Origin of the sequence: Bradyrhizobium jicamae (assembly GCF_001440395.1) — a bacterium.
GTDB lineage: Bacteria > Pseudomonadota > Alphaproteobacteria > Rhizobiales > Xanthobacteraceae > Bradyrhizobium > Bradyrhizobium jicamae.
Window position 1 is genome coordinate 1 of sequence record NZ_LLXZ01000038.1, and the last position, 44,163, is coordinate 44,163.

The following is a 44,163-nucleotide window of genomic DNA, read 5'->3' on the forward strand; positions in this document are numbered from 1 at the left end:
GCGCTCACCGACGGCCTGTCCGCAGTGAGCGGGAGACGGCTCCACTCACGCGGGGCCGTCTCCATTTTCGCGGGCGTCCCTGCTGCCTGCCCAGCCGAAGATCCATGGCTGCTAGACTAACGCAGTGGCGCGCCTGAGGGCGCGTCCTCATAAACGCCTCGCGTCTGCTTTGAAGCGCAAACCGGAAAACGTTCGATCGCTCTGAGCCTTACCGCTTCGGACCCGGAGCGGACTAACGCTTGGTATAATGACGAAAACTGCTTACCATCGGTGCTAGTGGCGGGGCGTTAAGCTCATGGGCGTTGCGACGCCTTTTGGCCGTTAGCCACGTGGCTGCAGCAATTGCCTTTACCCGATTTGTCGTCGGAATCGGTCGCGTCTCGAAACCTGCAACGTCCAAGTATGAGCTTGCCATGAGCCCGAACCTCGCTTGGCGCCCAATTCGTTTCACCCCGCAACTCGAGCGCACCTACGTACAATGCATGACGCCGCGCATAATTCTGCTGCAGCGACTTGCATGCATTATCGGCATCGCCTCGTTCGTCGGTTATCAGTTCTGGGATCTACTGCTCGATCCAGAGGCGCTGCCCAGAACGGCACCCATCCGCTTAGCGATCATCGCGATGTTCGCCGTTGTGCTTGTCATTACCTTCGTGCCGTCACTGCGAACGCCGCGGTACCTAATGATTCAGTACATCGTGGTCTACACATTGCTGGGCATCGGTTGGAGCCTAATCTTAGCCAAGTTGCCGAACGGATTTCTTGCAGGCGTTTCCGGCTTTTTGCTAGGTATGATCTTCATCCCCGTCCTCGTTAACGGGGCAATGCAAGCGGCCGTTATTCTGACGCCGCTCGTACTCGGCCCCCTATTGGTCATGACTCTCGCTGGGGCGACGAGGTTGGAAATCGTCAACGCCTTCTCGTGGATTGTGGGCGGCGCGGGCTTTGCCGTGGGCTTTGCCTATTTGCTTGATGTCATTAATCGACATGCCTTCCAGCTTGAGCAATTGCTCGAGGCCGAAAAGACCCGCTCGGAAAAGCTACTGCTCAACGTCCTTCCGGCAGAGATCGCGGAACGGCTGAAAGCGGGAGAAGAGCCGCTGGCCGATCACTGTGGATCGGTCACGGTGTTGTTCGCCGATCTCGTCGGATTCACCGAACTGTCGAGAAAGCTGCGGGCAAACGACCTGGTCAATCTTCTCAACGACTTGTTTTCGCGTTTCGACAACCTGGTTGAGCAGCATCGTGCCGAGAAGATCAAGACGATCGGCGACGCTTACATGGCTGCGGCGGGGCTATCTGGCAATAAGCGCGACCACGTCGCGGCAATAGCCGACCTCGCCCTAGATATGCGGATGGCATTCGTCGAGTTTTGTCAGGATCATCATCTAGAACTCAAGCTGCGCATAGGCGTGCACTCGGGCGAGGTTGTCGCAGGTGTGATTGGCAGACAAAAATTTGCGTACGACCTATGGGGTGACACTGTGAACGTTGCAAGCCGAATGGAGTCTGGCGGCCTGCCGGACGAAATTCAGATCTCAGCGGAGACCAAGGAGTTGCTTCCGGCCCGTTATCGTGTGGTGCCCCGTGGGGAAATCGAAATTAAGGGCCACTTGCAGCGCATGACGTATTTCCTGCAAGGCGGGGTATGACACTGAACCGCAGAATGTCGGCTCGTAGTTTCGTTTGAGAACGTCGCCTGTTGGCCCAAAGCAGCGGTCCAGGATTGTCCGCTCTCGAGCCGCTATTGAGGCCAAGCGGACGTTTCTCTCTAGTCTGACGAAATGGGCGCTGCGATTTTGGCTCGCGAAAAAATGGGGCAGTAACCGGTACCGGTACCTGCTCGATTGCGATCCCGGGAAACCGGGGTGGGGTCGAGCCCCCTACCCCCTTACGGATGCATCCCAAACAGCACGTTCACCGCCATCGCCGTGTGAGCGCGTGCCAATGATTTCAAATCTGCAGGTGCCTTCGCCATTTAGCGTCTTCCATACCGTCTCGATTGGGCCATGATGTCCGTCGTGGTTCGGAGCCGTGATAAGCGAGTATCAACGCCTTCTGCCCCGATCGCAGCGCCCCCGATGAGCGTAGCAAGAAGGGGGGACCGATTATGGCGATTTCGATTTCTACGATCGTCGCGGGGGCTCATCTTGTCGTCGCAGTGGCCGATCAGATGCCTACGTTCCACATCGCCCGAAGCTGCAAATTGGATACGGCCGCGACGGCCAGCGATTCAGTTCAGCAGTCCCTCAACAACTGCGTGGACGATGAAAACAGGGCCCGGCAGCAATTAGGGGGCCAGTGGTCCAAATTCTCGGCCGCCAGCAAGGCGCAATGCATTCCGCTGGAGGGTATCGGCGGTGACCCCAGCTATGTGAGCCTTTTGACCTGCCTGCAAATGGATAAGTGGGAAAAGGACGACTAAATTTCAAACTGAGACACACCCGGCCGTGATAGCAGCAAAATCGAAAGCATGCTTTCCGCACATTTTTCCCCTCCCCGCCGCAATAGCAAAAGCATGCTTCAGATCACGCGTGGTTGGTCTTATCCGAGAACAGCTCCCCGACGTCGGTGGCTGTCGAGCGGCTCGACGCTTTGAACTCCCCAAAGATTATGATATTGGATCAATTGCATCCTGAGAGGGCCTGACGGCCCCGCCAACCAGCCTTTAGACCGGCAACGGTGGCACGACGATGTGGCCCGCGAGGGCAACAGTAGGTCGCCAGTCCTCCAGATGCGTGTGCCGTCTTGGAGGATTTTTTTATGCTGCAGTCCCGACGTGGATTTCTGATTGGTGCCGGCGCCGTGCTGACAGCGGCGTTCGTGAAGGATGCGCGCTCGTTCATACAGCGGACAAACGAGCCCCTGATGGCGTCGCCATCGGAAGTGGTCGAGACCATGTATTGGCATGAAATTCCCGACGACGGCTATCAGCTTACCCTTGGCCCGTGGAGCTTTCCGCCGCCCCCGCCGACGTGGAGAGAATTTTTTGTTAAAGAGGGCATCCCGCACCTGACCGACGTGGAGATCGAGAAGCTCTGTTCCTCTCACTGCATTCAGCCGGGAGATTTCGATAAGCCTGTCCAAAGGCGCTATTGGGAGGATTGGTTTGACATCACCAGTGGCCCGCTTGCTAGGGCTTATCACCTGCTCCAAAGAATTGATCTCGGCCCTTCGCGCGGCTCGGGGCGCGGACCGCACCTCGAGTTCAACGTGGGGTCTCATCCCGGCGATAGCACCCATTACGTCAACGCGAAGGACATGCTTTCGCTGTCGCTTCTGCAGGCGCGGCTGCTTGATCTCAAGTTGCCGATCAGGATCGCGAAAGGCGAGTAGCTTTGGTATGCCCGGGCCGCCGGTACTGGCTCTCAGTGCCAGGTTCTGCAGAGGCCGCCTTCCATCGAAGTTCCGCGTCGCCACTCGGCGAAACTCGCGGGGATCGCGAGAAGATGGGGCAATAACCGGTAGCGGTACCTGCTTGATCTGAAACCCGATCATCGGACCCGGGGAGCGCTTGCCGCTGATCGGTGACCGACATGACCGTCGCGCCGCGAGCGTGGCCCCAGGGCTTCCTAGCGCGGTGTTTGCGGACCCGTTCGGCCCCGGTCATCGGCATGGTCTTCAGGTGCGCCTCGGCCAATGCCTTCTTGAGCCGCTTGATCTCAGCCGCGTTGAGCAGGCACTGCGAGCACGCGACCGCGATGGCCATGGTTTTCGGAGTAACGGTCGGCGTTACAGTACGGCCGCCGTTACAAGTTTTGCGACGGCTGGCGTTACAGTGTTCGCGTCGTGGCAGAGCCTCGACCAGTGGCGCTCGCCGCAGGTTCAGCAGAGTGGGGCTTCCATCGGATCACCTATTGCAGCGCGAAAGGGGTCCGGGGTTTCGCGAAAATGTGGGGAAGCGACCGGTACCGGTACCTGACGCGATCGGCAGTGGTCGAACTACTCGCTATAACGGTGCCATGAGCTACAGTCCGACGTGAGACACCGCATCACCTCCCGCCGCCCTGTCATCTGCCTGGCCGAGCGGCTGGTTCCGGCGATTAGACCGGCCCGGAAGCCGGCCCGGAATGTCCGCCTGTCTATCGCCGCGCCGCGAAAACGGCCGCCACTAAATCTCGCGGCGTGAAAACCGCCTCTACCAAAGCCGCCACCTCTGTAGAAACCACCGACGCCGAAGCGGCCGTGGAAGCCGCCACCGCCGCCATGAAAGCCGCCACCACCACCGACGCCATGAAAGCCGCCACCGCCACCGCGCGCCGACACAACGTCGGGCGCAAGAATTCCAAGTGCTGCGGTCGCCAACAACGCGATCATGACTTTACGGAACATGACTGGCCCTCTCTCGTCCAAGAAGTTGACGCCTAGGGCATATGGCCCGCTGGGTCGCTCTCTAGCCTTTGGGTCAGGCTACTCTCATAACCGACGAACTGCCAAAACTGATGAAACCGACAATTAACAAACGACAGTTCTGCGAATTGCAGTGTTAACCAGGTCACCGGTAGCAGTACCTGCTTGATCTGAATCCCGATCACCCGGACCCGGGGTCGAGCGCCCTATTCTCCCGACCGGAACGACCATGATTTGCGGTAGTTGCCTCGTCATGCGCCAGTTGCAAAAAAATCCAATGTCTTCAGCTTCTCCAGAAATCCTTAAACCGGGTCGGTGATAGCTCCGTGTACCTCACGGTGTGCTGGATGTTCCTGTGGCCGAGATAGGCCTGCAAGCCTCGCGTATCGTGGCCCTTGTTGGCCAAGGCAAACCCGCAAGCATGACGCAGCATGTGCGGGTGGGCCTTGAACGACAACTTCGCTTCGACGCCAGCCCGCTCCATCATCCGGGCGAACCCGGCGGTCGTGAACGGTCCAGCCCGCTCGCTGGTAAACACAAACGGCGATTTCGGCTGCTGTTCTCGCTGCAACCTGCGCAGCGCCCGCAGCTCGTCCCCCATAATCGGGTGCGTGGCCGGAGTGCCCCGCTTAACCCGGCGGACATGCAGCGTGGCGCTGACAAAATCGATTTGGTCCCAACGCAGGTCGACCAGTTCAGACACCCGCAGACCATGCCGCCACGCCACAAGGATCATCGTGCTGTCGCGGTGTCCTCACCGATTGCCCGTCGCGGCCTGGACCAGCCGCTCCACTTCGGTCTCGGTCAGATGCTCGCGACTGCGCAGCTCGGCATTGGGGCGGCGCGTCGGTCTGACTGTTCGTATTTCGGTGGTTGGTGCGACCAGTTGGAGATGGGATTTCGCCATATCTATCGGCCCCCGCGCAGGATGACTGTTCGTATCATGCTCTTTTTACGAACAGTGTCAAACAAGATAGCGGCCGCACACATCGTATTTCAGCATCATGATTTAGGTCGACTGCGGCTTCGCGTGCGAAAGCAGGCAATAGCCGTCCGGATTTGAGTTTCCTCCGGCGCCTGCTAGTCGGGAATCAAATTCGTCTGTTGCCTGAGGTCTCGGCCGCGACGTTCACTTCGTCAGCAAGCTGATGAGCGCAGCTGTCACCGAGCGGGCGCCGACGTCGATCTACTCCTGCTAACCACTACGCCGCGCTGGCCGAGAAGGAGCGCGCTGCCAGAAAGTGCAGGGCAAGCAGCTTGGCAATTCGAAGCTGGTGACGGCCGCGACCAAGCCCGACAAGATACTTCCGCCGATCCTGCAGAAGCTTGCCAAGGGCCACTTCGTCAGGCGTGACGCTGCCGACGCATATCATCTTCCCACTCAGGCGCGCCGTGCCGCCGGTTAGCCGACCGACGTCAATCCTTATCGCCGCCCTCGACGATCTGCCTGATGGTGACGCGGATATCCTTGTCCTCGCCCGAAACCTGCGTCGGCAGCACCTTGCCCAACAACGACATGAAAGGTCCGGGGTTCTCCCTCGCCTGTACCATGAGATAGTTCACGAGGCCGTCGGGCTCGCCGCCGCCCGCGGTTTCGGCCGCCTTCAAGATCGCGTCCTTGAGCAAGGCAGTGGCCCTATTCGGTACCCCTTTGGGCCGCCCTGGTCCGGGCGTGCCATCACCGGGGCGCGGGTTTTTTACGGTTTCTTTAACCTGCATGTCGCTTCGCCTCAGACGCCAGTTCCTGCGCGTCCCGGTCCAGTTTCAGGAGCGCTCGGCTTTGAAGGATAGCTTGACTATAGCGCAGTTGGTCGTCCCAAGGGATTCAATCCCGTCACCTTTTAAATTCCGAACCCCCACGCTTTCATACGCGATGCGATATGGCTCTCCCCGGGTAAGGCTCAAGGCTAGGAGGTCGCGGGGTGCGATTGCCGCGAGGATCGCCCGCCGCTGTTTTTTAGGGTGCGGCTCGCTCGACATGTTGAACGTTCTTGAGATCTCTCCCTCATCATGGCCTTCCCGCTTTGCTAGGACTCAAGTTCGGCTGCGCCATCCGCTGCTCCAAACATTCAAAAACTAGGGGACGCTAACGCTACGCTAACGCTGCGAACGAACGCTCCTCCACGGGCGTGGAGCGTTCGTCGGCAAGCCGTTCAAGCGTGAACGATGATATTTCAATGGGTTGAGTCCAATTCGCTCTTATCGTTCAGACCAGCGTTCAGGGCGAACGAACGGCCTGTTTTTCGACCCCTCGTCGTTCAAGCGATCGTTCAGGTGGTTGGCGGTTCAACAGCTCACTCGTTATCGTCCTTCCAGCCAATCTCACGCTTGCCCTTTGGTGTGATCCGGTACTTGTTACCGCGGCGCTCCAGTAACTTCTCGTCGACCAGCCGACTACATATGGCGAACACCTTCGATTTTTGCGGTTTGCCGGTCGCGCCTACGAATCCGCAACTGATGGCAAGGTTTGCAATCGAGCTGTTCCGGTTGGTGGCAACCGCTCGCAGGAGCATGTTCTCTTCGCTCTCCTGCTTGCCCTCTTCCATTTGCAGCTTGAGCTCGGAGACAGGCTTAGCGACGACGGATGGCATGAGGCGCCCCGCCGCGTCGGTCACTCTGGCGCTGTCGGCGATGTCCAACTCGAACGTCATCGGTTCGAATTCCGGCCCGCGGAACTTGCCCTGCCAATGCAGCGTGGTCTGCCGTTCGGCTGACGCCCAGAGCGTCAGGTTGCCGTCGACCTCGTTCAGGAAGGCGCTGCCCCCCATCGGCAGCAGGTTGTCACGTAAGGCGTTCTTAACAGGGTGACAATTGACCAGCACGGCCGGTTTGCCGGGCAGGAAGGTCAGTTGCCGCAACAGCCGGGCATACGCCCCCTGCTGAGAATTGCTGTTGGTTTCGTCGCCGGGGAAGTAGGCCGCACCCGTGTCCACGATGACCAGGACGAGATCGCCGATCTTTGCTGCCTCGGCCCTGATCTCCGGCATCTTGGCGGCAATGTCGATAACCCCGTCCACAAACCGCATCTTGAGGTCTTCGGCCTTGAAGTCATAAGCGTCGGCCAGCACTAGGAACCGCGCCCTGATGTCATCAGGATTCTCTCCAGCCAGCAGCAGGACCGTCCCTTCCTTGACCTCGTTGCCGTGCATCGGCACGCCACGGGCTATCGCCTGCGCGACGTACATGGCGACCGCCGTCTTGCCGTGACCAGTGCGTGCCGTAAGGCTGTACAGGTAGCCACATTGCAGGACACCGTCGACCAGATAGGCCGGCGGCGAGAACCCCGCCACAAACTGTTCCGCACTCAGCAGCAGCGGCAACGGCTGGCCAATATCGAGTTTGGATTCCTCCGGGAGCGGCTCAAATCCGAAGGGGGGCGGTTTCGGCTTGCGGGCCCTCTCCGCCACCCTGCCTTCCCATTTTCTCATCAGGGCCTGCCACTTCTGCCAGAACAGCGTCCATCCGCGACCTTCCTCTTCCAGCAATTCAGCTTTGGTCTTGCGCGGATCGGTTAGGCGGCTGACAACGAGGCTTTCGTAGATCAGGTATTTTTCGAGTGCCTTTGCCCGCTCCTCGGCCTCGCCAGGCCTGATCGGACACTCCCGGTACCAATCGATCACAGCGGCATAGATCAGCCGGGTCATTTTCCATTCGCGTCCGTCGCGCTGGTGACCGAACGCGTCGTAGTCGCCGCCAGATGGAACTGTCTGTTCCCTGCGCGTGCCGCCGCCCTTGTCGCCACCATGCTGGGCCACCAGCGCGTCGACGGCGACCAACAGCCACTCCGGCGCCAACGCGATCTCGATTTCGTAGGGCGCGCAGCCGGGAACCCACCGATAGCGGCGGCCACTCTCGTGCAATGACGCTGGCAGCACCGCAAAGCCACCCTGGCCACGAATATCGACGCCGACGGGCGTCCTGTTGGTTGGAGCTTGCCAGTCCGGACGAGCCCGAAACAGGAGTTGCCGACCGCCGCCGCCGGTCTGCTGCCGGCACGTCTCCGGCTCGATGCCGTTGTTCTCGACGGCGAGGACGCCCCGCCACCAATTATCGGCTGCGGGCCCCTTCTGATCGTCCAAATCGATGACAAAGACATTGCCACTAGCCCGGCCGGTCAACATGCCCATGTTGTCGCGGGCCGCGTGCTCGCCAGCGGCGCCATACCACCGCGCGAATACGGCATCGGGAACGAGGTCTCCCTGAAATTCAGCCCACTCCGAGAGCTTCGGGCGTTTCCACGAGCCACCCTTCGTTACCTCAGATGGAGCAAAGCACGGGATAACCTGCAGGCCGCAGGCACGGTACATGGCAGCCCATTCCGCGGGACTCGCGAAATCAGGGTCAAACTCAGGAATCGAAGCGGGCCCCATCATGGCGCCCCCTTCCCGAGCAATTGCGCAAGGCGTGTTTTTTTCGATAAAGCCAAAGCGCACCTATGTGCGTTGCTCGGGAGTTCACATCGCGGGGAACGTCAGTGGTGCCGGGGCCAGGTCGGGTGCAACCTTCCTGGCCCCACCGGCGCTAGAAGTCGTCAGCGTTGACGGTTTCGTCAGCTTTCGGCGCATCAACCTGCGTCGAGCCGGTAACAGGCGGGCCGCCGTCAGACGGTGCAACGCCACCCAGATCACCACGCGGTGCCCATCCGACGATCTTGAACGTCGGCTGATAGTTGGTCGAAGAATGCTCGCCAGTTCCGGACCTGACGGGCGTCGTCTTTTCCAAGACGATAATCGGTAACTTGCCGGGATGATCGTCCTTCTCCGCCAGATAGCGCGTATACACAGCCTCGACGCCCGCGAGGAACGACTTGGACGTGCCGGCCATCTCGCGGATGGGCTTGTCGCCGCTGCAGTCCTTCGCAAGCTTGATCATCAACCTGACGCCGTGCTTGTGCTTGTCGCTCGGACGATCGGGAAACTCGTTGCCGATCCGAACCAGCTTGAAGTCCGGCGCAATACCGGGAGCGAACAGCACATAGCCGGTTTCCATATTTTCGAAATCGGCAATCGCTTTGAACGACTGAGTGATGTCGACAGCTTTGTTCTCAAAGCTACTGTTGTTCTCGATCCGATCGATTCGGAACATCCGGCCGGCGCGAGCGTCGTACTTGACGATCCGTGTGAAGTCGCCGGTCTCCGACGGCGCGGTCGAGAATCCAAGTATATTCTTCATGATAAACCTCTATCGTTGTTGCTTCGATCAGGCCCGAAGCATTTGCCAATCCCGATTTCTGCGGGAATTCAGATCTGCCAATGCTCGTAGGCGAACTGTCTGGCGCGACCACCCCAATAGAAGCTGTCCAAATCCGGAACTGTGATGCTCTTGAAAAATTCGGGATCGTCGGAAAGCGCGAGAAAATTCTCGATCCTCACCGCGATCTGGCGCAGCGCCTCACGATGCTCGCGGATATTTTCAAGCGCGTAGGTCGCGCACTTCATAGGCGTAGCGTACGTCAGCCGCGCCGCCATGTTGCCTGATGCTGCGTAGAATGCTGCCTGCCGCGCGTGCGAAGCCTTGATCTGCGACGGCAACTTTTCGGTGGTCTTCAGATCGACAATGATTCCGTGCTGTGCCCATTCGAAATCAAAGAAGCCAATGACCGGCAGGCGCAGACCATCCGGCCTCCACTCAACGCGGCCCTGCACGCGCGAGGGAGCGCCGTACGGGCGCAATTCCGCCAGCGCGTGGTCGACGCTGTCGGAGATTGTTTCGCGATACCTCTCGCGCCGGGCATCGGGCGACAGCGCAGTGAGGGTGTCGTATCTGACGACGGCGACCTTGACGCATTCGTCGAGCGACGCGTCAGGGTTCATAATGCCATACGTAACGCCTTCCTCGACGGCAACGCCACGGTGCGCCGGCGCACCAACGGGCTGCCGGACTCCCAGAACCTTCTCCAGCACCCACATGGCAGGACTGGCGCAAAAAAGGGTGGTCGAGCTCGCCGAGTGATGATCGTAGCCGATAGCGTGCGTGCAGCGCTCTCCTGCGGTCATGACGCACCTCGGCTCCACGAGATCCGATCAAGTTCGGGATTGTCCAGAAAACCGCGCTCCCAAACGAACCAGGCAAATGCCACGGAATTGGAAGCACGGTTTCCGGTCCAGCCGTCGCGGTGCATCATCGGCAAACGATTGCGAAACACGTGCACGCGAATGAGCCCGGCGCCTTCCAGCACGTCCCTGCGACGCTCGCTTTCATAGAACGTCAACCTCAGCAGCATGAACACGCGCGGGCAGAGGGTCAGCGCGTGTCGAACGAATGGCTGCGCCAAGCGGTACGGCGGATTCGTAACCACGGCATCGACGGCGTCGATCTCGGCCTGTTTGATGTCCAGGAAATCCTGCACACGGTCCTGACCAAGGCCGTAATCGACGATGTCGTTCTCGACGACGGTGTGACCGGCGTTGCGCAGCACCTTGCTGATGGCGCCGCGACCACAGGCCGGCTCCAGGATCTTCGGCGGCAGCGTCTCGACGGCGAGAAGCGCAAGCGTGGCAGCCTCGGGCGTTTCGTACAGATCCTTACCGCGCGCGGAATCGGGATGACGGATCAGCATCACGGCACCCCGTCAGTGATGTGCCGGGTGTCGGGCGCGGGCCGATCGTCAAATCGAACGCCGCGGTTGCCTCGACCGTGTCGGTTTTCCTGCGCCAGACGCCATTCCGCCGCAGATTCAAACGAGATCAGCGTGCGCGCGCCAACTTTCATCTCGCGCGGGCCTTCACCTTGCTTTTTCAGCTTGTAGAAGAATCCCTCACTGATGCCGTGAGCCTCGCAAAACTCCCGAATACTGAGCGCTAGGCGCGGCGTTGGCGGCGGCGAGACGGCAGCGAATTGGGTGCGGGATTTCGGCATGCTCGGCTCCACGTTCTCCATTGCTGTCCATGATCAGTGACATGGACAACCGAAGAGTATGAGTGGGCCGCCGACGGAAAAATTATCGCGATGATTTTTGTCGCCGACTAATTTTGATCGCTTGAATTTCCGCCGGTCAGACCGATCCCGAATACTGCCCCCATGGCTTGCGACAATGGCGACGCCTCTAATTGTTCGACCAAGCGGCGACGATGTTGTTCCGCCCTACGTGCTTCTCGATGGCGAGTGATGAGGTTGGGAAGCGTGTAAGTCCGCCACGGCTTCTCCTTATCCTTTCGAAGCTCCGCGATGGCCTGCTGGTAGTTCATTTTCTTGGTTTGCTGCAGGGCATCGACTTCTCGAACGAGATCAATCCCCAAGCCGTTGTTCCAGCTCGGCTTTCGTCCTCGCTTCTTACGGATTTCGTGACGAACTTGCATTCCCGGCACGTGCGCCACTGCAAGCTTTGCTGCCAAAGACATCCCGGGATCAGGGTCATCTCGACCGATCGAGTACAAATCGAACAACTTCTCCATTTTGAGAACTCGTTGTTCGAAGATCCGTCGATCGGCCTCGGCCTTGCTTCCGCCAAGGCCTCCCCCCGGCTCGTAAATCGGAGTAGCAAGCTCCCCTGTGTATTTGCCCGGAAAAGTGGATTTGTTCGCCTGGCTTTTCCTACCCATCGCGTGCACCTCGCGAACGAGCACCCTTAGGCGCGCGGAAACTGGCGGTGCGAGCCAGCCTGTCGGATGCCTCCTATCCGCGCTTGAGGTCAGCTTACGCCCGGGACACCTCGCCTCCAAGCCTGACGAATTGCCCCGAGTTCCGAGCGGCGTGCGTTGAACCATCTCTCATCGCGCCAATGCGACTACATTGTCAGCGGCTGGCGTAGGTTCCGACAACAGTCCGACGCGCGTGATGTTGTCGATGGAATGCTCGGTGATATACCTCGAATAATGCTTTTCGATCATCGCGACGCTGGTGTTGTGCAGCGACGCCACCAACCTGATCGGCACGTTTCGCAGCAGCATGCGAACGATGCTGGAGTGTCGCAGACAGTACATCGTCACCTCAGCGGGATCGAGCCCGATGGCGGTGACGACGCTGTCGATGTGGCGATGATAGCTCTGGCCGGGGTTGTCGCCCCACGGTGCGCCGTCGCTCTGCAAAAGTAACGGCGCATCGCTGGCGCGGCCTCGGGCTGCCGCTTTCAATCTCGCCGCCAGTTGCACGGTGATCGGCACCGAAAAGCGTTCAGCCTTCTTCTTTGCGCGGTTGCGGCCACCGCCCTTGGCAGATTTCGGCATCATCAGCTTTGGCCGCACGGGGTGATCGTGCAAATCCTCAACGCGCAAGCGGACAGCCTGCGATGGCCTTGCGCCAGTGATTGCCAGAACGTCGGTGAGCAGACCAAGTCTGTCATCGAGCGCATAGGCCGTGCTGACAAACTCGCGGACCTTGTCGTCAGACAGGATCACGTTGCGCACCTCCTGCGCGTCCGGCAAATTGGCGAGCCCGACTTCCCATGCCTGCCGATTGGCAATTCGCTCGTCGTGCTGCCTCGCCAATTCCAACGCGGCGCACAGGCATCTGCAGACGCGATTGATCGTGGCGGGCGCGAGCTTGCCGATCAGGCTGTCGCGCCACTTCTTCAACTCGGTTGCGGCGAGCAACGCCACGGGCTTGGCCAGCAGCACCGGGGTCAGATGCACGCGCGGGGATTCCGCGTTGTAGGGATTCGCACCGCGCGCCTCGAGATCGCGCTTGTAGTCCTTGAGCGCGCTATCCACGGTGATCGGAGCGCCATCGGTGCCGCCGTCACCACCACGCGCCAGCTTCTTCGCTTGATCCTGCGCCTGATAGAACGTCAGCACATTCTTGGCGTCGGCATCCTCGAAATCGTCGGCTAGAGCAAACCCTTTGGTCCAGTACGAACCGTGGCCGTTGCTGGCCTTCAGCACCCAGGTGCCGTTAGTCTTGTTGCGGCGGTACATCAGCGAAATGCCCCGAGCCAGGGACGGACCGCTGTAGGGCCTTCGGCGAATTTTCAACCGCAAGCGTGCGCTGCGGCTTTCCAGTGCGCTGAAGCTGACTTTGCGTGCCATCAGATCGTGTCCCCGTTCCCGCGAAGTGTCGCGATCGTGTCTGTGAAGGCCCGTGGAGCCGTGTGACACGTTATGGGGATATTGCTCGGGTGATCAATGGCTTGCGGAGTCCACACGACTCCATAGAACTTCATGGGACTATTTATTTTCCCTGCGCAATGGCTTTACGGCTTACTTCGTGCTCTTCCCGGAGAACGGCTCTTTTGCCTCCGTCGCCTTTGAGAAGCTTCGCTTCTCAGGACTTAACGCCAGCACCGCGGCGCCCGAACCACACGACTTCGCCGTACGCTTCCGGCGCGTACGTCGAGTGCGCATTCAGCGTCCACCGCATCTCACCGCACGTTCGTGACGATCGCGAGCGCCCCTCATCCGCCGTGAGACAAGCGGACTTATGCGACTGATTTGGGTCAGAACGAAAGCGGAATATTTTTGATTTGCGGCCTTGACACGATTTCGGAAAATCAGAAGTGATTTGGTTGTCGTGGCATTTTCGGCCTGCGAGCGGCTGACGGCGGGTCGTCAGTCAGCCGGTATGAAGCGAAGTGTGCCAGCGCGACGCGTTGGCTTACCGGTGTCGTTCGTGTGATTGACGCCATCCGTGACAGGCACCTCCGGGAAATCGAATGGGCTTACCCCGTCCAGGCAGGCCACGTTTACGGCAAATGAATTCTGGTTCGATCGTCGCTGATGATGCGTGTAGATTCCGCAGCGGGAACAGAAGAAGTGCTGCGCTGCTCCGGTGTGGAAGCGGTAGCTCGTCAACGCATCCTCACCCTGCAGGAACTTGATCCCACCCATTTCCGCCATGACAACGACGGCGCCTCGCATTCGGCAGTAGGAGCACGTGCAGCGGAGGATCGAATTGAAACCGTCGCTCAGCGTCGCCTCGAAACGCACCGCACCGCAATGGCACTGCCCAGTCCGAACGTTCGTGTTGTCCACCATGTTGCCTGTGTCTCCTGTACAAGAGCCGCTCGCACGCAGCACCTTATGATGGTCCGGGGTTGTCGTGCAGCGTAGCCCGCATGAGCGCAGCGACATGCGGGAGCGGCAGTCCCGGGTGTCGCTGCGCTCACCCGGGCGACGGGGCCCGCGCCCGAACGGGCAGCGACGTCAGCCGCCCGCCATCAAATCCTTTGCCAGCGCCATGTAGGCCGGCAGCGTTACGGGGTCATTGGCGGCGTTACCCGCGGCCGGATGCGAGGCATAGCGGGCGATCACCATCTCGGCCTTCGGATCGATATAGATGCCCTGCCCGTGCACGCCGCGCGCCATATAGGCGCCGTGTGCATTGTGCGTGATCCACCATTGATTGCGGTACGAGGCGCCGGGCAAGGTGGTGTAGCCGGCCGGCTTGAATTTTTCGGGATCACCGCCCCGCGCGATGTCCTCGACAACTTGCGACGGCACGATCTGGCGGCCATTAAAGCGGCCGTGATTGCGGATCGTCTCGCCAAAGCGGGCGAGATCGCGCAGCGTCGTCGAAAGCCCGCCGCCGCCGCTTTCGGTGCCGATGCGGTCGACGTGATAATGCGCGTCCTCCTCCGCACCCATTGGAATCCAGATCGTCTCGGAGAGCAAATCGGACAGCGTCATCCCGCTCGCCCGCCTGATGATCCAGGCCAGCACGTCGGAATTGACGGTCTTGTAGGCAAAGGCCTTGCCGTGCTCGCCCTGCTTCTTCTGCGTGCACAGGAAATCGAAAATGTTGGTCGCGCCCTCATAGCCCGGTTCGATCGGCGCCATGCCGTTCGCCCGCCTGAGTCCGAACACGCCGGAATTCTTGTCGGTATAAACTTCCGTGTATTCGAGGCCGGTCGTCATATCCATCGCCTCGTGCACGCGCGCATCGCCGAACGCGCTAGCCTTCAGCTCCGGCACATAGTCCGTGACCGGTGCCTGCGGATCGATCCTGCCCTCCGCGACCAGAATGCCGGCGAGCGTGCCGGTGAACGATTTCGTCACCGACATCGCGATGTGCGGCTTGTGCGGCTTCAGCGCACCGAAATAGCGCTCGTAGATCAGCTTGCCCTGGTGCAGCACGGCGATCCCATCGGCATAGGTCTCCGCGAGCATGCGCGCAAAGGTCATGGGACGACCGTCCATGGTGACCGAAGCGGATGCGCCGATATCATGCTCCTCGCGCGGCAACACGGACGCAGGCCCTGCCCCGCGCCAGACATTTATTGTCGGCACAAGCTGACGGATATTGCTCCACGCCCAGCGCAATTCGGGGAAACTGCGGAACGAGCCGTTATGGAACGTGATGGTTTTATCCGGTGGCGGCGGGAAGCCCTGCATCCAGCCGAGGGTTTGCGGGTCGGTCTCGGCGGCGGTGGGGGCGGATTGGCTAGGGGCGGTCACGGCAGACATCAAGCCTCACTCCAAAACGGCGATACCGACGTCGTATCATGCGGTCACACACTGCACATCCCGCGTTTGCGCCTGCTTGACCTTCGCTGAGTATGGATATACATTATCATAAATGTTTATCCATGGAGAACTTAGGCATGCAGGTCGCAAAATGGGGAAACAGCCTCGCGGTTCGCCTTCCCGCCGTGGTGGTCGAAGCGCTCGGACTCAAGGAAGGCGATGAGATCGAAATCCACGTCACCGACAGGCGACAGTTCGGGGTGGCGCGCAAGCCCGGGCGCGACGAGCTATTGAAACGCCTGCGCGCATTCCGCGGCCGCCTCCCTGCCGATTTCAAGTTCGACAGGGACGAGGCGAATGCCCGTTAGTTTTTTCGATACCAACGTCCTCGTCTACCTCGTGTCCGGCGATGCCGCCAAGGCCGATCGGGCGGAAGCGATCATTGCCGGCGGCGGCTCAATCAGCGTGCAAGTTCTGAACGAACTTGCCAACGTGGCGCGCCGGAAAATGCAGATGTCCTGGGACGAGACCCATGCATTGCTGAACACGTTGCGCGGCCTGCTGACGGTTCACCCCGTCACCGTCGAGACCCACGAAGCCGGTCTCCGAATTGCCGAACGTTACGGCCTTTCAATCTATGACTCGATGATTGCCGCCTCGGCACTGCACGGAGGTTGCGACACGCTTTGGTCGGAGGACATGCAGCATGGCATGAAGCTCGATGAGGGCTTACGCATCACCAATCCGTTTCGTGGTATGTAACGGATTGCGGTATCTGTTGTGGTCCAACCTCAACGCACGCGGATACCGCGCAGCCTGCGGCTCATCCACCTTACGGTTATTGCTTGAAGCAATGCTCTCGGTGCCATTTTAAGAAATGCGGGTGCGGGCGATCAGACATACGAGTAGGCGCAAGCGCACGACCGGACTTGTTGATGATTGATCGTATTCCCTGAGGATCATTTGTCTGCCGAGAGATAAGAATCGCTAGGTCGTCGGCCAAGCTAATAAGGCCACGATCAAACATCCAATGCGCAGTGCCGGAAAGGGCGATCCCATTGCTGACAATATCTGGGCCGCTTGCTTCCACAGGCCGGATATGTGCGGCCGCGACTTCTGCCCGACCTCTTCCGTTGATGAGTTTCAGCCCTGTAATAGCGCAGCGCTCGTCATAGGCACGCAATACAACGCGACGAAAGACGCGATCACGCAAGATCCTCGACATCGTGACACTAATGCGGTCGCGCCGCTGGTCGAACCTGAAGGGTGTCTGCTCCTCGTCAAGGCCCTGCAGCGGCATTTCATTGTCGAACCGAGGCAACAGAGGTGTCGTTTCCTCGAATCCGAGTTCGACTATGCTTTTAAAATCTTCGGGAGAGATTGGACGGACCGCTGATTGAGCGCGCCCCGAAATCCGTCCCTGATCGTTTAGGACACCCCGCTCAATTGGTCCCGTCGCTCCGTTGAAAGGGACCGGATTAGCAAAGTCGAGATAACTTCCCGGCTCTATCAACGCGAGATACATCTCTGGAGCGCCGGGATCGGGAATAACTTGTCGAACCCTCGCAATGGCAAAGTAGCCGCGCGTGTCGGCGACCTTGCTTGGCTCGTAGTAGATTATCCAGTCGCCGATACAGGCTTCAACGCGACGCAAGTATTGGCGCGGAAATTGGTATTGTTCAGCCGGGCTGTCCTCGTAGATGGAGTCGGATCGATGGATGAAGACTCCAAATCCCATGGCCCTCTCGCGCAGTCCCGGCAATTAGTCCGGAGATGCTTGCCCTACTCCCACTCAATCGTCCCCGGCGGCTTTGACGTCACGTCATACACCACCCGGTTGACCCCCTTCACCTCGTTGATGATCCGCGTCGCGGTTTCGCCGAGGAATTTCATGTCGAACGAATAGAAGTCCGCCGTCATGCCGTCGGTGGAGGTCACTGCGCGCAAGCCAACGACGTATTCGTAAGTCCTGCCGTCGCCCATCACGCCGACCGTCTTCACCGGCAGCAGCACCGCAAAGGCCTGCCAGATCTGGTCGTAGAGGCCGTGCTTCCTGATCTGGTCGATATAAACGGCGTCCGCGTTGCGGAGGATGTCGAGCTTTTCCCTGGTGATGTCGCCGGGGCAGCGGATGGCGAGGCCGGGGCCCGGGAACGGGTGACGGCCGACGAAGATTTCGGGGAGGCCGAGTTCGCGGCCCAACACGCGGACCTCGTCCTTGAACAGTTCGCGCAAGGGCTCGACCAGCTTCATGTTCATGCGATCAGGAAGACCGCCGACATTGTGGTGCGACTTGATGGTCACCGACGGGCCGCCGGTGAAGGAAACGCTCTCGATCACGTCGGGATAGAGCGTGCCCTGCGCCAGGAATTCGGCGCCGCCGATCTTCTTCGCTTCGGCCTCGAACACGTCGATGAAGAGGCGGCCGATGGTCTTGCGCTTGATTTCGGGATCGGTGACGCCTTCGAGCTCGCCGAGGAATTGCTTCGATGCGTCAACATGCACGAGCGGGATGTTGTAGTGATGCCGGAACAGATCGACGACGGTCTCGGCTTCCTTCAGCCGCAACAGGCCGTGGTCGACGAAGACGCAGGTGAGCTGGTCGCCAATCGCTTCATGGATCAGCACGGCGGCAACAGCGGAATCAACGCCGCCGGAGAGGCCGCAGATCACCCTGCCCTTGCCGACTTGCGCGCGGATCTTTTCGATCGCCTCTTCCCGGAAGGCGCGCATGGTCCAGTCGCCGGTGAAGCCTGCGACCTTGCGGACGAAATTGCGCAGCAATTTTGCGCCGTCGGGCGTGTGCGCCACTTCGGGGTGGAACTGCATGGCGTAGAATTTGCGCTTGTCGTCCGCGATCACCGAGATCGGCGAGCCCGTTGCCCGCGCCACGGCGCGAAAACCGTCAGGCAGCGTGGTGACGCGGTCGCCGTGGCTCATCCAGACGTCGTAGCGCCCGCCCTTCTGCCAGACGCCGTCGAACAGCGCGCAGTCGTCGGTGACCTCGATGGTGGCGCGGCCGAATTCGCGGTGGTGCCCGCCCTCGACGGTGCCGCCGAGCTGCTGGGCCATGGTCTGCTCGCCGTAGCAGATGCCGAGCACCGGAACGCCGGCGGTCAGGATCGGCATCGGCGCGGCCGGCGCGTTGTCGTCAAGCACGGAGGCCGGGCCGCCGGAGAGGATCACCGCTTTCGGCTTCATCTCGTGGAAGGCGGCCTCGGCCTTCTGGAACGGCACGATTTCGGAATAGACGCCCTCTTCCCGCACCCGGCGGGCGATCAGTTGCGTCACCTGACTGCCGAAGTCGACGATCAGAATCTTGTCATGCGCCGAGGCCACCGAGGGCGTCGACTCGCGGGCTTTCTGTGCTGCTGTCATGGACAGGAATTACGCGACGGGGCGCGGCCTCGCAACCGCGGCAAAGGGCTGACCCACATTCTTTCTCGGGCATGGACAGGGGGATATTAGGTAAGTATTATTGACGTAATTTGTGCCGGCCAATCGGGGGGATCAGGCAGGGCTCGGCCAATCATCTGGCGCATTAGACGGAATTGTAGGGTGGGCAAAGCCACCGGGTCGCGCGAATGCGCGCCCGACGACAGCTCCGCGTGCCCACCATTTCGCGACGAATGCTGTTGATAGATGGTGGGCACGCTTCGCTTTGCCCACCCTACACTCTCCGTCCCTCAGGAATCCCCGCATGAAAATTCCCACCCTCCCCTTCACCGTCACCGACTGGAGCCAGGTCGCGGCGACGACACATCCCGGAGAGACCGGCGAGGCGCGCTGGCGCACGCTCAACATCGGCGATCTCCGCGTGCGGATGGTCGAATATTCGCCTGATTATCTCGCCGACCACTGGTGCGACCGCGGCCACGTGCTCTATGTGCTGGAAGGCGAGCTCGACACCGAGCTGCGCGACGGGCGGACGTTCAAGCTTCGCGCTGGCATGAGTTATCAAGTATCGGATTTCGGCGACGCCGCGCATCGCTCGTCGACCAGGACCGGCGCGAAGTTGTTCATTGTGGATTGACGGCCCATCCCCGTCATTGCGAGCGGAGCGAAGCAATCCATCTATCCGTTATGCGGCGCGATGGATTGCTTCGTCGCTGCGCTCCTCGCAATGACGCGGAAACAGCGTCACGCCTTCTTCAACACCGAGACGAAGAATCCATCCGTGCCGGTACGCCGTGGCGTCATCAGCCAGCCTTCTGCGGATTTTAGCGCGGCCTTCTCAAAATCTTCCGCCTTGTCCCAGAGCACGCTTGCGGTCTCGTTCAAAGGTTGAATCGAAAAGCCTTCATGACGCGACACGAAAGCGCGCACCTGCTCGCCGTTTTCCGCCGGCAGTACCGAGCAGGTGACATAGGCGATACGGCCGCCGGGCTTCACCATCGCGGCTGCGCGATCAAGCACTTCGGCCTGGTCCTTCAAGCGGACCTCGAGCGCGCCGGGGCGCATGCGCCATTTGGCGTCGGGGTTCCGGCGCCAGGTGCCGGTGCCGGTGCAGGGCGCATCGATCAGGACCAGATCGGCTGACGCCTTGATGTCGGCCAATGGATCAGCGTCGCCCTTCGGCGCGCGGATTTCGGCATTGTGGACGCCGGCGCGCGAGAGCCGATCGTAGATCGGTGCGAGCTGGCGCTTGTCGCGGTCGGTCGCGATCAGGCGGCCCTTGCCTTGCATCATCGCCGCAAGCGCCAGCGTCTTGCCGCCGGCGCCGGCGCAGAGATCGATCACCTGCTCGCCGGGTTTGGCGGCCGAGAACAACGCGGCGAGCTGCGAGCCCTCGTCCTGCACTTCGATGCCGCCCTTGATGAAATCCTCCTCGGCATGAATGCCGGGATTGCGCGCGTCGGCGCCAAGCTCGATGCGCAGGCCGATCGGCGACCACGGCGTCGGCGTTGCTCCGAGATGCGAAAGAGAGGCGAGCACCTTTTCGCGTTTGGCCTTCAGCGTGTTGACGCGCAGATCGAGCGGCGCGCGGCTGGCCATCGCGGTCGCCTCCGCCACCCGGTCGTCGCCGAACACCGCGGCCAGATGCGGGTCGAGCCATTCCGGATAGTCACCGGCGATATGCGGCGGCGCGCCGTCGAGGCTGCGCGCGGTGAGCGCGGATCGTTCGGCCTCGCTCAGCGGTTCCGGCGCAAAGCGGCCGCCGTCGCACAGCGCCGAAATCGTCTCGGTGGTCATGCCGCGCTCGAGCCTGAGCATACCGAGCACACGGGCGCGCGACGTGTCGGCATCCATCAGAAAGGCGCTCGATGCCCGCCGGCGCAGCACGTCCCAGATCAGGCCGGAGATCGCGGCGCGGTCGCCCGAGCCGGCATAGCGGTGCGCGGTGCCCCACTCCTTCAGCGCCTTGGCCGCCGGAACGCGGTCAGTGTCGATGGTATCGATCAGTTCGATGGCGGCAGAGAGCCGGGCAGCGGGAGTCATTCAGGACTTTCCATAGCGTTTTCGAGCGAAGTGGGAACCGGTTCGCGTGTAGAAAACGCGTCAAACAAAGATCAGATCAGAAGCAGGAGCTTCAGCGCGAAGTAGATCCACATCGCCAGCAGCACCAGCGCGCCGGCGAACCACGCCAGGCTGCGCTGCTGGATGTTGTTGGAAGTGACGAAAATGCCGGCATGGGCAAAGCGTGTCACCACGAACACCCAGGACATCAGCACGATGAACAGATCAGCCCGGCGCAGCGGCAGCGCCAGCGCGATCAGGATGTAGAACAGCAGCGGTACTTCGAACTGGTTCGAGAAGCAATTGCCGATCTGGGCGACGCGGGACGGATATTTCGGCTGGCCCGCGGCGATGTCCTTCAGACTGGTTTCCCGCGCTTTCACCGCCTTTGTCCGGGCGGTCACCATCCAGAGCATCAGGAAGAAAGTAAGCCCGATCAGGACGAAGACCGGCAGCAAAACCATTTGAACCGACATGAGAATCTCCCCCAAAGCCCGTGTGAGGCCCGTAACAGCAATAGCGAGACGTCCCTCGCCTGACAAATCGACTTAACGGGCTCGCTTGAACCGCGAGGAGAGCCTCTGCGACCAACTATCGAGAATTGCAAAAGTTCTGGTCGCACACCGACCTTTCAAGCCCCCCGCGAGCTGGCGATGAACATCACCTCCCCGATCCTGACCGGCGCCGGCCGCGCCGCCGAGCTGCCCGGCGACTCCGTGAGCTCCCTGCTCCGCGCCGTTGGCTTCAGCGACAGCCCCGATGGCGGCCTCGGCATCGTGATGTCGGCGCTGGCCGGCATCGCCGCGGCGCTGGCGGTCGCGATCCTGCTGTCAGTCTATTTTCGCAGCGGCCACCGCAGCCGCCACGATCTCGTCAGGCACGGGCTGGCGGCTTCCGCGGTGCTGGTCCTGCTCGCCTTCGTGGTCTCGGACATGAGGCACGCGGCGCAGGCCTATCTCGGCCTCAATCCGGCAAAGCCTGCGGTGGAATTTGAGATCCGCCTGCCGCAGGCAACGCTGACCACCGCCGCCGACATCCAGATCGAACTGCTGACCGACCGTAATCAGAAACTGGCAAAAGTTCAGGAGGCGCTGGCCTCGACGGCCGACGGCCGCAGCATCCTGCGCGGCACCGTGACGCTCGACTACCGCACCACCGAGCGCACGATGGTGCTGATCCTGCCCGGCCGGGTCCAAGGCACATTCCGGCTGCGGCTGCCGGCAAGCCCCTCGTATCAGCCGCAGTTCGGGCCGTGGCATCTGGCCGACGGCATCGTGCCCATCAACGGCGATGCGGTGACGACCGAAATCCACGACGCCTTCGCGATCCGTTATCGCGTGCTCTGACGCATGCGCACGAGGTGTGCCCGCCACCATGCAGATGGTGTGGCTGCGCTGCCCATTCACATCGAGAAACAAGCCGCCGCAAAACCGCCGGGCACAATTGCTTTGACGGGAACAACCAGGGCTTTACTCTACCCCTGACGGCTACCACACCAAGAGCAGCCGCAGGAGGAGTGTAACTTTGCGATTTCGCGACCAGGACATTGTCTTCGCCAACGGCGCCAAAGGGCAGAATTTCGAAATTCCGACGGCTAATCCAGTCAATTACTTCCACGTCATCAGCAACGCCTCCGAGCTGCCGAAGCTGATCATTGACGGCAAGCTGTTCCTGCCCGCCTCGGATCGCCGGAAAGCAGACGGAAAATGGCCACTGGTGATCGTGGTGCCGGGCAGCCTTGGGGTAGCGCCCTCGCATCTGGCGCATGCCGAAACCGTGTCCAATGACGGCTTCGCGGCGTTTGTGCTCGACGGGTTTGGCGCGCGCGACGTGACATCCACCGTTGCCAACCAGACCCAGTTCTCGTTCGCCGCCAGCGCCTACGACGTGCTGGCGGCCTGGAAGGTGCTCGCAGCCCATCCCGAAATCGATACATCGCGTATCGGCGCGCAGGGCCACAGCCGCGGCGGCTCAGCCGTGCTGACGGCGGCGACGCGCCGCTTTGCCGATGCGGTGGTCGGCGCCGGCGCCGGCTTTCGCAGCGTGCTCGCGGCCTATCCCTGGAGCGGGCACCAATTCCTCGACCCATCCGTCGACGAGACCGAAATCCGCGTCATCATGGGCGATGCCGATGAATGGTGCTCGCCGATGCAGGTGCAGGGCCATTGCCAGGCGATCCGCCTGTCCGGCGGAAGAGTGACGATGCGGCTGATCGGCGGCGCGCAGCACAGCTTTGACCGCGGCACGGCCATCGAGAACGTTCCCGACGCCTCGGTCTCCCCCGCCGCGCCGACGATCTACATCGCCAATGACGGCGCCTTCATCCATCCGCTCCACGGTGTCGCCGACAGCAAGCTGACCGACCGCGACCTGATGGTCTATGCGCTGAAGGCCGGCTACGGCCGCAAGGGCGCCCGCATCGGCAGCCGCGACGGCGATGCAGAACTGTTCAAGGCGGATATGCTGGCGTTCTGGCGACGGACGCTGGGGTGAGCGAGCGGTCCCGGCTGTCATCATCCGCGAATGCGGATGATCCAGTATTCCAGAGACGCCAGCGATTAAATCGAGGGGCCGCGGCGTACTGGATACCCCGCTTTCGCGGGGTATGACGAGCGTCATCGTTCCGACTTCAGGTCCGGCTATGATCGGATCCAAAGGAATACTGCATGACCGAATTTCGCCTGACGCAAATTTCCGACACCCACCTTTGCCGCGCCGCCCGCTTCGCCAGACTCTCCGACAATTTTCATCGCGTCGGCGAGCATATCGACGCCACGCGGCCCGATCTCGTGATCAACACCGGCGATCTCGCCTACGACGCGCCGACCAGTCCGGACGACCTGAAATTTGCGAAAGAGCTGCACGACGCGCTGCCAGTTCCGTCCCGGCACCTGCCCGGCAATCACGACGTCGGCGACAATCCGACGGAAGTCGGCGCGGCGCCGAAGCGACCGGCAACCGAACAGGAGCGGCAGAAATATCTGGCCGTGATCGGCGAGGACCGCTGGCGCTTCGACGCCGCCGGCTGGTGCTTTATCGGCCTGAACTCGCTGATCATGAATACCGGGATCGAGAGCGAGGCCGAGCAGTTCGACTGGCTGGCCTCAGAACTTGGGCGCATCAACGGCAGGCCTGTCGCGCTGTTTCTGCATAAGCCGCTGTTTCTGAATGCGCCCGATGATCCCGAGACAGAGGAAACGGCGATCCGCTATTTGCCGCAACCCCGGCGCAGAAGCCTGATCGAGATGTTCGCTGGCGTCGATTTGAGGCTGGTCGCCTCAGGTCACGTTCATCAGCGCCGCGATTTCACCTATCGGCACACGCGGCACGTCTGGGCGCCGTCGACAGGCTTCATCCTTCCCGAACGAATTCAGCCTGTCATCGGCACCAAGGAAGTCGGGCTGGTGGAGTATCGTTTCCAGCCCGACGCCCTTGAGGTCCGCCACGTCAGAGCGCCGGGGCAGACCGATGTCGATGTGGATTCGCTGTTTGACAGGAAATAATAGAGCGGGCGACTTTCTTCGTCATCCGCTCCATCGCATTGATCTGAGCTCGATCGACAGACTCTGGGATCACGCCTCAGGGTGCATCACCACTGGCGATCAACGAGGCCGCCATAAGAGGAGTGGGAGCCGCCGTCCCAAGGTGCTGTCGCAAACGCACCTGCGCGTGGCGCCGGGCGAAGGCGGTTACCGTAATAGTAGCCGGGTCCGGGCGTCGCTCTCACACCATAGCCTCCGGTGAGGTAACGCGAGTTTGGATAGTAAAAGCCCCTCACGCCGGGCTCCCGATACACCCCTTGGGCCATTACGGGAGTGGCCAGCATCGTGGCGGCAACCAGGCCGAGCGATAGTTTCTTGCAGTTCATCATTTGGCTTCTCCATTGGATGTCAGCGCCAAACGATGCTTAGGTAAGGACGTCCGCAATCGGTCTCAAGTGACCGCGAGGTTCACATTGTGTGATCTCCACGGTCACAGCGAGCGGTTAGCTGGCCACAGTGCCGGGCCTCAAGCCGCGTGGTAGCCGCCGTCGATCACATGAGACGCACCGGTCATGAACGACGCCTTGTCCGAACACATCCAGGCCACGGCTTCCGCGATCTCGCCGGGAACGCCGAAGCGCCGCATCGGGACCTTGGCCAGAATTTCCTCGCCGCGCTCCTCGATCGTCTCCCTGGTCATCGGGGTTGCGACATAGCCTGGATTGACGCAGTTCACGCGGATGCCGTCCTGAGCGTATTCGATCGCCGCGCTCTTGGTCAGCCCCACCACGCCATGCTTGGCCGCGACGTAATGGGCCGAGGTGGCAAGGCCAATCAGGCCGGCGATCGACGCTGTATTGACGATCGCGCCACCGCCGCCTTGCGCCAGCATCTGCGTGACTTCGTGCTTGAGGCAGAGGAAGACGCCGGTCAGGTTCACGGCCAGCATGGTGTCAAACGCCGCCTGGCTGAGTTCATGTGAACGCTGGCCTGGCGGGCCGACGGCGCGTCCGGCGATTCCCGCATTGTTGAACGCGCAATCGATCCGGCCGAAGGCCGAGACCGTGCGGGCCACCATCGCGGCCACGTCGGCTTCACGCGTCACGTCGCCGCCGATGGCGATCGCCTGGCCACCGGCCGCATTGATCAGCGCGACTGTCGCCGCGGCGTCCGCCTCGGCGCGATCGGCCACCGCCACCCGCGCGCCCTCGCGCGCCATCACCACCGCGGTCGCCTGGCCGATGCCCGAAGCGCCGCCGGTCACCAGCGCAATCTTGCCTTCAAGGATACCAGCCATGCTTCATCTCCTCCGAGATGTTGTGATGGCTCACGCCTTGTCGGGGCCGACGCGCACGAGCTGCTTGCCGAAATTGGCGCCCTTCAACAGGCCCATGAACGCGCCAGGTGCGCTGTCGAGGCCTTCGGTGACGAACTCCTTGTGCTTGACCTTGCCCTCGCGCACCCAGCCCGACATGTCGCGCAGGAAGTCGGCGTGACGGGCGGCGAAATCGCTGACGATGAAGCCGCGAATGGTGAGCCGTTTGGTCAGCACGGCGCGCATCATTGCCGGCGCCCATTTCGGCGCCACCGCTTGCGTATCGTTATAGTGCGCGATCAGGCCGCAGACGGGAACGCGCGCAAACGCATTGAGCAGCGGAAACACCGCCTCGAACACGGCCCCACCGACGTTCTCGAAATAGACGTCGATGCCCTTCGGGCATGCAAATTTCAGCTTCGCGGCGAAATCGGTTTCGCGGTGATCGAGACAATCGTCGAAGCCGAGCTCGTTCTTGACGTAGGCGCACTTGTCCTTGCCGCCGGCAATCCCGATCGCGCGGGCGCCCTTGATCTTCGCGATCTGGCCAACCGCCGAGCCGACTGCGCCGGAAGCGGCCGCGACCACGACGGTCTCGCCGGCCTGCGGCTTGCCGATATCGAGCAGGCCGGTATAGGCGGTCATGCCGGGCATGCCGAGCACGCCGACCGCGGTCGAGATCGGTGCGATCTTGGGATCGATCTTCGCCAGGCCCTTGCCGTCGGAGATCGCATGCGTCTGCCAGCCGGCGCGCGACAGCACGATGTCGCCCTTGGCGAAGGCGGGATTGTTCGAGGCGATCACCTCGCTGACGGTGCCGCCTTCCATCACGCCGTCGATCGGCACGGGCTGCGCGTAAGACGGCCCGTCGCTCATGCGCCCGCGCATGTAGGGATCGAGCGACAGCCAGATGGTGCGGAGGAGAACTTCGCCTGCGCCCGGTGTCGGGACCGGGCAATCTTCGAGGCGAAAGTCTGAGGGTTTGGGTTCGCCGACGGGACGGGATGCAAGGACGATACGTTTGCCTTGGGACATGGTTGGTTCCTCCGGATGTTATTGTTGTTGAAACTCGTCATTGCGAGCGTAGCCAAGCAATCCACAGCTCCGCAAGCCGTGAAATGGATTGCTTCGCTGCGCTCGCAATGACGGTGGAGAGTGCCGCGTTCCTGCTCAAAGCGCAGTCATTCCGGGGCGATGCGAAGCATCGAACCCGGAATCTCGAGATTCCGGGTTCGCTTCGCGCCCCGGAATGACGTCGTGTATTGTCGCCTACACCCCGCCCGGATAGTTCGGGCTTTCACGCGTAATCGTCACGTCGTGGACGTGGCTTTCGCGCAGGCCGGCGCCGGTGATGCGGACGAACTGGGCCTTCTCGTGGAATTCGGCGAGGTTGCGGGCGCCGACATAGCCCATCGCGGCGCGCAGGCCGCCGGCGAGCTGGTGCATGACGTTGCCGACCGGGCCTTTATACGGCACCTGCCCCTCGATGCCCTCGGGCACCAGCTTGAGCGTGTCCTTGATGTCCTGCTGGAAGTAGCGGTCGGCCGAGCCGCGCGCCATCGCGCCGACCGAACCCATGCCGCGATAGGCCTTGTAGGAACGGCCCTGCCACAAAAACACTTCGCCCGGCGTCTCGTCGGTGCCGGCCAGCAGCGAACCGACCATGGCGATGTCGGCGCCGGCGGCCAGCGCCTTCGCCAGATCGCCGGAATATTTGATGCCGCCGTCGGCGATGACGGACACGTTTGCCTTCTTGGCAGCCTCCACCGCATCCATGATCGCGGTGAGCTGCGGCACGCCGACGCCGGCGACGATGCGCGTGGTGCAGATCGAGCCCGGGCCGATGCCGACCTTGATCGCATCCGCGCCCGCGTCGATCAGCGCCTGCGCGCCCTCTTTCGTGGCGATATTGCCGGCGATCACCTGCACGGCGTTGGAGAGCCGCTTGATGCGGTTGACCGCTTCCAGCACGCGGGAGGAATGGCCGTGCGCGGTGTCGACCACGACGAGATCGACGCCGGCATCGATCAGCCGCTCGGTGCGCTCGAAGCCGCCCTCGCCGACCGTGGTCGCCGCCGCCACCCGCAAGCGGCCCTGCGAGTCCTTGCAGGCGAGCGGATGCGCAACCGCCTTTTCCATGTCCTTGACGGTGATCAGGCCGACGCAGCGATACTGGTCGTCGACGACCAGAAGCTTTTCGATGCGGTGCTTGTGCAGCATCCGCTTCGCCTCGTCCTGGCCGACGCCTTCGCGCACCGTGACGAGGTTTTCATGCGTCATCAGTTCCGAAACTTTCTGCTTCGGGTCGGTGGCGAAACGGACGTCGCGGTTGGTGAGAATGCCGATCAGCTTGCCCGGCGAATTCTTACCGGCGCCGGTAACGACGGGAATGCCGGAAAAGCCGTGATCCTTCATCAGCGCCAGCGCGTCCGACAGCATCGCGTCGGGGCCGATGGTCAGCGGATTGACCACCATGCCGGATTCGTACTTCTTGACCTGCCGCACCTGGGCGGCCTGCCCTTCGGGATCGAAATTGCGGTGGATGACGCCGATGCCGCCGGCCTGTGCCATCGCGATCGCCATGCGCGCTTCGGTGACCGTGTCCATCGCGGACGCGATGATCGGAATGTTCAGCGGAATCGCGCGGGTGACATGGGAGCGGATATCGGCCTCGGAGGGCAGGATATCCGAGAGACCGGGCTTGAGAAGCACATCGTCGAACGTGAAGGCTTCACGGATAGCCTGAAGTCCCTGCGCCATTGCCAACTCCTTTCGGCGGCACTTCGCCGCGATCAGTTCTTATGGATGAACGCCGCCCTCGGCGATGCTACCGGCATCGCCGTCGAATCGGAGCCCATCGGTGGGGTTGACGGTGGTCGATAGCATGGCAGCACGCCGAATCAAAGCGTTTGACTGCGATGCACAGGCTTTTCGGGAAACGCCGCAATCCCAAGGGCTTAGCGCAAGGGTTTAGGCGCGGCTTTCAGGGCCGATAGCCCGGCGGCGGGCCGTGCTGGCGGATCGCCTCCACCACCTCGCGATGCCGGCGGTCCTCCCGCTTCATGTGGACCGCGATCAGGGCATGCGCCGAGGGCACCAGCAGCAGGACGTGGAAAATCAGCCCGAAAATCAGGCAGAACACGATCAGGACCAGGTTGAAGATCGCCGAAAACGGCTGCCCGTTCAGGAGCAGGCCGAGCGGCGGCAACAAGGCGGCGAGAACGTAGATCATTTCAGGACCTCCGGCGTCTGGCGAGTGCATACCAGCGTCACGCAGGATTTAGGTGGTTTGCCCGGATCCGCAATGGCTTGTGCCACAGGGGGATGATACAGCGCCCTCGCCTGCCTCTCTTTTCCGAATCCCCCTGATACGATGGACAAGCAACGCCTGATCCCGCTGATCGTCGCCACCGCCCTGTTCATGGAGAACATGGACTCGACGGTCATTGCGACCTCGCTGCCGGCGATCGCGGCCGATATCGGCACCAGCCCGCTGACGCTGAAGCTTGCCATCACCTCCTATCTGCTGTCGCTCGCCGTGTTCATTCCGGCCAGCGGCTGGACCGCCGACCGCTTCGGCGCGCGCATGGTGTTCTCGATCGCGATCGGCGTGTTCATGATCGGATCGATCGGCTGCGCGCTGTCGCAGAACGTGACCCATTTCGTCATCGCCCGCATCCTGCAGGGCATGGGCGGGGCGATGATGACGCCGGTCGGGCGGCTGGTGCTGTTGCGCTCGATCGACAAGAGCGCGCTGGTTAATGCGATGACATGGGTGACCGTGCCGGCGCTCATAGGCCCCGTGATCGGCCCGCCGCTCGGTGGCTTCATCACAACCTATTTCTCCTGGCACTGGATCTTCCTGATCAACATCCCGATCGGGCTGCTCGGCATCTTCATGGCGATGAAATACATCGACCCGATCAAGAGCGAGGATCCCGAGCGCTTCGATCTCTACGGGCTGGTGCTGGCCGGCATCGGGCTTGCCGGCATCGCTTTCGGCCTCTCGGTCGCCGGGCTCAACCTCCTACCATGGCCTGTCGTCGCCGGCCTCGTCGCGGTCGGCACGATCTCGATGACGCTGTACGTCATGCATGCGAAGCGGACGGGATCGCCAGTGCTGGATTTCTCGCTGCTGCGGCTCTCCACCATGCGCGCCAGCATCATCGGCGGCTTCCTGTTCCGGCTCGGCATCGGCGCGCTGCCGTTCCTGCTGCCGCTTCTGATGCAGGAAGGCTTTGGGCTGACGCCGTTCCAGTCCGGCCTCGTGACGTTTGCCTCGGCGGTCGGCGCGATGGGGATGAAGACGCTGGCCGCCCGCATCATCCGCGCCTTCGGCTTCCGCTACATGATGACGGTCAACGCCGTCATCAGCGCGGTCTTTCTCGCGGCCTGCGCGCTGTTCACGGTGACGACGCCGCTGCTGCTGATCTTCATCATCCTGGTCGTCGGCGGCTTCTTCCGCTCGCTGCAATTCACCGCGATCAACACGGTCGCTTATGCAGAAGTCGAACCGCCGCAGATGAGCCGCGCCACCACGCTGGTCAGCGTCAACCAGCAACTGGCGATTTCGGCCGGCGTCGCCGTCGGCGCGTTCTCGGTGGAATCGACCATGCTTTACCGGCACGTCACCGAGTTGAGCGCCGACGTATTCCCGCCCGCATTCCTCGTGGTCGCGATCATCTCGGCAGTGTCAGCGTACTTCTTTTGGCAGATGCCCGACGACGCCGGCCACGAAATCTCGGGCCGCAAGGTGACCGAGATTTCCAGCCGCAAGGGAGCGGCCAAGGCAGCGACCAAGGCTGCCAGCGAAGGCACCGAGGACGCGCGCGATCAGCGGCTGGGCTGACGCGCCGGCGCGAGGCGCCGGCCCCTATCATTTTGGGTACTCGTTCTTGCCGGGAAAATTCGGTAAACCCCTTAGCGCTACGCCCGATTTTCTTGCACCGGTATTTCGGTAAGAACGATGCGAGCCGTCTTTTTTATTGCACTTATTCTCATGGCTTCCGGCACGCTTACCGGGCCCGCCTTCGCTGCCAATCAGAAAGACATCAGCGATTGCGATCAAGATGAGAGCGACGATCTCAGGATCACCGGCTGCACCCGCCTGATCAATGCGCGCGAACTATCTACCCGGTCGATTGCGTCGGCCTACAACAAGCGGGGCATTGCGTGGAAGAACAAGGGCGAGTTCGACAAGGCGCTGGCGGACTACGCACAGGCGATCCGCATCGACCCGAAACAGCGCTATCCCTGGCACAACCGGGCGCACCTGTGGCTATCCAGGGAGCAATATGACAAGGCCATCGCCGACTTCGGCCAGGCGATCAAGCTGGATCCTGCCCACGCGGCATCCTGGCGCGGTCGCGCCGATTGCTGGGACTACAAGAAAGAGCACGACAAGGCGATCGCCGATTATACCCAGTCGATCAAGCTCGACCCCAACGAGGCCTACGGCTTTAGCGGCCGGGCCGACGCCTACTACGGCAAGAAGGATTACGATCGCGCCATCGCCGACTACAGCGAAGCCATCCGCCTCGATTCGAAGATCAAGACCTTCTACAACAGCCGCGGCAATGTTTACGAAGCCAAGGACGATCACGATCGCGCCATTGCCGATTACGACGCAGCGCTTCGCCTCGATCCCAAATATATCGATGCCATGCGCAATCGCGGCGTGGCCCTGAACAACAAGGGCGAGCACGATCGGGCCATCGCCGACTATGATGTCGTCATCCGGCTGAAGCCTGACGAGGCCGACAACATCAGGCTGCGCGGCGACACCTGGAACAACAAGAAAAACCATGATCGCGCCATCATGGATTTTGACGCGGCCATCAAGCTCGATCCCAAAAGTGTGGAGGCCTTCAAGGGCCGCGGCAACGCCTGGAGCGGCAAGGGAGATTACGACCGCGCCATCGCGGACTACGATGTCGCCATTCGGCTCGAACCGGATTCTGCGAGCCATTACGTCGCCCGCGGCAACGCCCTCGAGAGCAAGGCCGAACACGACAGGGCAATCGCCGACTACAGCAAGGCGATCAACCTCGACAAGAACTCCGACACGGCATTTCACGGCCGTGGCATTTCCTATGGCAGCAAGTTCGAGAATGACCTTGCCATCGCCGATTTCACGGAAGCCATCCGCCTCGATCCGAAATATTCGGGGTCCTATTCCGCTCGCGGCCAGGCATGGGAACGGAAGGGCGATTACGCGCGCGCACTCGCTGATCTCGATGAGTCCATCCGAATGGAGCCGACCAGCGCCGACAGGTATATCGAGCGCAGCGCCATGCTGAACAACTACGGCCAGTACGATCGCGCCATTGCCGACGTCGCCAAGGCGATATCGCTGGATCCCAAGAATCCCAGCGCTTACGGCACCCGCGCCAATGCCTGGGAGAACAAGGGCGACCGCGCGCGCGCCCTCGCCGATCACAACGAAGCCGTCAATCGCGAACCCAAAAGCGCGGACCGGTATGGCGCGCGCGCAAATTTTTTCAGGAATAGCGGCGAATGGGACCGGGCGCTGGCCGATTACAACGAGGCGATCCGTCTCGAGCCGAATTCGCCGAGCCGATATGCGAGCCGCGGTGACCTCTGGAGAGACAAGAGCGACTACGATCGCGCGATGCTGGATTACGACAAGGCGATCGGCCTCAATCCGCGATATGCCAGCGCCTACGATGCACGCTCGCAGGTGTGGAGAACCCGCCGTCAGGTCGATCGTGCCATGACGGAAATCAAGGAAGCGCTCCGCCTGCAACCGAACAACCCCAACTTCCTGACGTCGCTGGCCGACGTTCATCACGAGAAGGGCGAAATAGATCGCGCGCTCGCCCTTTATGGCGAAGCGCTCGCGCTCGATCCGACCCTCTCGTCCAGCTATGCCGGCCGCGGTTTCATCTTGTCCGAGATCGGCGAATACGATCGCGCGATGGCCGATTACGACGAGGCCGTTCGCCTCAACCCCAAGGCGCACAGGACACTCTCCGCCCGCGGCGACCTGTGGCGCAAGAAAGGCGATCTGGTCCGCGCGCTGAAAGATATCGACCAGTCGATCAAGCTCAATCCGAACGACGCGATTGGCTATCTCTACCGCGGCGATGCCTTGCGTTACAAAGGTGACTTCAAGGCGGCGCTGGCCGCCTATGACAGTCTGCTCAAGCGCGCGCCCGACGACATTCCGGGCCTGACCAGCGTCGGCCTGACCTACGAGAAGATGGGTGACCCGACGCGCGCGAAAGAGGCATTCAAGGCGGCCGTCGCGTCGAAATCGCAGGAACGCGCCAACATCAACAATTCGAGCCTGGAAACCGCCCGCGCCCGCCTCGCCGCGCTCGACTCCGGCGCGCTGCAGCCGGCCATTCCCGCAGCCCCTTCCAAGGCGGCATCCGCAACCTCGATCCCGACGCCGGCCGCCGTCGTTCCGACCGTGGCACCCAGCGTTGTCGCCAAGCAAGGCCGGCGGATCGCGCTGGTGATCGGCAACTCCGCCTACAAGCACGTCCCTGCGCTGGTCAACCCGAAGCGCGATGCCGAAGCCATCGCAGCCTCGCTTCGCGCGGTCGGCTTCGAGGAAGTCACGCTGGTCGGCGACTCCGACCGCGGCCGCCTGCTCGATGCGCTGAAGACATTCGCCAACAATGCCGAACAAGCCGACTGGGCCATGGTGTATTATGCCGGTCACGGCATGGAGGTCAGCGGCGTCAATTACCTGATCCCGGTCGAGGCAAGGATCGCGGTCGATCGCGACATTCAGTACGAGGCGGTGCCGCTGGACCAGGTCATGACGGCGGTTGAGGGCGCCAAGAAGCTGAGGCTGGTCCTGCTCGATGCCTGCCGTGACAACCCGTTTGCCTCCCAGATGCAGAAGACGGCCGCCCTGCAGCCGCTGGCCTCCGCCGCCAAGGGGAGCGGCAGCACCCGCACGCGATCGGTCAGCCGCGGCCTTACCGAGGTCAAGGTATCCGGCGCGACGCTGGTGGTCTATGCGGCCAAACACGGACAGACCGCGCTCGACGGCGAAGGCGGCAACAGTCCCTTTGCCGTGGCGTTCACGCAGCGCATTGCGACGCCCAATGTCGAGATCAACAAGCTTTTTCGTCTGGTACGCGACGACGTGATGGAAGCGACGGCGGGACGGCAGGAGCCGTACACTTACGGGTCGCTGCCCGGCCGGGAGGATTTCTTCTTTCTGGCGAAGTAGCCGGCCAAGCCTCATCCGAACGTGCCGGCATTTCCTCAGCCCCCGGAACATCCTGCGCCACCGAAAGAATCTGGCCTGAGCGTCAGAAAGCGAACGGAAGCATCCGCCGCCATCCGCCATATCCGGCTCAACACCGCGCGGGATTGTTCCGTGTCGGGACACCCCGCCACGATGGGGAATTCCTCCGTTTAGTGCAGTTTTGAGTGAAAGGACGAAGACGCGTGAATCAAGCCAACACGAAGGAAACGAACGCAGATACGAAAGCCGACATGTCATTCCTTGCAGTGCCCGGCATTTTTAACGGGTTTGCGGAGCAAAACCTGACCAAGGCAAAGGAGAACATCGAGAAGGCGAAGATGGCCTCGGGAGCAGTCAATGACGCGCTCCGGGACGCTTATTCAGCCAATGCAAAGGGCGCGGCCGACTACGCCGCCAAACTCATCGAGTTTTCAAACGCCAATACCAGCTCGGCCTTTGATTTTCTCAGCCATCTGCTGGGCTTGAAATCGCCCTCGGAAATCCTGCAGCTCTCGGCTGCGCAGGGCTGCAAGAACTTCGAAGCCACGACCGCGCAGAGCCGGGAACTCTGGCAGCTTACGCGCAAGATCGCGACCGAAACGGCCGATCCGCTCAAGAAGAGCTTTGCCAGCGCACTGCAGAAGGCAGCCTAGATCATCATCGAACTTTGCGGCCCGCCGGGATCGGCTGGAATAAGCGCCCCATGAGAAGGGCGCGTTCCGGCCGATGGCGAACTGCCGTCGACACAAAAAATCCAGCAACGGAGGAACACAATGGGCGTGGTCATGATCAAATGCCCCGGCACCGGACGCGCTATCCCGACGGGGATGAAATCGGAACGCGACAGGTTTCGGTCCAGCCCGGTGTTTTTCGCCCGCACCTTCTGCTCGATCTGCCAGACCAATCACGAATGGTTTGCCCGGGAGGCCTGGGTGCACGAGCCGGAAGAGGAATGGCGCATGTCCCCCCGCGCCGCATTCGCCCTGCAACCGGCATAGCGCCGCTGCGGGCTTTCAATCCAGTCAATGCTGCCGCGGCCGTTGCCCGGCCACTCCGCGCGCCGGCGAGCGCCGCCGCGCTTCGTGCACGTTGGCAAACACAGGAAGATCGGCCTCAGGCGGCAGCGGCTTCGTCTCCACCGTCTGGACGATCCGATCGATCCTGCTGCGCATGAGCTGATAGCACTCGCATGTCGCCGCCTCGAGCTGCGGCCTGTCGATCTCGATCGACCCCCGCCGATTGGACCGGATTCCACCCGCGTCGCGCAGCTTGCCGACGATATGCGTCACCGTGGGGCGGCGCACGCCGAGCAATTCCGCTAGCGTGTCTTGCGTCAGCGGCAGCGTATTGCCTCCGGCCCGATCGTGGACCTGCAGCAACCAGTTCGCCAGCCGGGCCGTTACCGAGTGCAGCGCATTGCAGGCCGCGACGTGCTGGAATTGCGCCATCAGCGCCCTGGTGTGGGTTTGAACCGCCCCCCTCAAGGCATCGCTGCGTTCAAGCGCCGCCTGAAACTGCGCCGGCGAAATCTGCAGCGCCGTCCCCGCCACCCGCACCACCGCCGTCATCGGAGAGCGGGTCGGCCCGAGCGCCGTCAGGACGCCGACCGCGCCCTCATTGCCGACGACGGCGGTCGCGACCGTCTGCCCGTTCGGCATGTCCATGACGAAGGCGATCAGGCCGGTAAGCGGGAAATAAATCCGCCCGATCGGATCGCCCGACCGCACCAGCACGCTGTCCCGCTCAAGCGAAACCATTCGGAAATGACGCACAAGCAAATCGAGGTCTGCTGTCGGCAACGCAGCTAACAGTCGATTACCAACTCTGGCCCTATGCTCCATCACGGGAATACTCCTTCCCAGACGGACGCGCGGCTCGCTGCAGAAATTCCCGTGGCGTCAGGGCTGCATGCGGATGAACAGACCGCGCCTGAACAAAGAAATACGCCCTTCCGGTCGAAGTTCCAACAGGATTCGTGGGAAGGCCCGGCGCCCGCCGGCGCTCACGCCGCAATCGGAAAGACGACGCCCGATCGTGAAGTGGTGAGATTATACCTAGGGCTGATTACGGTGTCCGCGAAATCCCATCGCCAGCACGTAGCGCTCGGAGGAATCCTGGCGGCTCGACGCCGGCTTGACGTGGCGCACGCTGGAGAAATCGCGCTTCAACTGCACGACCAGTTCGGCATCGGCGCCGCTCTGAAATACCTTTGCCAGAAACGTTCCGCCGGGATTGAGCACGTCGGCGGCAAATGCCGCTGCCGTCTCGACGAGACCGATTATGCGCAATTGGTCCGTCTTGCGATGGCCGGTGGTGTTGGCCGCCATGTCGGACATCACGACATCGGCGCGGCCGCCCATCATCGCGATCAGTTTCTCCGGCGCGTCCTCCGCCAGGAAATCGAGCTGCGCGAACTCGACGCCGGGGATTTCCGGCATCTCAAGGAGATCGATTGCGATCACCTTGCCCTTGCCGGCGACCGCGCCGACGCGCCTGGCCGCGATCTGGCTCCAGCCACCGGGCGCGGCGCCGAGGTCGACCACCGCCAGCCCTGGCTTGAGCAGGCGGTATTTGTCATCGATCTCGATCAGCTTGTAGGCCGCGCGCGAGCGATAGCCGTCCCGCTTGGCTTTCGCCACATAGGGATCGTTGAGTTGACGCTCCAGCCAGAGCTTTGACGACAGCTTGCGCTTGCCTCCGGTCTTGACCGTGACGTGGAGGCGCCCGGTGGTGTCTTTTGCCATACCAATTCCCATCGTCATTCCGGGGCGCATCGAAGATGCGAACTACGGTGCGCAATAGCGCACCTGAGAATCTCGAGATTCCGGGCCTGCGCTTCGCGCATCCCGGAATGACGTTTAGCTTATGTTCAACGCGCCGTCCTCGCGCATCATCTCGACCAGCATCCCCTCCCGCAGGCCCCGGTCGGCGACGCGCAGCCGCGGCAGCGGAAAGACATCGCGGATCGCATCGAGGATGGCGCAGCCGGCCAGCACCAGATCGGCGCGCTCGACGCTGATGCAATTATTGTCGGCGCGCTGCTGATAGCTCATGCCGAGCAGCCGCTGGATCACGGCCGTGACGTCAGAACCATTCATCCAGATGCCGTCGATGCGGCGGCGGTCGTAGCGCGCCAGATTGAGGTGGACGCCGGCCAGCGTCGTCACGGTGCCCGAGGTGCCCAGCATGTGCATGTCGCGCAAATCCGTGCCGTGCTCGGCCGCGAACGGCGCCACATATTGCGCGACCTCGCGCACCATCTGCGCGTAGGTATCCTCCGTTACGTCGCGCCCGCCGAAATGCTCGGCCAGCGTGACGACGCCGAGCGGGACCGACATCCACGCCTTGATCCGCGGCGGCGCATTCTGCTGGTCCGGATCGCGCTCGATCCGAACCAGTTCGGTCGAGCCGCCGCCGATGTCGAACAGGATCGCGCCCCGCCCCCTTGGATCGAGCAGCGGCGAGCAGCCGATCACGGCCAGCGTCGCCTCGGTCTCGCGATCGATCACCTCGAGGCGGATGCCGGTCTCGCTGGCGACGCGGGCGCGAAAGCTGTCGGCATTGGCGGCTGCACGGCAGGCCTCGGTTGCGATCAGCCGCAGGCGCTTGGCCTTCCGGTAGCGGATCTTGTCGCTGCAGATGCTGAGCGCCGCGATGGCGCGCTCGATCGCGGCCTCGCTGATGGAACCGGTTGCGGAAATGCCCTCGCCGAGCCGGATGATCCGCGAAAACGAATCCACCACGCGAAAACTGTCGCCGAGCGGGCTGGCGATCAAAAGCCGGCAATTGTTCGTGCCGAGGTCAAGCGCGGCATAGACACCGTTTGCCGATGCCGCCGCAGCCGACCCTGACGGGCTGGCGCCGGCCTGAAGGCCTTCGCGCAGCCGCGTATCCTCATTCATCAAAACTGTCTTTCCGCGGGCCGCTTCCGGCCGCCGAGAAAAATTACCGTTCACGGAAACTTTAGCAGCGCCAAGGGGGTACGCAACAACCCATCACATAGGACTATGCCCAATCAGGCGTTGTCCGGAATGTTACGGTGCGTTATCTGAGCGGGAACCCATAAAATCCAAGAAAATCCCAAGCATTTCAGGTGTTTTTCGATGCAAGATCACACGTCGGCCTCCTCCCTGGACAACGCTATCGCACTGCAAAAATACGGCGTGGGACAGCCGGTGCGCCGCAAGGAAGACGACACGCTGGTACGCGGGCGCGGCAAATACACTGACGATTTCACCCTGCCCGGCCAGGCCTATTGCTGGATGGTGCGTTCCAGCCATGCCCACGGAATCATCAAGGGGATCGACACCGCCGCCGCCAGGGCGATGCCGGGCGTGCTCGGCGTCTGGACCGGCAAGGACCTCGAAGCCGCCGGCTACGCCCCCTTCACCTGCGGCCTGCCGCTGAAGAGCCGCGACGGCTCGCCGCTGTTGCAGACCAACCGTCCGGCGCTGGCAACCGACAAGGTGCGCTTCGTCGGCGATCCCATCGCCTTCGTGGTCGCCGAAACGCTGGCGCAGGCGCGCGATGCGGCGGAAGCCGTCGAGCTCGACATCGAGCCGCTGCCGGCGGTGACCGATGCGGCGGAAGCGGCAAAGCCCGGCGCGCCGCAGCTTTACGATCACATCCCGAACAATGTCGCGCTGGATTATCACTATGGCGACAGCGCAAAGATCGAGGCGGCATTCGCTGCTGCTGCGCACGTCACAAAACTCGATATCGTCAACACCCGGGTTGCCGTGGTGTCGATGGAGCCCCGGGTGGCGCTGGCCGCCTACGACAAGGCCGCCGAGCGTTTCACGCTGCAGGTGCCGACGCAGGGCGTCTCCGGCAACAAGGTGACGCTGGCAAAAATCCTCAACGTGCCGAACGACAAGGTTCGCATCCTCACCGCCAATGTCGGCGGCTCCTTTGGCATGAAGAACGTCAGCTATCCCGAATACACCTGCATCCTGCATGCGGCGAAGGCGCTGGGTCGTCCGGTGAAGTGGACCGACGAACGCTCGACCAGCTTCCTCTCCGACAGCCATGGTCGCGCGCAGCTGATTCATGCCGAACTGGCGCTGGACGCCGAGGGCAAGTTCCTCGCGGTGCGCCTCGAAGGTTACGGCAATCTCGGCGCTTACATCACCGGCGTCGCGCCGGGGCCGCTGTCGCTCAACACCGGCAAGAACCTGGCGAGCGTCTATCGCACGCCGCTGCTCGGCGTCGACATCAAGACGGTCTTGACCAACACCACGCTGATGGGCGCCTATCGCGGCGCGGGCCGGCCCGAGGCCAACTATTACATGGAGCGGCTGATCGACCGCGCCGCCGACGAGATGGGCATCAACCGCCTGACGCTGCGCAAGCGCAACTTCATCAAGCCGGCGCAACTGCCGTTCGCGGCGGCAAGCGGCGTCACCTATGACAGCGGCGATTTCGCCGGCGTCTTCAACAAGGCGCTCGAGATTTCCGACCACGCCAATTTTGCCAAGCGCAAGAAGGAGAGCAAGAAGAGCGGCAAGCTGCGCGGCATCGCCGTCGGCTCCTATCTCGAAGTGACCGCGCCGCCGAGCGGCGAACTCGGCAAGATCACCTTCGAGCCGGATGGTTCGGTGAAGCTCACGACCGGCACGCTCGATTACGGCCAGGGCCACGCCACGCCGTTCGCGCAGGTGCTGTCGGCGCAGCTCGGGGTGCCCTTCGAGAAGATCACGATCGAGCAGAACGACAGCGATCTCGTCCGCTTCGGCAACGGCACCGGCGGCTCGCGCTCGATCACGGCGACCGGCCAGGCGATCGTGGAAGCCTCCGCGCTCGTGGTCGAAAAGGGCAAGCAGGCCGCCGCGCATCTGATGGAAGCGTCCGAAGGCGATATCGAATTCGGCAATGGCCGCTTCACCATCGCCGGCACCGATCGCTCGATCGGCATCATGGAGCTGGCGCAGCGCGTGCGCGAGGGCAAGATGCCCGAAGGCGTGCCGCTGTCGCTCGACGTCGACCACGCCACCAAGGACACGCCGTCCACCTTCCCCAATGGCTGCCATGTCGCGGAAGTCGAGATCGACCCTGAAACCGGCGTCGTGGCCATCGTGCGCTATTTCGCGGTCAATGATTTCGGCACCGTGGTCAATCCGATGATCGTCGCCGGCCAGTTGCATGGCGGCGTGGCGCAGGGCATCGGCCAGTCGCTGATGGAGCAGGTCAGCTACGACGCCAGCGGTCAGCCGATCACCGGCTCGTTCATGGACTATGCCCTGCCGCGGGCGGAAGACATCCCGCCGATGGAGATCGGCGACCACCCCTCGCCGGCGAAATCAAATCCGCTCGGCACCAAAGGCTGCGGCGAAGCCGGCTGCGCCGGCAGCCTCGTCTGCATCGTCAATGCGGTGGTAGATGCGCTGTCGGAATACGGCATCACGCACATCGACATGCCGCTGACGCCGGAACGGGTGTGGCGCGCGATTCAGGATGCGAAGGCGAAGGCGGCGGCTTGAGAGCCGCACTGCCAACCACCCCATTGCTGTCATCCAGTCTATGAGCCACTTCGAAACGATGCAAATCTTCTTCCGCTGTTTGAAGCCGTGGGAGGACAATTTGCGAGGTTTGAATGTGATTTTCGACCTTGGCATATTTTTCGGCGAGTGCGTCATCGCTCGAACCCGCGCGTGCACTGGACCAACGGGCCCGGCGTATCTGACAATGGACAGGCCGCGGCCAGCGGGTCACACCTCGCGTGGGACAGCCTAAAAAGGTGGCTGGTCGGTCGTTCACCAGGTTTGTCATAGCTTCACCATTCCTCGAACCGCCCAGGCACTACTTGCAAAACTGCGCGGGCCATCCGGAAGGCCAGCCAGATAGGCGGTCCTGACGCTTGACTCGATCTGCTGCTGTGTCGGCTCAGGCAGACCAGCCAGGAACTCACTTTGGGTCCCCTGGCCGAAAACAGCAGGGAGCCAAAAATCTTCAAAGCTCTCGAAATCCGTCCGGATAGTCAAAAGTGTCGAAGTCACATTCGAGAGGCCGGCATGTTGGAAAGCGGTCTGCAGCTCATTGGGCTGTGTCATCGGACGGATCAATAGAGCGGACCTCCGCTGCTCCGCCGGCGGATGGATCGCTGCAACCGTGTCCCAGAACATTCGCCGGCTTGGCATTCCTCCGAAAGTATCCCAAACCGCTGCGGCGACGACGCCGCCCGGCTTCACTACGCGAACCATCTCAGAAATGGCCCTGGCCGCGTCTGGCACGAAGTGAAGGACCAGAAGGGACAAGGCCATGTCGAATTGAGCCGACGCGTATGGCAAAGCCATCGCATCGCCCCGTCGTACATTAATCGATGCGGTCCCCTTTCGGGAGTTTACCGCCTCCACGAATTCGGGTTCGTAGTCCAAAGCATCGATTGATGCGGCCATGCGCCGGTCGGCAATTTCGAAGGTCAGGCTTCCGGTTCCACAGCCCACGTCCAGAACCGCCGCCCCCTCGACGAGCCCCGTGAACTCAAGAAAGCCTGAAGCAAGTCGTTTGCTCCACCGTCCCATGTAAGAGTCGTAAGCCGCTGCACCGCGGGTCTCAAAGTTCGAGGGCATTGCTCACCGCTTTCGTAGTTCAGCGGACTGCCCAGTTGGCAGTCCGCATCGTCCAACTTCTTCAATGGGGGCCGCTTTGGCGATGAGGGCCTACTCCAGTTTCGCGCCGGAGCGCTTCACGACATCGGCCCATTTCGCCGATTCCTTCTTGATGAGGGCCGCGAACTCCTCTGGTGTCCCGCCGGCCGGCTCATCGCCGATTTGCTCATAGCGCGCCTTGAAGAAGTCAGATTGGATTGCGCGGTTGATGGCGGCGTTGAGCTTATCGACGATCGGGCGAGGCGTGCCGGCTGGCGCCGCGACGCCAAACCATATCAGCGCGTCATAACCTGGAACGCCGGCCTCAGAGATTGTCGGCAGGTCAGGAAAGCCGACCGACCGCCTCGCGCCGCTGACGCCCAATGCCCGGATGGCTTTCTGCCTGGCATGCGGCGCGATGGACGTGAGACTCTCGAACATGAGATCGACGCGTCCGGCAATGAGATCGGTGATGGCGGCGGTGCCGCCCTTATAGGGCACGTGCACGATCTCGCTGCCGCTCATGAACTTGAACAGCTCGCCGCTAACATGGCCGGGCGAGCCGCTGCCGGATGACGCGTTCGAAAGTTTGCCGGGGGCTTTCTTGGCGTACTCGATTAGTTCGGTGACACTGTGGATCGGCAGCGAGGGAGCGACCGCAAGCAGGAGATGCCCTGTCGTGACCAGTGCGATGGGCTGGAAATCGCGCTCGATATCGTAGGGTAGCTTGGCGACCATGTGCGGCGCGATCGCGAACGCACCGATACTGGCAAACAGCAGCGTGTAGCCGTCGGGCTGCGCCTTCGCGACCGCATCATTGCCGATGACGAAAGCACCGCCGGGCCGGTTCTCGATGATGACGGATTGGCCAAGCTCCTTTGACAGCTCCTGCGCCAGAATGCGTGCGCCATTGTCGGTGGCGCTGCCGGGAGCTTGCGGGACTACGATCTTTATGGCCCGCTCGGGATACCGCGCTTGCGCGGACGTCGCCAAAGCGGCGGCGCATGTGAGGCTAACCAGCAAAAGAAGTTTTATGCGCATCGGCCCTCTCCTTCGCTTGGGATTTAAACTTCGGCGGCACGTTGAAAAGATCGAGGCATCCCCGCGCAGCGAGGGCCAGACGGCGGCTGATTGCTTAACCGTCGCTGTAGAACACAAACTGAGATGGTGCGCGACGTTCGTCAGGATCATCTCCTGCGCTGTTGGTTCAAGCCTGGAGTGCATCGCTCAGCGAGAAAGAGTCAATGTCCCGCGCGAGCTGTCATTCCAAGCCTGTGTGTGAATTCTGCCGCCGGAGCAAATAGTTCGTCCAATGCATAATTGTGCTAACATCTCATGCCGCCACGGAATAGGAATCGCACCCATGGACATCAGGCGTCTGAAAACCTTTGTCGCCGTTGCCGAGCTTGGCACTGTGTCAAAAGCAGCGGTGCAGCTGCGCATTGGGCAGCCTGCGCTGTCGCGGCAAATCAGCGATCTTCAGCAAGAACTCGACCTCCGTCTCTTTGATCGTGTAGGACGGCGCTTGGTTTTGACCGCGCAAGGCGAGCAGCTCCTCGTAGATTGTCGCCGCGTCCTAACCGACGTCAACGGCGTGCGCGAGCGGGCAGACGTGCTTCGGCGCGGAGACAGCGGTGTCCTGAAAGTTTTGGCTCCGCCGCACACGATTGAGAGCGTGCTATCCGGGTTTCTACCTCGATATGCCGAGAGCTTTCCGAACGTGCATGTCGAGTTGACTGAGGCGCTTGGCCCTGAGCAGCCCACCCTGCTCGAGCGCGGTGAAGCTCATGTCGGCATCAGAATTGACCCAGGTGTTGATCCACGATTCGAGACTCGCGTCCTACAATCCGCGTATGTGTTGGCTGTCGGTGCCGCATCCGTCGAACTCGGCAAAGCCGGTGTCATAACGATCGGGCAGCTTGTCTCCTACCCTCTCCTGTTGCCGTCCGGTTATTCCGTCCGCCGCCTATTCGACGCGGCTTGCCGCTTGGCAAGAGCCCATCCCAAAATTGTGCTCGAGAGCCGTGCATCGCACACGCTGTTGGCCTTGGCAGAGGCTGGGCAAGGCGTGGCGATCGTCCCATCCCTTCAGCGAACCGATCGCTACGACGTACGCGTTGCTCGCGTAGCGCATGGTCGCAAACCTATTCGAGAGCTCGTTGCAATTCAGTGGGACAGGCGTCGTCCACTTCCTCCTTACGCCCTCACTTTTTGCGAACATTTGGCCCGCTACATGCGCACCGTCTTGCCTATCATGAAGCCTACCAAGGCCAACCGTTCCGTGGATCTTCGTGCGCGCTAAACGCCGACAAGTTCGCGGTCTGCCTTCAAGAAGCACGCATCATGGCCCGCTATGGGTCACGTGTGGACGGCGCCCTGGCAAGAACTTTCTGACGGCTTGCAGCATTGG

The 44,163-nt window shown here is 62.0% G+C and carries 41 protein-coding genes and 1 riboswitch; of the genes, 17 read left to right on the forward strand and 24 right to left on the reverse strand.

Annotated features, from left to right (window positions below):
* The first annotated feature begins 413 nt into the window (after positions 1-413).
* From CQ12_RS06065 to CQ12_RS44915, 4 genes are all read left to right on the forward strand, one after another.
* A complete protein-coding gene (locus CQ12_RS06065) occupies positions 414-1,652 on the forward strand; it encodes an adenylate/guanylate cyclase domain-containing protein (RefSeq protein WP_057834438.1) in 1,239 nt (412 codons plus the stop codon).
* Positions 1,653-2,110: 458 nt separating this feature from the next.
* The gene (locus CQ12_RS06070) at positions 2,111-2,425 is read left to right on the forward strand and encodes a hypothetical protein (RefSeq protein WP_057834439.1); all 315 of its coding nucleotides are present in this window, start codon (positions 2,111-2,113) and stop codon (positions 2,423-2,425) included.
* Between the two features lie 200 nt (positions 2,426-2,625).
* Positions 2,626-2,726, forward strand: a riboswitch (SAM-I-IV-variant riboswitch).
* Positions 2,727-2,763: 37 nt separating this feature from the next.
* Complete coding sequence (locus CQ12_RS06075; RefSeq protein ID WP_057834440.1) at positions 2,764-3,336, forward strand: hypothetical protein; 573 nt, start codon at positions 2,764-2,766, stop codon at positions 3,334-3,336.
* A gap of 789 nt (positions 3,337-4,125) precedes the next feature.
* The gene (locus CQ12_RS44915; RefSeq protein WP_057834441.1) at positions 4,126-4,368 is read left to right on the forward strand and encodes a hypothetical protein; all 243 of its coding nucleotides are present in this window, start codon (positions 4,126-4,128) and stop codon (positions 4,366-4,368) included.
* Between the two features lie 265 nt (positions 4,369-4,633).
* Here the strand turns inward: CQ12_RS44915 and CQ12_RS06085 are convergent, their stop codons facing one another.
* On the reverse strand, positions 4,634-5,086 hold the full coding sequence (locus CQ12_RS06085) for a tyrosine-type recombinase/integrase (RefSeq protein WP_198164080.1): 453 nt from the start codon (positions 5,084-5,086) through the stop codon (positions 4,634-4,636).
* A 505-nt stretch (positions 5,087-5,591) separates the two neighbouring features.
* On the opposite strand from CQ12_RS06085, the gene CQ12_RS43435 reads away from it, so the two are divergent.
* Positions 5,592-5,756, forward strand: coding sequence for a hypothetical protein (locus tag CQ12_RS43435; protein WP_157088027.1), 165 nt, complete (start codon positions 5,592-5,594; stop codon positions 5,754-5,756).
* Positions 5,757-5,766: 10 nt separating this feature from the next.
* Here CQ12_RS43435 and CQ12_RS06090 read toward each other — a convergent pair whose 3' ends face one another.
* The 10 genes from CQ12_RS06090 to CQ12_RS06140 form a co-directional block, all read right to left on the reverse strand.
* Positions 5,767-6,069, reverse strand: coding sequence for a hypothetical protein (locus tag CQ12_RS06090; protein ID WP_057834442.1), 303 nt, complete (start codon positions 6,067-6,069; stop codon positions 5,767-5,769).
* Positions 6,070-6,644: 575 nt separating this feature from the next.
* Positions 6,645-8,723 carry a bifunctional DNA primase/polymerase gene (locus CQ12_RS06100; RefSeq protein ID WP_083519147.1) on the reverse strand — a complete coding sequence of 693 codons (2,079 nt, stop codon included), beginning with the start codon at positions 8,721-8,723 and terminating at the stop codon, positions 6,645-6,647.
* Positions 8,724-8,871: 148 nt separating this feature from the next.
* Positions 8,872-9,522: a hypothetical protein gene (locus CQ12_RS06105; RefSeq protein WP_057834445.1), complete on the reverse strand. Its 651-nt coding sequence runs from the start codon at positions 9,520-9,522 to the stop codon at positions 8,872-8,874.
* 68 nt (positions 9,523-9,590) lie between these two features.
* Positions 9,591-10,346 carry a PD-(D/E)XK nuclease family protein gene (locus tag CQ12_RS06110; protein WP_157088028.1) on the reverse strand — a complete coding sequence of 252 codons (756 nt, stop codon included), beginning with the start codon at positions 10,344-10,346 and terminating at the stop codon, positions 9,591-9,593.
* Positions 10,343-10,909, reverse strand: coding sequence for a TRM11 family methyltransferase (locus CQ12_RS06115; RefSeq protein ID WP_057834447.1), 567 nt, complete (start codon positions 10,907-10,909; stop codon positions 10,343-10,345). The genes CQ12_RS06110 and CQ12_RS06115 overlap by 4 nt, the downstream gene beginning before the upstream one ends.
* On the reverse strand, positions 10,909-11,208 hold the full coding sequence (locus CQ12_RS06120; protein WP_198164081.1) for a chaperone modulator CbpM: 300 nt from the start codon (positions 11,206-11,208) through the stop codon (positions 10,909-10,911). The genes CQ12_RS06115 and CQ12_RS06120 overlap by 1 nt, the downstream gene beginning before the upstream one ends.
* Before the next feature lie 107 nt (positions 11,209-11,315).
* Positions 11,316-11,891, reverse strand: coding sequence for a hypothetical protein (locus CQ12_RS06125; protein ID WP_157088029.1), 576 nt, complete (start codon positions 11,889-11,891; stop codon positions 11,316-11,318).
* Positions 11,892-12,059: 168 nt separating this feature from the next.
* The gene (locus CQ12_RS06130) at positions 12,060-13,313 is read right to left on the reverse strand and encodes a site-specific integrase (RefSeq protein ID WP_057834449.1); all 1,254 of its coding nucleotides are present in this window, start codon (positions 13,311-13,313) and stop codon (positions 12,060-12,062) included.
* 519 nt (positions 13,314-13,832) lie between these two features.
* Positions 13,833-14,258: a GFA family protein gene (locus CQ12_RS06135; protein WP_057834450.1), complete on the reverse strand. Its 426-nt coding sequence runs from the start codon at positions 14,256-14,258 to the stop codon at positions 13,833-13,835.
* A 168-nt stretch (positions 14,259-14,426) separates the two neighbouring features.
* Positions 14,427-15,686, reverse strand: a complete 1,260-nt coding sequence (locus CQ12_RS06140; protein WP_057834451.1) for a serine hydrolase domain-containing protein — start codon at positions 15,684-15,686, stop codon at positions 14,427-14,429.
* A 137-nt stretch (positions 15,687-15,823) separates the two neighbouring features.
* Here CQ12_RS06140 and CQ12_RS06145 point away from each other — a divergent pair, with 137 nt between their 5' ends.
* The gene (locus CQ12_RS06145) at positions 15,824-16,054 is read left to right on the forward strand and encodes an AbrB/MazE/SpoVT family DNA-binding domain-containing protein (protein WP_057834452.1); all 231 of its coding nucleotides are present in this window, start codon (positions 15,824-15,826) and stop codon (positions 16,052-16,054) included.
* On the forward strand, positions 16,044-16,448 hold the full coding sequence (locus CQ12_RS06150) for a PIN domain-containing protein (RefSeq protein ID WP_057834453.1): 405 nt from the start codon (positions 16,044-16,046) through the stop codon (positions 16,446-16,448). Before CQ12_RS06145 ends, CQ12_RS06150 begins: the two co-directional genes overlap by 11 nt.
* 76 nt (positions 16,449-16,524) lie before the next feature.
* Here the strand turns inward: CQ12_RS06150 and CQ12_RS06155 are convergent, their stop codons facing one another.
* Both CQ12_RS06155 and guaA read right to left on the reverse strand, forming a co-directional pair.
* On the reverse strand, positions 16,525-17,424 hold the full coding sequence (locus CQ12_RS06155; RefSeq protein ID WP_057834454.1) for an HNH endonuclease: 900 nt from the start codon (positions 17,422-17,424) through the stop codon (positions 16,525-16,527).
* A gap of 44 nt (positions 17,425-17,468) precedes the next feature.
* Positions 17,469-19,064, reverse strand: a complete 1,596-nt coding sequence (guaA, locus tag CQ12_RS06160) for a glutamine-hydrolyzing GMP synthase (RefSeq protein ID WP_057834455.1) — start codon at positions 19,062-19,064, stop codon at positions 17,469-17,471.
* 322 nt (positions 19,065-19,386) lie between these two features.
* Here guaA and CQ12_RS06165 point away from each other — a divergent pair, with 322 nt between their 5' ends.
* Entirely contained in the window at positions 19,387-19,719 is a 333-nt protein-coding gene (locus CQ12_RS06165; protein ID WP_057834456.1) for a DHCW motif cupin fold protein, read from the forward strand.
* A 107-nt stretch (positions 19,720-19,826) separates the two neighbouring features.
* On the opposite strand, the gene CQ12_RS06170 is transcribed toward CQ12_RS06165, so the two are convergent.
* A complete protein-coding gene (locus CQ12_RS06170; RefSeq protein ID WP_057834457.1) occupies positions 19,827-21,125 on the reverse strand; it encodes an RsmB/NOP family class I SAM-dependent RNA methyltransferase in 1,299 nt (432 codons plus the stop codon).
* A 71-nt stretch (positions 21,126-21,196) separates the two neighbouring features.
* The gene (locus tag CQ12_RS06175; protein ID WP_057834458.1) at positions 21,197-21,619 is read right to left on the reverse strand and encodes an MAPEG family protein; all 423 of its coding nucleotides are present in this window, start codon (positions 21,617-21,619) and stop codon (positions 21,197-21,199) included.
* Between the two features lie 177 nt (positions 21,620-21,796).
* On the opposite strand from CQ12_RS06175, the gene CQ12_RS06180 reads away from it, so the two are divergent.
* The 3 genes from CQ12_RS06180 (at position 21,797) to CQ12_RS06190 (ending at position 24,646) form a co-directional block, all read left to right on the forward strand.
* A complete protein-coding gene (locus tag CQ12_RS06180; RefSeq protein WP_245309766.1) occupies positions 21,797-22,489 on the forward strand; it encodes an acriflavin resistance protein in 693 nt (230 codons plus the stop codon).
* Between the two features lie 178 nt (positions 22,490-22,667).
* The gene (locus tag CQ12_RS06185) at positions 22,668-23,636 is read left to right on the forward strand and encodes a dienelactone hydrolase family protein (RefSeq protein ID WP_057834459.1); all 969 of its coding nucleotides are present in this window, start codon (positions 22,668-22,670) and stop codon (positions 23,634-23,636) included.
* Between the two features lie 173 nt (positions 23,637-23,809).
* On the forward strand, positions 23,810-24,646 hold the full coding sequence (locus tag CQ12_RS06190) for a metallophosphoesterase family protein (RefSeq protein WP_057834460.1): 837 nt from the start codon (positions 23,810-23,812) through the stop codon (positions 24,644-24,646).
* Between the two features lie 505 nt (positions 24,647-25,151).
* On the opposite strand, the gene CQ12_RS06195 is transcribed toward CQ12_RS06190, so the two are convergent.
* The 4 genes from CQ12_RS06195 to CQ12_RS06210 all read right to left on the reverse strand — a co-directional run bounded on the left by CQ12_RS06195 (position 25,152) and on the right by CQ12_RS06210 (position 29,172).
* Entirely contained in the window at positions 25,152-25,922 is a 771-nt protein-coding gene (locus CQ12_RS06195; protein ID WP_057834461.1) for an SDR family NAD(P)-dependent oxidoreductase, read from the reverse strand.
* Positions 25,923-25,952: 30 nt separating this feature from the next.
* Positions 25,953-26,975 carry an NADP-dependent oxidoreductase gene (locus CQ12_RS06200; protein WP_057834462.1) on the reverse strand — a complete coding sequence of 341 codons (1,023 nt, stop codon included), beginning with the start codon at positions 26,973-26,975 and terminating at the stop codon, positions 25,953-25,955.
* Positions 26,976-27,209: 234 nt separating this feature from the next.
* Complete coding sequence (gene guaB, locus CQ12_RS06205; protein ID WP_057834463.1) at positions 27,210-28,700, reverse strand: IMP dehydrogenase; 1,491 nt, start codon at positions 28,698-28,700, stop codon at positions 27,210-27,212.
* A 223-nt stretch (positions 28,701-28,923) separates the two neighbouring features.
* Positions 28,924-29,172, reverse strand: a complete 249-nt coding sequence (locus CQ12_RS06210) for a hypothetical protein (protein ID WP_057834464.1) — start codon at positions 29,170-29,172, stop codon at positions 28,924-28,926.
* Positions 29,173-29,313: 141 nt separating this feature from the next.
* On the opposite strand from CQ12_RS06210, the gene CQ12_RS06215 reads away from it, so the two are divergent.
* From CQ12_RS06215 to CQ12_RS06230, 4 genes are all read left to right on the forward strand, one after another.
* Positions 29,314-30,789 (forward strand): DHA2 family efflux MFS transporter permease subunit, encoded by a 1,476-nt coding sequence (locus CQ12_RS06215; protein ID WP_057834465.1) that lies wholly within the window; start codon positions 29,314-29,316, stop codon positions 30,787-30,789.
* A 117-nt stretch (positions 30,790-30,906) separates the two neighbouring features.
* Positions 30,907-34,149 carry a tetratricopeptide repeat protein gene (locus CQ12_RS06220; RefSeq protein WP_083519148.1) on the forward strand — a complete coding sequence of 1,081 codons (3,243 nt, stop codon included), beginning with the start codon at positions 30,907-30,909 and terminating at the stop codon, positions 34,147-34,149.
* Between the two features lie 269 nt (positions 34,150-34,418).
* Positions 34,419-34,820 (forward strand): phasin family protein, encoded by a 402-nt coding sequence (locus CQ12_RS06225; protein WP_063799685.1) that lies wholly within the window; start codon positions 34,419-34,421, stop codon positions 34,818-34,820.
* 120 nt (positions 34,821-34,940) lie between these two features.
* Positions 34,941-35,165 (forward strand): hypothetical protein, encoded by a 225-nt coding sequence (locus tag CQ12_RS06230; protein ID WP_057834468.1) that lies wholly within the window; start codon positions 34,941-34,943, stop codon positions 35,163-35,165.
* 24 nt (positions 35,166-35,189) lie between these two features.
* Here CQ12_RS06230 and CQ12_RS06235 read toward each other — a convergent pair whose 3' ends face one another.
* The 3 genes from CQ12_RS06235 to CQ12_RS06245 all read right to left on the reverse strand — a co-directional run bounded on the left by CQ12_RS06235 (position 35,190) and on the right by CQ12_RS06245 (position 38,069).
* Positions 35,190-36,011 (reverse strand): Crp/Fnr family transcriptional regulator, encoded by an 822-nt coding sequence (locus CQ12_RS06235; protein WP_157088030.1) that lies wholly within the window; start codon positions 36,009-36,011, stop codon positions 35,190-35,192.
* Positions 36,012-36,221: 210 nt separating this feature from the next.
* On the reverse strand, positions 36,222-36,911 hold the full coding sequence (locus CQ12_RS06240; RefSeq protein ID WP_057834470.1) for an RlmE family RNA methyltransferase: 690 nt from the start codon (positions 36,909-36,911) through the stop codon (positions 36,222-36,224).
* A gap of 114 nt (positions 36,912-37,025) precedes the next feature.
* Positions 37,026-38,069 carry a Ppx/GppA phosphatase family protein gene (locus CQ12_RS06245; RefSeq protein WP_083519150.1) on the reverse strand — a complete coding sequence of 348 codons (1,044 nt, stop codon included), beginning with the start codon at positions 38,067-38,069 and terminating at the stop codon, positions 37,026-37,028.
* Positions 38,070-38,270: 201 nt separating this feature from the next.
* Between CQ12_RS06245 and CQ12_RS06250 the strand changes: the two genes are divergently transcribed.
* Entirely contained in the window at positions 38,271-40,646 is a 2,376-nt protein-coding gene (locus tag CQ12_RS06250) for a xanthine dehydrogenase family protein molybdopterin-binding subunit (RefSeq protein ID WP_057834471.1), read from the forward strand.
* A gap of 285 nt (positions 40,647-40,931) precedes the next feature.
* Here the strand turns inward: CQ12_RS06250 and CQ12_RS06260 are convergent, their stop codons facing one another.
* Together CQ12_RS06260 and CQ12_RS06265 are read right to left on the reverse strand one after the other, a co-directional pair.
* On the reverse strand, positions 40,932-41,687 hold the full coding sequence (locus CQ12_RS06260; protein ID WP_245309767.1) for a class I SAM-dependent methyltransferase: 756 nt from the start codon (positions 41,685-41,687) through the stop codon (positions 40,932-40,934).
* Between the two features lie 138 nt (positions 41,688-41,825).
* Positions 41,826-42,794 (reverse strand): Bug family tripartite tricarboxylate transporter substrate binding protein, encoded by a 969-nt coding sequence (locus tag CQ12_RS06265; RefSeq protein WP_063799684.1) that lies wholly within the window; start codon positions 42,792-42,794, stop codon positions 41,826-41,828.
* 322 nt (positions 42,795-43,116) lie between these two features.
* Here CQ12_RS06265 and CQ12_RS06270 point away from each other — a divergent pair, with 322 nt between their 5' ends.
* On the forward strand, positions 43,117-44,055 hold the full coding sequence (locus CQ12_RS06270) for a LysR family transcriptional regulator (protein WP_057834475.1): 939 nt from the start codon (positions 43,117-43,119) through the stop codon (positions 44,053-44,055).
* The last annotated feature ends 108 nt before the right edge of the window (positions 44,056-44,163 follow it).

Coding starts and splice junctions, on each gene's coding strand:
- CQ12_RS06065 (WP_057834438.1), top strand. CDS start 414: ATGAGCCCGAACCTCGCTTGGCGCCCAATTCGTTTCACCCCGCAACTC.
- CQ12_RS06070 (WP_057834439.1), top strand. CDS start 2,111: ATGGCGATTTCGATTTCTACGATCGTCGCGGGGGCTCATCTTGTCGTC.
- CQ12_RS06075 (WP_057834440.1), top strand. CDS start 2,764: ATGCTGCAGTCCCGACGTGGATTTCTGATTGGTGCCGGCGCCGTGCTG.
- CQ12_RS06085 (WP_198164080.1), bottom strand. CDS start 5,086: ATGATCCTTGTGGCGTGGCGGCATGGTCTGCGGGTGTCTGAACTGGTC.
- CQ12_RS06090 (WP_057834442.1), bottom strand. CDS start 6,069: ATGCAGGTTAAAGAAACCGTAAAAAACCCGCGCCCCGGTGATGGCACG.
- CQ12_RS06100 (WP_083519147.1), bottom strand. CDS start 8,723: ATGATGGGGCCCGCTTCGATTCCTGAGTTTGACCCTGATTTCGCGAGT.
- CQ12_RS06105 (WP_057834445.1), bottom strand. CDS start 9,522: ATGAAGAATATACTTGGATTCTCGACCGCGCCGTCGGAGACCGGCGAC.
- CQ12_RS06110 (WP_157088028.1), bottom strand. CDS start 10,346: ATGACCGCAGGAGAGCGCTGCACGCACGCTATCGGCTACGATCATCAC.
- CQ12_RS06115 (WP_057834447.1), bottom strand. CDS start 10,909: ATGCTGATCCGTCATCCCGATTCCGCGCGCGGTAAGGATCTGTACGAA.
- CQ12_RS06120 (WP_198164081.1), bottom strand. CDS start 11,208: ATGCCGAAATCCCGCACCCAATTCGCTGCCGTCTCGCCGCCGCCAACG.
- CQ12_RS06125 (WP_157088029.1), bottom strand. CDS start 11,891: ATGGGTAGGAAAAGCCAGGCGAACAAATCCACTTTTCCGGGCAAATAC.
- CQ12_RS06130 (WP_057834449.1), bottom strand. CDS start 13,313: ATGGCACGCAAAGTCAGCTTCAGCGCACTGGAAAGCCGCAGCGCACGC.
- CQ12_RS06135 (WP_057834450.1), bottom strand. CDS start 14,258: ATGGTGGACAACACGAACGTTCGGACTGGGCAGTGCCATTGCGGTGCG.
- CQ12_RS06140 (WP_057834451.1), bottom strand. CDS start 15,686: ATGTCTGCCGTGACCGCCCCTAGCCAATCCGCCCCCACCGCCGCCGAG.
- CQ12_RS06145 (WP_057834452.1), top strand. CDS start 15,824: ATGCAGGTCGCAAAATGGGGAAACAGCCTCGCGGTTCGCCTTCCCGCC.
- CQ12_RS06150 (WP_057834453.1), top strand. CDS start 16,044: ATGCCCGTTAGTTTTTTCGATACCAACGTCCTCGTCTACCTCGTGTCC.
- CQ12_RS06155 (WP_057834454.1), bottom strand. CDS start 17,424: ATGGGATTTGGAGTCTTCATCCATCGATCCGACTCCATCTACGAGGAC.
- guaA (WP_057834455.1), bottom strand. CDS start 19,064: ATGACAGCAGCACAGAAAGCCCGCGAGTCGACGCCCTCGGTGGCCTCG.
- CQ12_RS06165 (WP_057834456.1), top strand. CDS start 19,387: ATGAAAATTCCCACCCTCCCCTTCACCGTCACCGACTGGAGCCAGGTC.
- CQ12_RS06170 (WP_057834457.1), bottom strand. CDS start 21,125: ATGACTCCCGCTGCCCGGCTCTCTGCCGCCATCGAACTGATCGATACC.
- CQ12_RS06175 (WP_057834458.1), bottom strand. CDS start 21,619: ATGTCGGTTCAAATGGTTTTGCTGCCGGTCTTCGTCCTGATCGGGCTT.
- CQ12_RS06180 (WP_245309766.1), top strand. CDS start 21,797: ATGAACATCACCTCCCCGATCCTGACCGGCGCCGGCCGCGCCGCCGAG.
- CQ12_RS06190 (WP_057834460.1), top strand. CDS start 23,810: ATGACCGAATTTCGCCTGACGCAAATTTCCGACACCCACCTTTGCCGC.
- CQ12_RS06195 (WP_057834461.1), bottom strand. CDS start 25,922: ATGGCTGGTATCCTTGAAGGCAAGATTGCGCTGGTGACCGGCGGCGCT.
- CQ12_RS06200 (WP_057834462.1), bottom strand. CDS start 26,975: ATGTCCCAAGGCAAACGTATCGTCCTTGCATCCCGTCCCGTCGGCGAA.
- guaB (WP_057834463.1), bottom strand. CDS start 28,700: ATGGCGCAGGGACTTCAGGCTATCCGTGAAGCCTTCACGTTCGACGAT.
- CQ12_RS06210 (WP_057834464.1), bottom strand. CDS start 29,172: ATGATCTACGTTCTCGCCGCCTTGTTGCCGCCGCTCGGCCTGCTCCTG.
- CQ12_RS06215 (WP_057834465.1), top strand. CDS start 29,314: ATGGACAAGCAACGCCTGATCCCGCTGATCGTCGCCACCGCCCTGTTC.
- CQ12_RS06220 (WP_083519148.1), top strand. CDS start 30,907: ATGCGAGCCGTCTTTTTTATTGCACTTATTCTCATGGCTTCCGGCACG.
- CQ12_RS06225 (WP_063799685.1), top strand. CDS start 34,419: ATGTCATTCCTTGCAGTGCCCGGCATTTTTAACGGGTTTGCGGAGCAA.
- CQ12_RS06230 (WP_057834468.1), top strand. CDS start 34,941: ATGGGCGTGGTCATGATCAAATGCCCCGGCACCGGACGCGCTATCCCG.
- CQ12_RS06240 (WP_057834470.1), bottom strand. CDS start 36,911: ATGGCAAAAGACACCACCGGGCGCCTCCACGTCACGGTCAAGACCGGA.
- CQ12_RS06245 (WP_083519150.1), bottom strand. CDS start 38,069: ATGAATGAGGATACGCGGCTGCGCGAAGGCCTTCAGGCCGGCGCCAGC.
- CQ12_RS06250 (WP_057834471.1), top strand. CDS start 38,271: ATGCAAGATCACACGTCGGCCTCCTCCCTGGACAACGCTATCGCACTG.
- CQ12_RS06260 (WP_245309767.1), bottom strand. CDS start 41,687: ATGGGACGGTGGAGCAAACGACTTGCTTCAGGCTTTCTTGAGTTCACG.
- CQ12_RS06265 (WP_063799684.1), bottom strand. CDS start 42,794: ATGCGCATAAAACTTCTTTTGCTGGTTAGCCTCACATGCGCCGCCGCT.
- CQ12_RS06270 (WP_057834475.1), top strand. CDS start 43,117: ATGGACATCAGGCGTCTGAAAACCTTTGTCGCCGTTGCCGAGCTTGGC.